Source organism: Bradyrhizobium campsiandrae (assembly GCF_014529705.1).
GTDB classification, from domain to species: domain Bacteria; phylum Pseudomonadota; class Alphaproteobacteria; order Rhizobiales; family Xanthobacteraceae; genus Bradyrhizobium; species Bradyrhizobium campsiandrae.
Genome location: NZ_JAANIH010000028.1, coordinates 57672 through 110456, shown reverse-complemented (window position 1 = coordinate 110456; position 52785 = coordinate 57672). Strand labels below are relative to the sequence as shown.

The 52785-nt window shown below is 57.8% G+C and carries 44 protein-coding genes and 4 pseudogenes (1 of these 48 cut by a window edge); 28 read left to right on the top strand and 20 right to left on the bottom strand.

Annotated features, from left to right (window positions below; all coding sequences use genetic code 11):
• Positions 1-71 precede the first annotated feature (71 nt).
• The 3 genes from G8O24_RS21605 to G8O24_RS21595 form a co-directional block, all read right to left on the bottom strand.
• Positions 72-674 (bottom strand): hypothetical protein, encoded by a 603-nt coding sequence (locus G8O24_RS21605; protein ID WP_188102825.1) that lies wholly within the window; start codon positions 672-674, stop codon positions 72-74.
• A gap of 3 nt (positions 675-677) precedes the next feature.
• A complete protein-coding gene (locus G8O24_RS21600; RefSeq protein ID WP_188102824.1) occupies positions 678-2051 on the bottom strand; it encodes an esterase/lipase family protein in 1374 nt (457 codons plus the stop codon).
• A 609-nt stretch (positions 2052-2660) separates the two neighbouring features.
• On the bottom strand, positions 2661-2981 hold the full coding sequence (locus G8O24_RS21595; RefSeq protein WP_188102822.1) for a c-type cytochrome: 321 nt from the start codon (positions 2979-2981) through the stop codon (positions 2661-2663).
• A gap of 266 nt (positions 2982-3247) precedes the next feature.
• Here G8O24_RS21595 and G8O24_RS21590 point away from each other — a divergent pair, with 266 nt between their 5' ends.
• Positions 3248-4423 carry a hypothetical protein gene (locus tag G8O24_RS21590; RefSeq protein WP_188102820.1) on the top strand — a complete coding sequence of 392 codons (1176 nt, stop codon included), beginning with the start codon at positions 3248-3250 and terminating at the stop codon, positions 4421-4423.
• A gap of 36 nt (positions 4424-4459) precedes the next feature.
• Positions 4460-5533 carry a hypothetical protein gene (locus tag G8O24_RS21585; protein ID WP_188102819.1) on the top strand — a complete coding sequence of 358 codons (1074 nt, stop codon included), beginning with the start codon at positions 4460-4462 and terminating at the stop codon, positions 5531-5533.
• A 5-nt stretch (positions 5534-5538) separates the two neighbouring features.
• Here the strand turns inward: G8O24_RS21585 and G8O24_RS21580 are convergent, their stop codons facing one another.
• From G8O24_RS21580 to G8O24_RS21570, 3 genes are all read right to left on the bottom strand, one after another.
• Positions 5539-7944, bottom strand: a complete 2406-nt coding sequence (locus G8O24_RS21580; protein ID WP_188102817.1) for a S8/S53 family peptidase — start codon at positions 7942-7944, stop codon at positions 5539-5541.
• Positions 7910-8683: a trypsin-like serine protease gene (locus G8O24_RS21575; RefSeq protein ID WP_311972552.1), complete on the bottom strand. Its 774-nt coding sequence runs from the start codon at positions 8681-8683 to the stop codon at positions 7910-7912. Before G8O24_RS21575 ends, G8O24_RS21580 begins: the two co-directional genes overlap by 35 nt.
• A gap of 119 nt (positions 8684-8802) precedes the next feature.
• Entirely contained in the window at positions 8803-9117 is a 315-nt protein-coding gene (locus tag G8O24_RS21570; protein WP_188102813.1) for a hypothetical protein, read from the bottom strand.
• A 162-nt stretch (positions 9118-9279) separates the two neighbouring features.
• On the opposite strand from G8O24_RS21570, the gene G8O24_RS21565 reads away from it, so the two are divergent.
• Positions 9280-9417, top strand: a complete 138-nt coding sequence (locus G8O24_RS21565) for a hypothetical protein (protein WP_188102811.1) — start codon at positions 9280-9282, stop codon at positions 9415-9417.
• Between the two features lie 280 nt (positions 9418-9697).
• Positions 9698-11107: a DUF2130 domain-containing protein gene (locus tag G8O24_RS21560; RefSeq protein ID WP_188102809.1), complete on the top strand. Its 1410-nt coding sequence runs from the start codon at positions 9698-9700 to the stop codon at positions 11105-11107.
• 136 nt (positions 11108-11243) lie between these two features.
• Here G8O24_RS21560 and G8O24_RS21555 read toward each other — a convergent pair.
• The 3 genes and pseudogenes from G8O24_RS21555 to G8O24_RS21550 all read right to left on the bottom strand — a co-directional run.
• Positions 11244-11354 (bottom strand): annotated as a pseudogene (locus G8O24_RS21555) (IS1595 family transposase); the annotation flags it as partial.
• 141 nt (positions 11355-11495) lie between these two features.
• Positions 11496-11648: pseudogene (locus G8O24_RS44385) on the bottom strand (RES domain-containing protein); the annotation flags it as partial.
• Position 11649: 1 nt separating this feature from the next.
• The gene (locus G8O24_RS21550) at positions 11650-12126 is read right to left on the bottom strand and encodes an Xre family toxin-antitoxin system antitoxin (protein WP_188102807.1); all 477 of its coding nucleotides are present in this window, start codon (positions 12124-12126) and stop codon (positions 11650-11652) included.
• A 185-nt stretch (positions 12127-12311) separates the two neighbouring features.
• Between G8O24_RS21550 and G8O24_RS21545 the strand changes: the two genes are divergently transcribed.
• From G8O24_RS21545 to istB, 4 genes and pseudogenes are all read left to right on the top strand, one after another.
• Positions 12312-12563: a helix-turn-helix domain-containing protein gene (locus tag G8O24_RS21545; RefSeq protein ID WP_188102805.1), complete on the top strand. Its 252-nt coding sequence runs from the start codon at positions 12312-12314 to the stop codon at positions 12561-12563.
• Between the two features lie 965 nt (positions 12564-13528).
• Positions 13529-14608, top strand: a complete 1080-nt coding sequence (locus tag G8O24_RS21540; protein ID WP_188102804.1) for a helix-turn-helix domain-containing protein — start codon at positions 13529-13531, stop codon at positions 14606-14608.
• Between the two features lie 1147 nt (positions 14609-15755).
• Positions 15756-17246 (top strand): annotated as a pseudogene (gene istA / locus G8O24_RS21535) (IS21 family transposase); the annotation flags it as partial.
• An 8-nt stretch (positions 17247-17254) separates the two neighbouring features.
• Complete coding sequence (gene istB, locus G8O24_RS21530; protein WP_188102800.1) at positions 17255-18118, top strand: IS21-like element helper ATPase IstB; 864 nt, start codon at positions 17255-17257, stop codon at positions 18116-18118.
• A 1420-nt stretch (positions 18119-19538) separates the two neighbouring features.
• Here istB and G8O24_RS21525 read toward each other — a convergent pair.
• From G8O24_RS21525 to G8O24_RS21500, 6 genes are all read right to left on the bottom strand, one after another.
• The gene (locus G8O24_RS21525) at positions 19539-21077 is read right to left on the bottom strand and encodes a hypothetical protein (RefSeq protein WP_188102798.1); all 1539 of its coding nucleotides are present in this window, start codon (positions 21075-21077) and stop codon (positions 19539-19541) included.
• Between the two features lie 7 nt (positions 21078-21084).
• On the bottom strand, positions 21085-21348 hold the full coding sequence (locus G8O24_RS21520; RefSeq protein ID WP_188102796.1) for a hypothetical protein: 264 nt from the start codon (positions 21346-21348) through the stop codon (positions 21085-21087).
• Positions 21349-21359: 11 nt separating this feature from the next.
• On the bottom strand, positions 21360-21614 hold the full coding sequence (locus G8O24_RS21515; protein WP_188102795.1) for a hypothetical protein: 255 nt from the start codon (positions 21612-21614) through the stop codon (positions 21360-21362).
• Between the two features lie 428 nt (positions 21615-22042).
• Positions 22043-24076, bottom strand: coding sequence for an AAA family ATPase (locus G8O24_RS21510; protein ID WP_188102793.1), 2034 nt, complete (start codon positions 24074-24076; stop codon positions 22043-22045).
• A 242-nt stretch (positions 24077-24318) separates the two neighbouring features.
• The gene (locus G8O24_RS21505) at positions 24319-24708 is read right to left on the bottom strand and encodes a hypothetical protein (RefSeq protein ID WP_188102791.1); all 390 of its coding nucleotides are present in this window, start codon (positions 24706-24708) and stop codon (positions 24319-24321) included.
• Between the two features lie 1195 nt (positions 24709-25903).
• Positions 25904-26584 carry a hypothetical protein gene (locus G8O24_RS21500; RefSeq protein WP_188102789.1) on the bottom strand — a complete coding sequence of 227 codons (681 nt, stop codon included), beginning with the start codon at positions 26582-26584 and terminating at the stop codon, positions 25904-25906.
• 125 nt (positions 26585-26709) lie between these two features.
• Between G8O24_RS21500 and G8O24_RS21495 the strand changes: the two genes are divergently transcribed.
• Complete coding sequence (locus G8O24_RS21495) at positions 26710-26961, top strand: helix-turn-helix domain-containing protein (RefSeq protein ID WP_311972245.1); 252 nt, start codon at positions 26710-26712, stop codon at positions 26959-26961.
• Between the two features lie 8 nt (positions 26962-26969).
• Here the strand turns inward: G8O24_RS21495 and G8O24_RS21490 are convergent, their stop codons facing one another.
• Complete coding sequence (locus G8O24_RS21490; RefSeq protein WP_188102787.1) at positions 26970-27230, bottom strand: helix-turn-helix domain-containing protein; 261 nt, start codon at positions 27228-27230, stop codon at positions 26970-26972.
• Positions 27231-27696: 466 nt separating this feature from the next.
• On the opposite strand from G8O24_RS21490, the gene G8O24_RS21485 reads away from it, so the two are divergent.
• Positions 27697-29271, top strand: coding sequence for a hypothetical protein (locus tag G8O24_RS21485; RefSeq protein ID WP_188102786.1), 1575 nt, complete (start codon positions 27697-27699; stop codon positions 29269-29271).
• 647 nt (positions 29272-29918) lie between these two features.
• Here G8O24_RS21485 and G8O24_RS21475 read toward each other — a convergent pair.
• Positions 29919-31619: a methyl-accepting chemotaxis protein gene (locus tag G8O24_RS21475; RefSeq protein WP_188102835.1), complete on the bottom strand. Its 1701-nt coding sequence runs from the start codon at positions 31617-31619 to the stop codon at positions 29919-29921.
• A gap of 297 nt (positions 31620-31916) precedes the next feature.
• Here G8O24_RS21475 and G8O24_RS21470 point away from each other — a divergent pair, with 297 nt between their 5' ends.
• On the top strand, positions 31917-32597 hold the full coding sequence (locus G8O24_RS21470) for a hypothetical protein (RefSeq protein WP_188102782.1): 681 nt from the start codon (positions 31917-31919) through the stop codon (positions 32595-32597).
• A 135-nt stretch (positions 32598-32732) separates the two neighbouring features.
• On the opposite strand, the gene G8O24_RS21465 is transcribed toward G8O24_RS21470, so the two are convergent.
• A complete protein-coding gene (locus G8O24_RS21465) occupies positions 32733-32951 on the bottom strand; it encodes a hypothetical protein (protein ID WP_188102780.1) in 219 nt (72 codons plus the stop codon).
• Between the two features lie 513 nt (positions 32952-33464).
• Between G8O24_RS21465 and G8O24_RS21460 the strand changes: the two genes are divergently transcribed.
• The 10 genes from G8O24_RS21460 (at position 33465) to G8O24_RS21415 (ending at position 42796) form a co-directional block, all read left to right on the top strand.
• On the top strand, positions 33465-33854 hold the full coding sequence (locus G8O24_RS21460) for a tautomerase family protein (protein WP_188102778.1): 390 nt from the start codon (positions 33465-33467) through the stop codon (positions 33852-33854).
• Positions 33855-33922: 68 nt separating this feature from the next.
• Positions 33923-34345: a MarR family winged helix-turn-helix transcriptional regulator gene (locus G8O24_RS21455; protein ID WP_188102776.1), complete on the top strand. Its 423-nt coding sequence runs from the start codon at positions 33923-33925 to the stop codon at positions 34343-34345.
• A 38-nt stretch (positions 34346-34383) separates the two neighbouring features.
• Positions 34384-35655 (top strand): MFS transporter, encoded by a 1272-nt coding sequence (locus tag G8O24_RS21450; RefSeq protein ID WP_188102774.1) that lies wholly within the window; start codon positions 34384-34386, stop codon positions 35653-35655.
• A gap of 64 nt (positions 35656-35719) precedes the next feature.
• Positions 35720-36604: a fumarylacetoacetate hydrolase family protein gene (locus G8O24_RS21445; protein ID WP_188102772.1), complete on the top strand. Its 885-nt coding sequence runs from the start codon at positions 35720-35722 to the stop codon at positions 36602-36604.
• A 271-nt stretch (positions 36605-36875) separates the two neighbouring features.
• The gene (locus G8O24_RS21440) at positions 36876-38003 is read left to right on the top strand and encodes a Re/Si-specific NAD(P)(+) transhydrogenase subunit alpha (protein WP_188102770.1); all 1128 of its coding nucleotides are present in this window, start codon (positions 36876-36878) and stop codon (positions 38001-38003) included.
• An 11-nt stretch (positions 38004-38014) separates the two neighbouring features.
• The gene (locus G8O24_RS21435; protein WP_188102768.1) at positions 38015-38332 is read left to right on the top strand and encodes a proton-translocating transhydrogenase family protein; all 318 of its coding nucleotides are present in this window, start codon (positions 38015-38017) and stop codon (positions 38330-38332) included.
• A gap of 39 nt (positions 38333-38371) precedes the next feature.
• Positions 38372-39769, top strand: coding sequence for an NAD(P)(+) transhydrogenase (Re/Si-specific) subunit beta (locus G8O24_RS21430; protein ID WP_188102766.1), 1398 nt, complete (start codon positions 38372-38374; stop codon positions 39767-39769).
• Between the two features lie 9 nt (positions 39770-39778).
• Entirely contained in the window at positions 39779-40219 is a 441-nt protein-coding gene (locus G8O24_RS21425) for a hypothetical protein (RefSeq protein WP_188102764.1), read from the top strand.
• A 217-nt stretch (positions 40220-40436) separates the two neighbouring features.
• Positions 40437-41798: a C4-dicarboxylate transporter DctA gene (gene dctA / locus G8O24_RS21420; RefSeq protein WP_188102763.1), complete on the top strand. Its 1362-nt coding sequence runs from the start codon at positions 40437-40439 to the stop codon at positions 41796-41798.
• Between the two features lie 32 nt (positions 41799-41830).
• Positions 41831-42796 (top strand): LysR family transcriptional regulator, encoded by a 966-nt coding sequence (locus G8O24_RS21415; protein WP_188102761.1) that lies wholly within the window; start codon positions 41831-41833, stop codon positions 42794-42796.
• Between the two features lie 273 nt (positions 42797-43069).
• Here the strand turns inward: G8O24_RS21415 and G8O24_RS21410 are convergent, their stop codons facing one another.
• On the bottom strand, positions 43070-43957 hold the full coding sequence (locus G8O24_RS21410; protein ID WP_188102759.1) for a LysR family transcriptional regulator: 888 nt from the start codon (positions 43955-43957) through the stop codon (positions 43070-43072).
• A 105-nt stretch (positions 43958-44062) separates the two neighbouring features.
• On the opposite strand from G8O24_RS21410, the gene G8O24_RS21405 reads away from it, so the two are divergent.
• On the top strand, positions 44063-45559 hold the full coding sequence (locus tag G8O24_RS21405; RefSeq protein ID WP_188102757.1) for a CoA-acylating methylmalonate-semialdehyde dehydrogenase: 1497 nt from the start codon (positions 44063-44065) through the stop codon (positions 45557-45559).
• 46 nt (positions 45560-45605) lie between these two features.
• Here G8O24_RS21405 and G8O24_RS21400 read toward each other — a convergent pair whose 3' ends face one another.
• Positions 45606-46031 (bottom strand): MarR family winged helix-turn-helix transcriptional regulator, encoded by a 426-nt coding sequence (locus G8O24_RS21400; RefSeq protein WP_188102833.1) that lies wholly within the window; start codon positions 46029-46031, stop codon positions 45606-45608.
• A 220-nt stretch (positions 46032-46251) separates the two neighbouring features.
• Here G8O24_RS21400 and G8O24_RS21395 point away from each other — a divergent pair, with 220 nt between their 5' ends.
• The 6 genes and pseudogenes from G8O24_RS21395 to G8O24_RS21370 all read left to right on the top strand — a co-directional run.
• The gene (locus G8O24_RS21395; protein ID WP_188102755.1) at positions 46252-47928 is read left to right on the top strand and encodes an MFS transporter; all 1677 of its coding nucleotides are present in this window, start codon (positions 46252-46254) and stop codon (positions 47926-47928) included.
• Between the two features lie 97 nt (positions 47929-48025).
• Positions 48026-48484, top strand: a complete 459-nt coding sequence (locus G8O24_RS21390) for a tautomerase family protein (protein ID WP_188102752.1) — start codon at positions 48026-48028, stop codon at positions 48482-48484.
• 483 nt (positions 48485-48967) lie between these two features.
• Positions 48968-49909, top strand: a complete 942-nt coding sequence (locus G8O24_RS21385) for an ABC transporter permease (RefSeq protein ID WP_188102750.1) — start codon at positions 48968-48970, stop codon at positions 49907-49909.
• A gap of 92 nt (positions 49910-50001) precedes the next feature.
• Positions 50002-50817, top strand: a pseudogene (locus G8O24_RS21380) (ABC transporter permease); the annotation flags it as partial.
• Positions 50814-51797: an ABC transporter ATP-binding protein gene (locus G8O24_RS21375; RefSeq protein ID WP_188102746.1), complete on the top strand. Its 984-nt coding sequence runs from the start codon at positions 50814-50816 to the stop codon at positions 51795-51797. The pseudogene G8O24_RS21380 and the gene G8O24_RS21375, both read left to right, overlap by 4 nt.
• On the top strand, positions 51794-52785 hold the 5' portion of the coding sequence (locus tag G8O24_RS21370) for an ABC transporter ATP-binding protein (protein ID WP_188102745.1). The gene runs 7 nt beyond the window's last position; the window shows 992 of its 999 coding nt (coding positions 1-992); its start codon is at positions 51794-51796; the stop codon falls past the right edge of the window. The genes G8O24_RS21375 and G8O24_RS21370 overlap by 4 nt, the downstream gene beginning before the upstream one ends.

Genomic DNA, 52785 nt, shown 5'->3' with positions numbered 1-52785 from the left:
GGCGCCGCCGCTCGACCGATGTGATCACCTCCGCCCTCGAAATCGTCATAGCGCTTCTCCTAGGATTACCCCTAGGACCTGCAGCGTTCGCCTCCGTCAAACAAGGCGGCCTTCCTCGTAGGCGTACCGTCATCTGCACCCATCACCTTTACTACTTTCGCGCCGGCGCTCTCGGCAACACGATCCCCACTCATACCCCAACTCACGACCACGTACTTGTTGCCGGAGATCAAGGGTGTGGGGTTTAAATCGGCTGCGAGGGCTGTCGTTGGTCCCGCGACAACTTGCGCGATGTCGCTCTGACCATTCACTAACACCCCTGTTACGGGTCGAAACTCGATGCTACCAGGGCCATATTCGGCGATGATGTAGACGTCTCGATTCACCCTGCTGCCAAGAGGAGCCCAAGACGCGTCGGATTTTACGACATGTCCTGCAGTGAGGATACGAAACTTGAGCTTTGGGTCGGATGCTCCCGTCTTAACGATCACGCCCGAGCCATGTATGGGCTGTACAAATGTTTCCCCAGGTGCTTCTTGGCCGGCTACTCGCAGATGGACAATTTTACCTTGCATCTTTGTCAGGACCTGCCCTGCATCAATGGCAAAGATTTGGTTAGACCAGGCACAATTGAGGAGCGCCGCGCTGAGCGCACAAATAAGGTGCCGTTTCACTGTTCAGTCCTCAACGATAGCAAAACGGTACGCAGACTTGGCGTCGTCTCGGACGGTAGGCAAGGAAAACTCGAGCTCGAACGTTCCTTTTTGCAAAGAACTCAGATCGGCAGTGATCGAAAATGTCAGCCTCCCGCGCGAAAAATCCGCCGTGCTGCTAGTCTCATTAACCGGGATTTCAATCTCCTGAGATCCCTTGCGGAGCATGGCCTTGGCTAGCACCAACCCAGTCTTTAGCGACTCGGTAGGTCCATCCACGTTGATCGCCGCCGTTGCTCGAAGCGTATCAGTGTTGGCGTAGGTAGGCTGTTCGCAAGTCACGTCGAGTGTTCGGATTGTCCAATTGAGTTGGGTCCCTCCGGATCGAGCGCTTATGATCGGATGGCCTCGGCCATTTATCGGCTCTCTCACAACGGGCGTGATTGAGAGTAGCTCGCGTTTTAGCTCACTCTCAGCCCAATTATCATCGAACAAGGTCGCATGTTCAGAGAACGACACCATAGCTCCGGAAAGGTCATCAAAACCTGGGTTTCGCGCCGCGCTCCAGGCGGGAACTGTCCCGTCCCCGAGATCCTTCGAAAAGTACCACCGACTTGCATCGGGGGCGGTCGCTCCCTCCCTGACGGCAAAATAAACATTCGTGGGCTTGGCATCGCCCGCAAAGATGACTTCGCTAACCTTCGGTGGTGGAGCTCGGAGCAGATCGCTCAGGGTCCGCGCGTTATTGAGGTTAGTTTTGAACACGGCAAGGCGCTCGGGGCTTGAGCTAATTTCATCAGGAAGCCAGTGAAGCGATCGCCACTGCTCGGCGTCGAATACGTCGATGGGATTTTTGCCGTTATTCGTGAGGCGCACATAACAACATTCCTTGTAACGCGGGAGGAGCTCCATGAATCCCGGGAAGGAGATTGCAACGCGACGAATCGTGTTCATCCCGCCTGCGAGAATATTTGCGAACCGTCCCCAGCCTTCCGAAAGCGTACCGAGCGTGTCTGCGGACCCGAGAAACGGCGTGCCGAAGTAGATCACCTTGTTCACGGAATTGTCTGGGTTCTTGTCCAGGTAAATTCGCGTAACAATGCCGCCCATGCTGTGAGCAAGTATGTCGAACTTGCCCGGCAGTCTGCCGTCCTTCTGTCGCTCTTCGATAAAGGTTTTGAATTTCGCGGCCGTCTCGAAATTGCTCTGCCTCCAATCGTAATCGAACAGGTGCAGATTGGATTGATCAAATCCCAGAGATTTGAGATTCGTCAAAAGAGCTGCATAGGCTTTGATGGAGTAAAATGGACCAAAGACCTCGACTTTGTCGATCAAACCGCATGGGGAGAGGGCTTCCTTTGAAGGGCCCCCCAGTTCTAGGCGGGCAAAATTCTGCAAGGAGCTTCCCGTACCCCAGACCACCTCGCCGGACGAAGTACAGAGCTTACTACCCAATATGCCTGCAACGACGACGAGCGGCCGCCTGACCGATTCAGCCGCGTGGGCGGCTCCAGCACAAGCGCAAGCGAATGCAATGAGAAGGAAACAAGCTTGGCGAAACATACGCGCTCCGCAAAAAGAATTGCCACAAATTGGACGATCCAGATCAAGCCATCTTAGGCACAGAGCAATTCGTCCGCAACCTAAACTGGCTAATGGCAATGGTGGGGTAGTCAGCCGGGCCGCTTCCAAGGCGGCACCGGCTTCATTTCTCGATCATCGGGATAGATTGGCAGTTCCCGAAAGCTTGCGCGGCGCGCTTCGACCGCTTCATCATTGAACGCATAACCACAGATGACGTCTTCAACGCGCTACTTAAAATATCATCGCAATCTCAAGCGCGCGCCTCCATGAGTTCGAGGCGCGCGCGCGAGCGAGGTGTATTTCAAAATCGGCCTTGTTCTAATGCTCCAAGCAGGAACGGCATGCTAGCGACGGCAGTGGTCCTCTCATCCTTTGAGGGCGAGTGGAAAACGGGCGACTTGGCGCGAAGATTAGGCATCGCTCCTAGTCGGGACATCCCTGATTTATCCAGTCAACGATCTCCTGTACTTCCGTGTCCGGAATGAAGGGCCCACCTTTCGGCATTCTGAATGCTGGACTAGCAATTCCTGTTCGCAAGTCGATCACCAGGTTTGCGCTGGCGCCATCCTTTCCGATCAAGTCGGGCTGTATTAGTTGCTTACCATGTCCGATTGCAGCCAAGAGGTTTGCCTTTGTATCCCACTTGAAGGTCGGGCCGTGTCCATGCAGGGCCGCGGGGCCATTTTGCTGCTCCCAGGCTGCCAATCCCTGGTCGAGTATTGCTTTGATGCGATCAAATCCCATACCTTCCCCTCCACTATGAATTTCACTGCTCATAATTGGGCCTGCGAATGGATTGTTGGCCACTTCGCCAACGCGCCGGGCCGCTCAGATCATTGAGCGCGCTTGCGGACACCGGACGCAACGCCCGAGAACTAATTGGCTTACCGCTCGAACCCGAGGGCTACTAAAAACACCGTCCAACCGGCAGACGGATCTGGATTGTGTTAAAGATATTGACACGTGGTAGTAGAGAGGTCCAGAATTGACTGAGCCAATGGGGGGCGCCAATGGCCACAAGATCATTTCATTTAACAGTATTCTCTTTCTTTAGAACTTTCGCATTCACCGCTGCAGCGGCGGGCGTTTTCGCTATCGGACCTGCTGGCGCTGAACCGTGGGACGATTTGCAAGATACCGCTACGGCACTAAGCCGGCCGGATGAATATGCGTGGAAGCTGTTTGTGTCGATTAACTGGCCAGCTGACATCGCAAAGCGAGCAGCAAACCCCTCCGCAAAATTCGGAGCTGACGGGCCCGTCGTCTGGGAAACTTGGAAGATAGCTCACGACGTATTCAAACCCGACGGCAGCGATCCAGGAGCTTGGTTGGATCAAGTCAAGCCCGCTGTAAGAGAATTGGCAGACTTTGAAACGAGGCCGCTGCAGCAGATCGCTCGCGACGCTCAATTGGGCATCGCGCGCCCCGCCTTCGACCCGCAGGCTGCTCTGACGCTTACCAACGAAACACGCTTGAATAAGGACGCTTACGAGTTTGTCCGTTCGAATACCCTCTATAATCTCGATGGCCAGAATGCGCTCGCGAAGCAAGGACAATTGACTATTTCGTTCCCAAGCCGGGCGAAAGAGATCAAGGCGCAGTGGCGACAGATTTCCGAGGCCGACAAGCCGAGATATCATTGGACCGCGCTAAAGACGCCTGATGGTCAAGAGCGCATTTATGGCCTTACGGCTCTTCACATAACCACGAAGGACCTGCCCAATTGGCTCTGGGCAACGTTCGAACACGTGGATAATCCGACGCGTCCTGGCAACGAAGCTTGGAAGCTCGAATCTCGCGACACGTTCGCTTGTCCGACCAAGCCCTTTAATTGCAATCTCGCGCCCAAGGGGATCGGTCTTGAGGGCACTAAGTGGGCGAACTACAGACTGAGAGGTACCCAGGTCGATTTCATTGACTCTAGGGGAAGCACTACTCTGCTTGCGAACTCGGAGCCCGAGGAGGGATTTCAGGCCACGTCCTCATGCATAACTTGTCATTCGCGATCCACCATCGGTCCCACTGGGAACGATAGGCTGGATATCTTCCGGCCTGATGGGCAAAGCTTTAACGGGTCACCCGATCCAAACTGGTTCATCATCAGGGACGCCAACTCCAAGCAGACGGGCCGATACGCCCAGCTTGATTTCGTCTGGTCGCTATTTCGGGCCAGACCGAAGAAGTAATTGTCAGATCAGCAAATTTCCTTGAGTCGGTGCCTCATGAAGACTGCTGCACGTGTGTTTGGCCTACTCTTGCCGGCGATGACGAGTTGTACGAGCCTCTACTACGTTCACGATCCTCAAGCGGGCGTGATTTCTGCTGGTCAGCTACCTGGATTTCTGAAGGCTGTCCGTTGTGAACTTGTGACCTTCTATGAGATCGAGCGCAGACGAAAGGCAGCCTATCTTCTATTGGCTAAGACGGCCCCGGAGGAGGCCTTCACTCGCTATTCCTATTTTGAAGTCGCGCCGAAGCTCTATGGTGCCTTCACGGTCGAACTGAAGGTCACAGATTCTGCCGGCATAGGAGCCGGAACATCCGAAGACTTCAAACGAATCCTGAGCCCGTCTTCGAGCGAGACGGTGCATGTCGGGCCGACGCTGTCGGGGCAGGGGACGTATGATCTCATTTGGTCCTTCCTCTTGAGGCAAGACGCCGCGCCACTGGCGATTTCACCGGACGAGTTGCCGAACCAGAACGACCGAGCAAGGTGTTTTTCAGCTCCGATAAGGACGCTTGAGGATCTAGAGGCGTTAGCTGAAACTTCGCAAAGCGATACGATTAACTTTACGAGAATCAATGTGAACGGTCAGAAGCCCTTGGCCGCCTGGTTGCGCGACAACGGCTCTCTCATGAGCGAAAACTTCCTCTATCCGGCAAAAGGCTCAGAAAAGGCCGAGCCAGCACAGATGTACTACTCTTTCGCGGTCCAGGTCATCGGCGGCATCGAGGCGAAATATTCCCTCGTAACCGTTTCCTGGAATCCGCTGGCAGTCCAGGGGACTGGCTCCCTGCAGCAAAACAGCAATCTACAACTGTACATCAACGGCCCCAGCTCGGCATATGCCAATGCTGCCAAATCCGGCTCGTCAGGCTTCGCAACACCCAAACCGGAGCTTGGAAGCGCGGAGAATCCGATCCATATCGCTGAGCCAAAGAAGGAGCCTGAGGGCAAGGATAAAATCAAACCCGCAGCTCGTGAGCCAGGGGCAACAAGAGTTCCTTCCGTTGGTCGCGAGCGACCCTATCTTCTGGCTCCCAATGCGGTATTCCCGCCATCTCCGAGCCAGTGATACAATTACTGTGGTCTAAGCTCACAACTCTCGCAGAACGTGATGCTCTCTACGCTTCTAATGTCTATTGGTTCTGCTTGGGCATAGCTGAAACCGTTATCGCCAAGCTGTGCTTCTTCGAATGGAATGGCGTCCAATTGACCATTTGCGAGATCACACGTTTTGAGATCGAGCGCTCCTAATGCTTGAGCTCCCTGCATTTTGACCACGCTCACTTTGTTTGGCTGATCGCTCATACGATGAACCTGTGCAAACGTCCCTTGCGTGAAGGGTATCCCGCACAAGGTCTTTCCCGGCAGCCATTTAACGCGCCCAAATCGCAATTTTCCGGCGCTGGTGCGTACAACATCAAAGGGGGTCGCTAAGGCGGTCGGGATATCCAACGCTCGCGATGAGCGCGTGACCGTCTGGAGATCCGGAAAATAGCGTCCGCTAGCAAGAATCCGCGCCTTTCGTCTCGCGCCGGTCCCGTACTCGCGAAGTAGATTGGAAGCAAAGGAGACAAGAGGTGCTGCGAAGGACGTGCCGCTCAGCACAACTTCATCGAACTTCTTCGTAGAAGGATTCCAGTAGGTGGTCGGAACTGCACATCCGGGCGCTGCGATGTCGACGAATGCGCTGCTCTTGTTCGATTTTTTCCAAAGCTTGTTATCTGCTCCGATTGCGCCCACCGTAATGACATTTTTGTTCGCAACGCCTCCCCAGCGAGCAGGGACCACGTCTGCAGCGTCTTCGCCATCATTGCCTGCTGCTAAGACAAACAGGACCTGGTTCTGGAGCGCGAGATAGCCGTTAAAGTCTGGAGCTTCTTCGAGATTTTCCAGCTCAAACTTGAGGCTCAGATTGACCGTCAGGATGTCGGCCCGTCCCCAGCCTGTCCCGGATAGACTTCTTGTCACTGCTTCGGGGGCTACGCCGAGCTTATTGCCAGGCAGCCGTTGGTAAGCCATCAAGTCTAGGACGAACTTTCCCTGGGTCTCGACATTGGAGGCAAGCATGTTCTGCTTCAGGACCCCCAAGCCTCCTAGCGCCAATGCAAGCACGCCGACACCGTGGCTAGCATTCTCCGAATTGTCGTTGAAATACTCAGGCGGGCGGGTCACAGACCACAGATAGGGCTCGCGCGCGGGATCGTCATCTTGAGGGCTTGGATAGAAGAACATTTTGGCAAAAGGAGCCGTATCGATCTGCCCTCGCGGAAAGCCCGTATCGAGCACCAGAAGTAAGCCGGTAGTGGGCATAGCACCTATTGCCTTGCGGAGCCGCAGCACGGTCTGCAATTCATTAAGGTTCACTGGCCAAGTATCCGATGGACCGGGCTTGCACTCCTTGTCATCGCCTCCAAGAGGTTCCGCAAAATATGTACTAATGTTGTTAAGTTGCCCGATCGCAGCAGTTGCTCGCGGCGCCGACGTAAATATCTCCCTTGCTGCCACTTTGACGTCAGCGCCTTCTTTCAAAGTGATGGGGTAAGCGCCCGGAGCAAAATCGGACGTCACGAGACTTGCTCCTGTAGGGATATTTTTGAAGCTTTTGATGTCGTTGAAGTCGAGCACATCCTGGGCCCGAAGCATTTTCTCGAGCCCAGCCGAGCCCTGAACGAGGCGAGGCTCGACCGAACTCACGTCGTACTTCAACGCGTCCTTCAATACCTTCTGATACTGATCATTGATGGAAATGTTCGAAAGATGGTCACTGTCTGCACGAGCGACCAAGATGGGTCCGGTGTTCGGCGCGGCTTTGGTCGTCGGCTTACCTTTAATAAGGAAATCGTAGTCGATGGTTTGAGCCGCCCAAGTTGAGGAATTTGAATGTTCTGCAGGGTCAAAAATCAGGCTGCTAGAAGAGCCCAGGATCGGTATCCATTTGTTCAGCGCTGAAGGCTTTGATTTCGTCGACTGCGGCTTTGATTTTGTAGACTCTTGATACGTCCGCAGCACATCTTGGAGAGTGCTGCTTGGTACGGGCGTGGGCTTAGTCCAATCAACTCCCGTTTCTGATACGGGCACCAACGCCAGCTTTTCGTTTGCATAAAGGCAGGCGGGTAATACAAGCGTAGCCTCTTTTGTGAGGACGAGCTTTCCGCTCTTAATTTCGGGATTGCTGGCGTTGGCTGACAGGAAGAGTGGAAGGTAATAACGACGGGCGTTCGCGGTGCCGCATTGCTGGGAGATCAATTGAATGATGTCTGTCCCGGCCTTGGCGGGTATAGACTTCTCCTGTCCCCATTTTGCGACCGCCACGACCAGTTCGGGCGTCAATTTCTTCGTCTGAATCAACAGATTTGTTGGAGGCGACTGAGCAAGCGCACATGGCGCGCTCAGTAGGGTTGAGGCAGCGAAAACGGCCGAAGCGAAAATCGAAATCGCTGGAGCTTTAGGGAACGAACCTGTCATGGCAATACAGAACATTGGAGTGGATGCCACAGATCGTGGTCTTTCTGTCGTCGGCCCAATCTCGGATGAACTCCGCTATATCCCCGGTCAGAGGAGTGATAGCTGAGACGCGCGTTAGGGCGGCGTAGCCCGAGTTGATGCCAATGATCGATCTCGGGCTGACTGGTTGGTCCTGGCTCGCGAGTACGTAGGCTGAGCCGCCGCTGTCGCCTGGGCAGATGACAACCCCATCGTGAGTCCTGATGTGGGTGCCCGGGCTGGGCGCTAGCTGAAATACCGTGGCGCTCCCGCCGTAGAGCTGGCCAAAATCGACCTGCGAATTGACGTCCCGGCAGCCGTACCCGAGCAAGAAGAGTATGGATCCCACCGAAACGCGGGTGACCTTAACGTCGAGGTTCTCATAACCAATCGTGTTGGGAAAGGGGTCCTTACTGAAACAGAGCGCGACGTCGAACTCCAAAGTATCCCTGTTAAAATGAGGATGCAGCGTGCAAGTCAGATTGAACTTCTTGTCGCCAATCTCAACCCTTGCCGTCGTGCCGTCTGGCAGACAGTGGGCGGCCGTTATGACGGAGTGCTCGCCCACAATCGTGCTTGTGCAAGTAAACTTTCCAGCAACCAGATACTTTAGCGTTGCTGGCCAGTTCTTAGTGTCCTGCTTTGCGCCCCCGTCGATCTGAACTGTGCCGCCGGCACTGTTCGCCGATCCCACCATTACAAGTTCGTCCGCCTTTGGCTGTGCAGACAAGGCCACCAAGAGGCAAACCGCTGTGAGAAATGGCGTCCAGATTCGATTGCGAGGGCTCATAAAATTGATCGTCAATGGGAGGTGAGGAAATATCTACCTATAGTAGATTGCAAGCGCTGCCTCGTTCAAGCGGTTTTTCGTTGTCCGAACAGACGTTTGGCGCATGCGCGTGTTTCGCGCGGCAGATCGATTGTTTCGTCGTCGTCGAGACCCTGCGTTCGACGGTAGCGGACCGCGGCGCCGTGCTGCGGGCCGCGACGCGTACGTGGGCGGCATGCATTGGCCGACAGCGAAAGGGCAGCAAGCAGTATCTGACCGGGTATTGCCAGGATCTCCGAGCAGCGACAAGAGGCGCTCTCGCTCGGACGCCGCGCCGACGACACCAAGAAGATCCGTTCATGAAGGGGCGTGCAGACCTCGACGCCGGTATCGCCGAGCACGCCAGGAGTTGCTCGTTCCAGGTTGATGCACCCGCGCGAGGCTCGTGGGGTTTAAACGTATGCGGGTGGGCAGACCGCATTGTCGACGGTTCCCAATCTTCCGTGGTCTCAGCGCTAGTCGCGTTGGACGAGACTACAATCATTGGCGGCGCGGGATATCGTATGTCTGATTTCGGAAGACATGGACGACGTAAAGACCAATCAGTTTCCGTAGCGGAGGCGGGTTTTGAAGCCGCCAAGCAAGTTATGGAAAAGCGTTTTCCGAACGTTGGATTTCGCGTGCGGATGATGTGGGATTGATTTCTTCCAGTTCAGTTTTTGGGGCGTTCCGATGAACCTTGGCCTGTCCGGCCGGTAGGTCCTAGGCTCACAGCCCGAACGGGCAGGGAGTGGCCCCCTCCAGCTGCGAACCCTCGTCGGAAATCGGGGGATTGCCCCAGCAAAATGCGCAAAACCGCTGTTTCCGACTTGACCCTCCAAATTTCCTCGTTCTAATTTTGTTCTCATTGCGGCAGGCGATTCTGCGGCCATCGCCCAAATTTAAACGACACTAGCAGCAGCCCCGATCCGGACAGGAACCATGCACGAGATCATCTGTCCTCACTGTGACAAGGCCTTCAAGGTCGACGAGTCCAGTTACGCGGATATTTTAAAGCAGGTCCGGGACGCTGATTTCGCACAGCAACTCCACGAGCGGTTGGAATTGGCCGAGCGCGACAAGCAAAACGCGGTGGAGCTAGCCAAGGCCCAGGTCACCAGCGATCTGCAGAAGACCACTGCCGTCAAGGATGTCGAGATCCAGGAGTTGAAGTCCAAGCTTGAGGGAAGCGGCGTTGCACAGAAGCTCGCCGTTAGCGAAGCGCTCAGCACCGTCGAAAAGGAGCGCGATAGGCTGGCGAACGCGCTGGCCGAGTCCGAGCGCGAAAAGAAGGCGGCCTCGGAGCTTGCCGAAGCGCTCCTGGCCAGCGAGCAGCACAAGATCGCTGCTGCAAAGGAAAAGGAAATCCAAGAGCTGAAGGCTAAGCTACAGGCTGTCGAGCTTGAGAAGAAGCTCGCCGTGACCGAAGCGGTTAGCGCCGTCGAGAGGGAGCGCGATGAGCTGAAGAACGGGATTAAGCAGGTTCAGCTTGAAAAGCAGCTCTCCGAGCAGTCCCTAAGGGACAAGTACGAAACCCAGATCAAGGATCGCGATGATGCGATCGAGCGCCTCAAGGACATGAAGGCGCGGCTGTCGACCAAGATGGTCGGCGAGACCCTTGAACAACACTGCGAGACTGAGTTCAACCGGGTCCGGTCGATGGCGTTTCCGCGCGCTTATTTCGAAAAGGACAACGACGCGCGGACCGGCAGCAAGGGCGACTACATCTTCCGGGACTCGGACGACGCCGGCACCGAGATCATCTCGATCATGTTCGAGATGAAGAACGAGAGCGACAGGACCGCCTCGAAGAGCAAGAACGAGGACTTCCTCAAGGAGCTTGATCGGGACCGAGCTGAGAAGGGCTGCGAGTACGCCATCCTCGTCTCCCTGCTTGAACCCGACAACGAACTCTACAATACCGGCATCGTCGATGTCTTCCACCGTTACCCTAAAATGTATGTCATCCGGCCCCAGTTCTTCTTGCCGATGATTACGCTGCTGCGGAACGCGGCCATCAACTCGCTCAAGTACAAGACCGAGCTTGCGCTTGTGAAGGCTCAGAATGTCGACATCACCCAGTTTGAAAGCCAGCTGGAAACATTCAAGACCGCATTCTCGAAGAACTACGATCTTGCTTCCAGGCACTTCCAGACCGCGATCGCTGAGATCGATAAGTCCATCGATCACCTGCAGAAGACCAAGGACGCGCTAATTGGCGCCGACCGCAATCTTCGTCTCGCGAACGACAAGGCGCAGGATGTGACGATCAAGAAGCTGACCAAGGGCAATCCGACGATGGCGGCGAAGTTTGCAGAGCTCAATAGCGCTCCCGCTGAAGCCGCGGAGTGAGGCGGCCAAAGCGATGCCTTGGTACGAATGAATCGTGTAATCGCATTTTCGATTTCCAGGTTCGACGCTGGATTGTATCGGTTAGCCGAAGATACGACCGAGCAAGGCACAGATGGCCATGACGGCGGCCGTGGCCATCTTCCGACTTGAAAACGAAGAGCAGCGTCCAGCCGCCGCGTTCGCGCATGATGACCACGACGCGGCGCTTGCTGGTCCGGTTCTTCACCGAGCGGCGGTCGTAGCGGTTTCGCTCGCGAGGCCGAAAGCTCTTCAACGCGACCTTAGACCAATAACCCGCTTACGAGCTAATGGACAGGCGGCGGGAAGTCCGATTTCCACGATCTTCCATCTGTGATTGGACACCACACTTGGGATCACGACGAATTTGTGCTTGGCCAAGAGCGCATCCTCGAACGCCTTTGCTGTTCCACCGGCCACCGACCTGGAACGCGCCTTCGCCACTATCCCAGGTCAACCGCGCCTGATCGAGGCGCCAAGCGATGAGCTTGCGGCCTCCCGATGGCTCTACAGAAGGCGTCATGCTAGACGCCGTATGCGAGGCGTGCGAGGTATTGTTCAACGAGCTCGATGCCGACCGGAGTGGCAAGCAGGTCGATCGGGCGACGCTGGTCAAGACCAATGGCCGGACGCTCGAGCCACTGCTCTGCTTCTTCCTGAGAACCAAACACGTCCGTGGCCTTGGCCAGGATTTCGGCAAACTTCCAGGTCCGCCCACTTTGCTCCTGGCTGAGCGGCTTGTCCGGAGCGTCCTTGCGTCTCTGAAAAGTGCGAAGGCTCATTCCAAAGGCTTTTCCCGGCGAGTCCGTTTGAATGAAGACGAGACGACCGACGAAGTGGGTCAGCGCGGAACCTGGTAGTCCATCCAGCAGCAGCTCGTGGGCGTCGAGAGTGCTTGTGATGCGGCGCGACAGGATGCGCGGCCCGCCGAGCAAATCCGCCACCTTCTGCAGATCATTGCTTAGCCCCTTTGGAGCTGGTTTCTCTGCCGCAGCAGCCATAGTAATCCTCGCGTCATCTGTCGTTTAATACGGGTCACCTGTCGCGAGTCCTTCGCGTGGCTGGCCTATCCGACCTGGATATGATGAAGCATATATCTATAGGCAGCTTGAGGGCACACGGTGGCCGTGGCTAAACCCGCGGTCCACCAATTCCTGCCGAGGCCGACTTTAACGAAGGTCGCAGTATGACTGCTCGACATGACGGCCTCCGAAAAGCAGCCCTCGGCACGATCGGTTCTGGCAACGTCTTTGCCGACCTTGGTCTTCCAGATCCGGAGACCGAGCTCATGAAAGCGAACCTCTCTATCGAGATGGGCAAGGCGGTCCAGAAGCGCGGTCTGGCCCACGCTACGGCCGCCCAGATTATGGCAATGGCACCAAGCGAGCTGACCAAGCTCCTGCATGGTCGCACCGAACCTACACCGTGGACCACTTGAAAGAACTCTTGAGCCAGCTGTCGACTGATCCGAGTTGAGGCCCGCTGGTCTCGACCTTCTTCGCAGAGCTAGCGATTTTCTCGTCCCGGCGAGACACTGGCTTGGGACGTCGCTAGCAGCCTCAGCCGGTCTCTCCCCGACCTCCGATCCTTTGTTCGACTGGCGGCCATCTAACGGGCACTTGGCTCTTCCTGATCGCCCCGGCAACGCGGCTCATGATTGTTGTCGTGGTCCTCGAGAAACGTCGGCCGCCGTCACCCGCAGCCGCTTCGCGGCTTCTCGACGGTTCGCGCAAGTTCGCGAATGTTCCTTCGGATTCGATCGCCTCCGACCTGCTCGGTTAAACCGCAGCCTTGAGAAGGTGCTCACCTCCTGCACCGACCGTGCTCCCCAAACGGAACGTCCGATCCAGATTTCTCCGAATTCGCCCCCGTCTTCGTGAATGCCCTTGTTGGGCGCGGAAAGGGGACCCGGATCCTGACGGCTAAAATCGGATCTAGGCAGCCGTCGCCGCTATGTGGTGAGGCGAAAATATCACTACCTAAATACCTCTTTTGATTTTCTATTGGCCCGCAGTTGGCGCCAGTACCCCCTGAAAAAGGGGGGTCTGAAGTGGCACGAGGCCTGGCGAAGATGCATGAAACGACCCCAAAACGGGTCAAAAAGCTCGATTTTCCGGATCAGTGTGAGGAAGTCACTGATTTTGGAAAATTCATGAAACTAAATGATGACAATAGGTTATGCAGGAATTCTCGCCCATTTGGCCTCCAGTTGGCGGGAAATCGAACGTGACCAAACGCAACCGGATGCCATCGACCTCGAACGGGGTTGCCTCGCCGGCCGGCAGTCCCGCTTCAAAATCTAACCGAGGCGCTAGGAAGACAGGCTTCCACTCGGTAAACGAGTCCTTGAAAACGACGGGCACGGCCAAACCGAAAGGGAGAGGCCGTCGGGGAAGATCAGGGATGAAGGAGCCTTATAAGGGGGACACGGAGCGTGCCAACCGTCTGCACGCTGCCCGAAAGGCGGCCGGTTTCAAGTCCAGTCGGGAGGCCGCGGTCAGGTTTGGGTGGCATCCGGGCACCTATCGCGCCCACGAGATCGCGGCTCGCCATTTTGATGTTGAAACTGGCCGCATCTACGCGGATGCATTCGGTGTGGCCCGATCATGGCTGATGGACGGCCGCGGACGTGGTCCATCGATCGACCCGGTTCGCGCGGCTAGGTTTGAAATCCGCAAATCCGCCGCCACGCAGCCATCCCAGGATGCGGCGGGTCGCTTAAGGGTCGCGCGGAGGCTCGCCGGCTACCGATCGGTAATGGATGCGTCGGCGAAAGTCGGCGTTAAGCGCTCGACGCTCTCTGCGCATGAGAACGGCCAGAACGACCTGTCACGCGAAGGGGCGCTCCACTACGGTAACGTGTTCGGGGTCGATCCCGAATGGCTGCTCTCCGGTCGGATGCCCTCCGGATTGCCGGTCGCGGCCGAAGCTGCTCTGACCACCTTGCTGAGTCTCCACGACGAACCTGAAAGCAGAGCGTTGCTCCATTTCCGGGGGCTGCAACGCGAAGTGCCCGTGTCGCCTCAATGGATCGAACCGGTAACGTCCGCCCCTCCCGCAAAGCTTGGTCCGCGTGGCGACAGGGTGTCGGAGTACACGTCCCTAGCCCTCTTCCGTAAGCTCCGCGGTACCAAACCGGGCAGCGCCGCAAGCGGGGAGTGGTCATTCCCCCAAGACTATCTCGTCGAGATGCTAGGCTGTCAGCCCGCCACGGCGGTCGTGCTGATCGTGCCATCACGGTGGCGAGATTTGCCTGCCGATCGCTTGCATATCCGTCCAGGCAGCCGCTTGGTCCTTGATACGGGCAGTACACATCTTCTACCCGGCGCCTACTACGTCGCCCTTCGCCCGGGTGGTGAACTGCGTGTTCTACGAGAGTCGAAGAATGGCAACGATGCGTCACGGCTCGAGCCCGATGAGAAGTTGGCCGGACTTGTTTGTGGTGTGCTGGGAGCGGCGCTGCCACCACGGCACCAACGCTGAAGCATCCATCATCGCTGGCGGCCATTAGGTTTCCGGTGCTGTCTTCAGTAATGAAGGCCGCTTCTCTCGAAAGCGAGGCCCTCGCTTTGCGCTCCGAACGGGAGCATCGTGCTTACGCGATATCCATCTCCCAGCTGTTTGTGGGCTTATTCGATTTGAAGTCTCGCGCTCAATAATTCGGACGATCTCTGGGTCCGACAATGTCGGATCCGTCAAAAGGCTGGCTCGGACGATTGGCCATGCTTGCTCAAATGCGGCAGCCGCCGCTAGAGTATTGAGTGACCTGCTGCCAATTCGAGCTCGCGGGCCGCGAAAGGGGCTGCGAACCGGAACATCGGATCTTCTGGCCAAATTGCTCCGAACAACGCGCCAGCTAATGAGAGTGCCAGTTGCCTTCTTCACGATTCCGCGAATCTCCGGGTCTGACAACGTCGGATCCTCAGATATTCGCTGCCTAACGGTCGGCCAAGCCTGCTCAAACGCGATATCCGGCTCAAGAACCGATGGCGGCTGTCCGGCGACCCGATATCGACGCCCTCGTCGCTTGTTGCGGTGAGGCACGTCCGTCTTCAAGCTCATGTATTTCGGAAGCGCGTTGTTGCTCATCGCAATGCCCGTCTCTCGCCGCATGATCTCGACGATATCTACGTCAGACAGGCTTGGTTCGCGTAGCAACTCAGTCCTGATTATCGGCCACGCCGCATCGAAGGCAGCAGCTAGATTGCCAGCAAAGCCATTTCCTAGAGCGCGATACGTCGCGCCCCGAAGTGGGGCGCGCTCTGGCAAGCCTGGCCGTGAAGCGAGGTATTTGACGATCGTCGGCTCTGAGACGGAGACGCCAGTCTCGTCGATCAATAAGTTCTTGATCTCGTGATCGGAGAGGGTGGGATCGCGCGCCAGTTCATCCCTAATTCTGGGCCATGCGTCATTGAGAGCTTGTCGCTTCTTCCCATATTCGCGGAAGCGCAAGCCTCGTACCGCAGTTCGCGGCGGTAGGTCATCGCGACCACTCAAGTGGGTTGCCAGCATCGCCTGTCATTCGGCTTGCAATATTGACCCCCTAAGCCGGGGGATCGGCGTCCAAAATTGACCCCCTGTAGGTTGGTCTGTTGCGCTGCCTGCTTTGGAACGAAGCAGGTGGTGGGGGATGCTGATCGTGGAGACGATTGCCCGGATCCGGCGCGAGCACTTCATCAAGGGCAAGACGATCAAGGAGATCGCCCGTGACCTGAAGGTGTCGCGGAACACGGTTCGGAAGGTGCTGAGGTCGGGAGAGACCTCCTTCGAGTACGAGCGGCAGGTGCAGCCGCGGCCAAAGCTGGGACGGTGGGCAGTAGAGCTTGACGGGTTGCTGGCGGCGAACGCGGCTAAATCGGCTCGTGAACAGCTGACGTTGATCCGGATCTACGAGGAGCTGCGCGGCCGCGGGTACGACGGCGGTTACGATGCGGTGCGGCGTTACGCCAGGCGCTGGAGCAAGGAACGCGGGCAATCGACCGCAGCCGCTTATGTCCCGCTGAGTTTTGCCCCAGGCGAAGCCTACCAGTTCGACTGGAGCCACGAGGTCGTCCTGCTGAGCGGCACCACGGTGATGGTGAAGGCTGCCCATGTCCGGCTCTGTCACAGCCGCATGCTGTTCGTGCGGGCCTATCCGCGGGAGACGCAGGAGATGGTGTTCGACGCCCACGACCGGGCGTTCGCCCTGTTCAAAGGCACCTGCACCCGCGGCATCTACGACAACATGAAGACCGCCGTAGAGACGATCTTCGTCGGTAAAGGCCGTCTCTACAATCGCCGCTTCCTGCAGATGTGCAGCCACTATCTGGTCGATCCGGTCGCCTGTACGCCAGCGTCGGGCTGGGAGAAGGGGCAGGTCGAGAACCAGGTCGGGCTGGTCCGGGAACGCTTCTTCACGCCGCGGCTGCGGTTCAAAAACCTCGACGAGTTAAACGCCTGGCTGCTCGACAAATGCATCGCCTACGCCAAGGCTCATCGCCATCCGGAGCTGGCCGATCAGACGATCTGGGAAGTGTTCGAAGCCGAACGCCCCAAACTCGTTCCCTATGCCAGCCGCTTCGACGGCTTCCATGCGGTGACGGCATCGGTCTCGAAGACCTGCCTGGTGCGCTTCGACAACAACAAGTACTCGGTCGCAGCCAGCGCAGTCGGACGACCGGTCGAGGTTCAAGCCTATGCCGATCGCATCGTGATCCGTCAGGATGGACGCATCGTTGCCGAGCACCCGCGATCCTTTGGCCGCGGCGATACCGTCTACGACCCCTGGCATTATGTGCCGGTGCTCGCCCGCAAACCCGGCGCCTTGCGCAACGGTGCTCCCTTCAAAGACTGGGTGCTGCCGGCCGCGATCGAGCGGATCCGGCGCAAGCTTGCCAGCACCGACGATGGCAATCGGCAGATGGTCGACATCCTCAACGCGGTGCTGACTGACGGTCTGCCCGCGGTGGAAGCGGCCTGTGCCGAAGCGCTCAGTCACAGCGTCCATTCCGCCGATGTCGTTCTCAATATCCTGGCCCGTCAACGTGAACCCGCCCCACCGGCCAACATCATGACGCCGGCCGCACTGACGCTCCGTCATGCACCGATCGCCGATTGTGCCCGCTACGACAACCTCCGGAGGACCATCTGATGGAACGAACCCAAATCTTCGACCTCATGGGCGAACTCAAGCTCTACGGCATGAAGGCTGCCTTCGACGAGATCATGGCAACTGCCGTCAAGCGCCAGCACGAACCTCAGCGCATTGTCGGCGACCTGCTCAACGCCGAGATCAACGAGAAGCAAGCCAGGTCGATCAAATACCAGCTCACCATTGCCAAGCTGCCGCTTGCCAAGGACATCGCCGACTTCCAGTTCGACGGCACGCCGATCAATCAGACTCTCGTCAATGATCTCGCTGGCGGCGGCTTCATCGCCCAGCAACGCAACGTCGTGCTTGTCGGCGGCACTGGCACCGGCAAAACCCACCTGGCCATCGCCATTGCGAGAAGCTGCATCCGGTCCGGCGCTCGTGGCCGCTTCTACAACGTGGTCGACCTCGTCAACCGCCTCGAGACTGAGACCCGCAACGGACGGCAGGGTCGGCTCGCCGAACATCTGACCCGGATGGACTTCATCGTTCTGGACGAACTCGGATATCTTCCCTTTGCTCAGTCGGGTGGCCAGCTCCTCTTCCACCTCGTCAGCCGGCTTTATGAGCGCGCCTCCGTCATCGTCACCACCAATCTCGCCTTCGGCGAATGGCCCAGCGTGTTCGGCGATGCCAAGATGACCACCGCGCTGCTCGACCGGTTGACCCACCACTGCGACATTGTCGAGACCGGCAACGACAGCTGGCGATTCAAAAGCCGAGACGACGATCACATCACCCGCGCTCGTCTCGCCTCCGCTATCCCGGCCAGCTCCGACGAGACGAGCGCTACCAGCAAAGCCCGCCGTCCGAAGGGGTCAAAATTGGACGCCGATGAGGGGTCAAATTTGCAAGCCGATTGACACATCGCCAGTGACAGCCGAGTGCCGGTCTCACCCTCGATGATGTCGCAAAGCTCGCGATCAGCCAGGCTCGGATCGCGCAACATCTCCTGCCTTAACGTCGGCCAGATCCGCTCGAAGGTCTCAGAAAAGCTCCACTCGTTGCCTGGACCGCGGAATTGTTGACCACGTCGTTTCGCGCGGGGAGGCAGATCCCGACGTCTTGACAGGTGCTTTGCTATGTTTGTGAGTCCGAGCGCGATGCCCGTCTCATTCTCGATGATCTCGACGATCTCTGAGTTCGACAGCATCGGATCGTGCTGAATGGCAGCCTTAACCAAGCCCCATGACTGATCGACGGCTTCCTTCTGGATCGACCAGTAAGGATGCGGCGCCAATTTCAGACCCAAATTTTTGGTCAGACGGCTTACGTATGATCGACTAGCGTTAGTGCCAAACGTGACGTTCACCCACGCAGTAAGTTCGGTCGAGTAGCACTGCGGGTTCGACTGAACGTATCTAGCGATCGCCCGGCCAGTCGACGGATTGGTCAGCGTCGGAATTCTTTCGTGAGGGAAGCCGTTGCGAACATAGCGGTAGATCGTCGTCCTCGAAAGGCGATAATGATCCGATACCTCAAGCATTGATTTTCCGGAACGAAGCGCAATCTGGATCGCACGAAGCACCTCGAGTGGGAGGGTTCCGCTCCCATTTTGAACGGCCGCCAGATCAGACAGGCCATCGCGAGAAAGCGTCGGGAAGTATGGAGATGGGAAATTGCGAGCAACAGCTCCCCCCTGCCGCAAACCTTGACGATCAAGCTTCGCTAGCGGCTCCAACGCCAATTCAAGTGCGGCCTTCGATTCCCGAAAGCCCGGTGCGGTGGAGAACTGAGCACCAAAGAGGCTTTTTCCGCTGAGATAGCTTCTGGTATCTTCGTTTGGACAATGGTCCAGCCATCTCAAAAATGCTTCGCGAAGGACGCGTGGCAATTCCCCGCCGGACAGCCCAATCCTGTAACCCAACTGACTAAAATTGCCATAGATGCTTTCCAGGCCGATAGGCGCATCATTGGTGTCCTTAAAAAGGGCATCGGCATCAGAAGTGTAAGATGTCACCGAAACATATGCCTGCAGCCGAAGCTTTGCGATCGCAACCAAAGGCACGAATCTGGGCTGCACCCCCTTGATCAATCCTGGCAACAATATCCGGTCTGAGCCAGAAGGGCGAAAATCGCCACGTGTTGCTCGCGTCGCTTCCACTGGCGTCGCACCGCAAAGGCCAAAGTAAGCAGTCAGCGCGGGGCCGATCAGGTGAATGTCACTTCGGGAGTGAAAGCCGACCCAGACCGCGGGCTCTAGGAGGTCGAGCATATCTTGAGGCGTGACAGTCGCCGCCTTGCGCGCTCCCTTCGCAGCTGGACCAACGTATCGGCGCAAGGCTAGGCCACTTCTGCGATCAGGAGGGACTTCGAGAAAGGCTCTCGGTCGCGTCGTCGCTTCGGATCGGTGGGATCCGGTTCAGTATGCCTGATTTTTCGCCAAGCCTGACGCTTTGCTCGATCGTCAAATTCCTCCTTGGCGGAGCGCGTGGTCTCTCGGGAAACGTGAATGTAGAACTTCTCCAGCGTGTCGACAGTCGTGTCGAGCATGACAGAGATGGATTGGTTGCTGTAACATCGTTGTTTGCACCAAGTGGCGGCGGTTGTCTTCAGCGCATGGATAGTTGTGGTGTCGTCGAGGCCCGCCCAATCGCAGATTTGTCGAAATTCGACCAACGCGTAACCGCGATAGCCCTTGTCCTCTTCGTCTCGGACGATAAAGGCCTTCTTGCCTTTCTCGTTCAACTCGCCGGAAATCGGATCGATGTATCCATCCTGCTTAGCCCAAATGCGTAGCAGGACCTTAAGCTCTTCGTATATTTCGGTCGATTTGAGACTCTTCGGCGTATTGTACTCATCGAGCCCTCTTCGGTGTACCCAGCCGTCGCCGTCGGTGTCGCTGAATTCGACGCCGCCTAAGTCGTCCCATCGCCCCCACTTCATCAGCAAAGCGGCTTCGTGCCGAAGGCCGGTTCGAATGATTAGGCGGATCAGGCGGCTCATACCTTGCCGTAGGAAGGCCGTGTCTGAGTCGGCTACCTTTCTGGATTCATACCAAGTTCCATCCGGCCGCTGGACAAGCTTAGTCTTCCAGCATCCCTTCTCCCAATCCCACTGGTAACCCCAACAAGCGAGGAGAAGACGGCGGAGCTGATACTTCCTCAGCCACTCCCTCGCTTTACGCCTCTTTGTCCTCTTCGGAACATGAATGGGAATGCACCAAAATTGCCCATGACGCCCAGGATAAGTAGCGATCGCGCGATGAAGGAGACTGACGCAGGCGTGGACGTAGTATTCGGAATCCTCTTCCTCCGGATCGCGCCCTTTGGAGAGGTGATGTTCGTGACGTATTTGTACCAGCTTTGACCAAAACTGATGGCTATCGTCCTGCACATAGGTGCCGATCAACTGTCCGCTGAAGTGAACGGTAAGCAACGTCCTCGCCATGCTCTCAGCTCGGCTGGCGGCGCGCGTTAGCACGCGAGTCTTTCCCCTTCCGCGAAGATGAGCGCAGTAGTCGGCCAGCACTTCGTCGAAGAGTAGCAGTCCGGGCATGTGAGCGCCCCGCAATTCTTCGGATTTCTTGCCTTTGTAAATCGCGAGCGCTTCAAGCGCGTGAGCGTGTTCCTTCTCGGTGCATCCTGTGGAACGCTCAGTTTGTCCGTCAACGATGTACCAGATGCCCTGCTTCTTTTTTCGGCGGCCGGGCTTCTTTGCGACGGAAGGGCGAGGGGCGCGAAGCTCTAGTCTGGCGTCGAGCGGATTGGGGCCAGGCTTGCCACCGTTTACGTATGCGACGGTGCTTGTATAAAAGTGATTAAGGCGATCGGCCTGTTGAGCCGCGCGCGCCGAGTTTACAAAGTGATAAGGCTTGCTCATGGAGGCTCTAGCGCGCGGAGATGAGCCGCTTTAGCAAACTGCGTATTCGGCGCGCCTTGTTGATCCGATACTTCCAGAGTTGGCGGCGTGCGGCCTGCGGCGGATCCAGAGTCACCCCGGTCGAGATTTTGCGCGGGCCGTCGATCACGTACCAGACGCCGCGATCGTGGTCATCGAAGACGGCCTGCAAATGCGGTATCGGTCGGCGAATTCCAAAGATGGAGTTCAGGCCGGTCCGCCACCGATGGATGAGTGCCTGAGTGAAGGTCATGATCAGATCACTCAGCGCATATTACGGGACCGGCGCCGCTTGAGCATCTCACGCGTCTTTTTGACTTCATAAAGCGAAAGGGCGCGCTCAGCCGCCTGGCTTTGCGTCGTCGAGCAACCGGTGGAAATTGAGCGCGCTCCGTCGATGATGTGCCAGAAGCCGCGTGGCTTTCTGCGTGAGCCGCGCTCTGGCCGAAGCACCAACTTGAGGAGCGGCGCCGGACGGCGCCCGCCCTCTTCCAACAGCTTATCGAGATCATTAACCATCGACCTGCCTCCTTTTAAACTTAAGTCTGAAAATATGACAGTTTTTTGGTCGTGTCAAATGTCTGCCAAAGGCCGCTTTCGGCCCATAAGCTTAGCGGCTAGCAAGTCGTCAAAGGTTGGCGTTCTTGGCGGAGCGACCTGTTCAGTTGCGGTTTGACCGGGCTCTGCTGGTCGCGCTGGCCTCCGATTTTCACACTCCGCCATCCTGGCCAACTGCCGCTTGGTAGTAAGCATTTTGCCAGCGATAGTCACCGTACCGAGTTGTCCAGCCCGGACAGCCGTGCGCAGGCTGCGAGTAGCGAGAGGGCCCTGCGGCCAGAACAGAGCAGCTGCTTCGGGCAACGTAAGTAATTCGTCGTCGCCCCAAAGATGCGGATGGGGACGCTCAAGGATTCGCGCGGGCAAGGATTCGCTGCAACGCTCAGCCATCAGTTCGGCTCCCGTGCGGTGGGCGAATCCTTGGCGGACCACGATCGTTCAGAGCCAGCCAACCCGTGTGCCCTGAGCGGATCAACCCTCCGCGCCGTTCGATCGCTTCCGCGTCCCCGAAGCACCTCCGCTACGTCCGCGCCGCTTGCTCGGCCACTGCTGAGCAGCAGCCGAGCCACAGCTTCCAACGCGCGTCGGTGCGCACGCACAAGGATCTCGGCGGCCATAGCGGCATCGCTCAGCTCCCGTCCGATAGCTTCCCGAATCTCCGCGAATGCAAGTTCGTCCCGGACGTTCTGGCTTCGCCCGAAGTAGGTTAGATAGCCCGTTCCGGCGAGCCCGAGACGGGTGACCATTGCGGAGGCAAGTTGAGTAGCCTCCTCCAGGTCCGAGCCCAAACCTGGCTCCCCGCCGGCTCCATGGGAGACGCTACCCAACAAGCACTCCTCGCCGGCACGACCTGCGAGAATCACCTGAAGGCGGCGACGATAGTCGTCTGGCGTACCGAAGAACCGCCCGGGATCGATGGTGCGAACAGATCTGCCGCCCGCTCGACCGATTGAAGCCATGGTCGCAAGAACACCGTCGGGTCCGAATAGAATGACGTCGACCAGCAAATGGGCTGCCTCGTGGACACAGTGCCTCCAACGCTGCTCGGTCGGTCGAACCTCTGGCCTTACGATCGCGTTTCGTAAATCGCTTAGCGTCATTGCTCTATCGTCGGCCTGACGAGCGAACCTCCGCGCATCCTTGACGATGCGTTCGACATCCGCGCCGACCATGCCTGTGGTCAATTCCACTATTGTCGCGAGATCTTCTTGCGCCAGGTCGGACTTGAGCCGAACCCGAAACATCAGCTCGAGCTCAACCGCGGACGGTAGGCCGATCGTGACGATCTTTTCCAAGCGCCCCGCTCGCAGGAGCGCCGGCTCGCAACGAGTTATCTCGTTGCTCGCGCCGATGACGACAACGCCATCGCGTCCCTTAATGCCATCGACCTCTGCTAAGAGGGCATTGACCACCTCAACGACGTAGTCTCGATGGCTGTGGGTCACGCCGGACCGGCTCGGAAAGGAATCAATCTCGTCGATGAAAACGCAGGACGGAACATTTGCACGCGCCTCTTCGAAATCTTGTCGCATTGCACGCAGCAGATGGCCGAGGTGTGCTTCGCCAGAACTTTGCCACTTCGCAAGGGTCGCGGCGACCATATGCAAGCCAGCCTCACGGCAAAACACCGCAGCAAACGTAGTCTTGCCGCAACCTGGCGGACCGCTAAGTGCGATTCCAGACGGCACTTGAGACCAGGGGATGCGACCATCTCTCCAGGCTTTAATATCAGAGATCGCAGCTTCGGCCCATGTGCGGGCTTCTTCGATTCCGTGCAAGTCCACGAGCGCCAGTTCACGCGACGCCTTTAGGTTCTCCTTGGCCATGCTCAAACGTCGCAGTTCCGCAACGCATTCCGCCGGTGTGCGGTCGTACCGCACAGCGACGACGAGATCGGCTAACGTGGTACGCTCGACGATATTTGCGTCGATGGGCTGTCGAATTGTCTTACCGGTGACAATCCTTATGATTTGCGCGATGGTAGCTAAATCAAGCGTTGGAAAATTAATCCGCTCCGTAGCTGCCCGGATCAATACATCGGGCAAATGGCTCTTGGCGGCCGGCGAGATGGCGATGATGGGCCGAGCCATGCTGAGTTCTTCAAGCGTAATATCCCCGTTGCTCGCTCGGACTTGAGGCTTTGGAGGCTCCTTCACTATCATGAAGTGGATTTCAGGCGTGGAATCGTTTCGATCAACGATAGAAATGCCATCCAGTTTGTCGTCGTCGCCGAACAGGATGCGCTGCCAAGCGAGCGCTACTTCGTCCAACATGATGCGATCGCCGATATCGATGATGATAATTGGCGCCCCTCCGCGAATTCCTCGCAAAAGCTGTGGTCGTTCGTCGAAGGTGCGAGCGAAGAGCAAGGAAGCGGCAATCCGGTGAGGCGGGACGGGCTTTCTTGCCAGCGATACGGCCAAGGGTCCTTCTGCGGGGCGGGTTGTCTGAGAACCTGAGGCCAGCCTGGTCGATGCTTCCCTTAGAGTGACCCTTCTGCCCTTCTGGTTCAAGCCGGCCACCGAATCGACGTCGTCGGCGGCGGAAAGATCGTCTGCTCGACCAGCGGCCGATGTTGATCTCACTAAGCTGCTTCTAAACCGTCTGGCGGATCGCCAGAGACGTCGATAGGTTGCCGCTTCGAGAGGGCCCATAAGTGGAGACTTCATGATTTCCTCCGTTGCGGCCGAGGCGCATGCGCTGCGGCGGCCGCAAGTCCTGCCAAGATGGTTTGATGGAGTACCCACGACTTAGAGAGCGTAGTTCGCCTGCGGTGGCTGATCGGTATTTGCTTCAATGAGGTGGAGAGCACACTGGCCGCAGCGGCGTCCTTGAGGGCGGCGGCCAGTAAGATCGTCATGACAACATCGGTGATCGGGCAGACGGTATGGAGTGGCCAAAAACGCAGTGCGATACCGATCGCGGATGGTGCGTCGCCTGCGATCGCCGCACGCCACTCCGGCGAAGTCGAGGAGAGGCTCCGAAGCAATTCGTGAACATCAGCCCGTTGCGGCGTATCAAAGGCCTGGGCGGGCAAGCTACGCCAATAGCTCATAATCCGCTCATTCAATGGCGCTGGAGAGAGTCCGTCGGTCTCTAATTCAGAGCGCATATTCAATGCTCCGCCGTTCCCCACTAAGGGCAGGTGGTGTCGTTAGATTAGGGTTGAGGTCAGTCTCAATGAGCCGGATCGGGCCGTGCCATGCCTCGCCGTGCCCCGCCACGCCTTGCCATGCGCCAAGTGGAAGGCCACTTGGCGGGTCAGTGGATCAGGACGACATCTCTTCGACGAGAAAGCGTCCGAACTCTGGTCTGTAGTCGCCGAGACCGTACGGTCCGGAGAGCTTGAGATACTCTATGATCTCGGACCTATTGATCATTGATGGAAGGAACGTTGCCCTCACCTCCGCACTCCATTCCGGGAAACATGGGCGTGTCCGAGCGGTAAGGGAGTCATGGACACGGACCATCTCGCGGTGTCGAAATCTATGATCAGCCCAAAGCTCTGCGACGGTGGCCGGTCCATCGTACTTTAAAATTGCGGGACCATCGGCGCGAAACGCTGCGCGCACCACCGCGCTTTTTCTCCGCAATTTTGCGCCATCAACCAGCACACGCTTGAGAGTGTGAGGTGGTAGACACGGGCGACCCTTATACAGCCACAACGAGCCATGCCATTCCAGCTCAGCTATTCTCTCATGATCGGCATCAGTCTTCGGCTTCTTTGAAGTGATAGCAAAGAGAGCCCTGGTTTGGGGATTCAACGGGTCGGCCAGAGCGCTACTGTGCATCAGCATCGGTCCAACGCCGATAAGTCGGAATGCAATTTTGGACACGCTCACTTGCAAGCTCCTGGACTGGAGGGATCGAACAGTTCGCCGGATTGCGGCCCACGATAATCTTGTGCTTCAGGAGGGCCGAGCTCCGCATAGCGGCGCGCACGCAGCATCGAGGTCACGCCGTGGTGGCACGCACGACAGAGCGCTGTTAGGTCTCCATCGATCTCGGAACCAAAGCGCTCATAGGTCCTATGGTGAGCCTCTAAGACGTGCCCGGTTCGTGGAGAATTGGGACAAAGGCGGCATTGAAATCCTGCCGACTCGAATTCCCGGAGCCTAACGGGGTTGTTCCGCCACGTGTCACTGGCGATGTACTTCGCGTACTGCATTGATGAACTACCGTTATCGGGAATGCGATGCGCGCTCGCGCAAGCGACTAGATAGCGGCGCGGCTCAGGGACCGGTTCGGCCTCACGTCCAAGGTGGCGCGAACTCGAGCCACCTATCGGATAGTTCGCCGAATACTTGATCGATCTCGGAACGCTGATGGAGAATGGCCGCGAGAAACAGCTTCGCTTCGACATTGCCTTCGAGAGCGATACAAAGGACCGCAGTCATAGCCACATCAACTGAAACGAGCGACCCACCACGCTTCTTGTTTGCTCGGTGGGCGACGTTGATCGCAATTGCCAGGTTACCGGCTGCGCCCAAGTGCCAGTGGGATTCGCCGATGATCGCTGACTTAGTCAGAACATGGCGAGCAATGTAGATGTCAACTTCCTTGAAATGCTCTGGACGCCGCGTTCTCCACCAGCTTAGCGGATGGGGAAAAAGGACCTGAACCGGCACGTTTCGGCGAGCTCGTTCAAGGAAATCTGTGCGTGAGCTCGATCGAGAGGGGCGAGGCGGGCGCTCGGAAGGATTCGACCAGTCCTTGTGCATCGACATATCTCCAGTCATATGATAAATCACATAAATGCAGCCGAACGAAATGCCCGACAAAGACACCGGCGGATGCGGTACAGGTCTGAGGAAGTATTGCGCCGAACAAGCGCTATGAAGGTCGAGGAAGCACGGTCGAACCACCGCCTTGGCGGCGACCGCGTTAGCCAGGGGATTTGATCTTTCAATCGCCTCGCGACTAAATCCCATTCAAGGATTAGAATGCGCAGCAGGACGGCTCGATCGGCTATGCTGGCTCGAGGAGCTTATGGTCCCCTGCGTGTAGGCCTAGCGGAAAGCGTCTAGAAGGTACCATAGGCTTCGCGAGATGTCCCGTGCCGGCAGCACTTATGGTTAATGAACTGCTCACCGCAGCGCAGGCCCGGGCGGCTCGAGCTTGGTTAAACTGGAGCAAGCAGGAGTTAGCTGATCGAACAGGCATCTCAGAGAAGACCATCACTCGCTTCGAGCTTGGTCACTCGGTGCCGTACGCGTCCACACTCGCCAAAATGCGGCTTACGTTTGAAGAGGCGGGTATTTGCTTTCAGTTCGAAGGGGCGGCGGCCAAGGGAATTCGGATCCGGTAGGCCTTCCGCTATTTCGTCGCGCGTGCCTCGAAGAGCTCAGCAAACTTGACGCCGAGGCAGACGGCAATCGCTTCCAATGTCTCTAGCGTCGGATTGGCCCGCGCATTCTCAATCAAACTAACAGCCGTTTGCTCGACGTTGAGCTTCGCGGCCAGCTCATCCTGTGTCCAGCCCCTATCCTTCCGCAATCGCCGTACGTTGCGCCCCAGTGCTTTCGCGATCTGCGAACTTCTAGTGGGAAATCGCTCTCCGAATCCTGACCGCGCCATGTCGGCACGGTCAATTGGCCAAGTCTAGTGGTCCATATGATTTATCACATAATTTACCGGTGCGGCCTGCATAAGCTGAGGCGATGACCTATTCAGGCTCGATTGGCCTGAATCCGGCCTAAATTGTTCGCCGCAAATTCTAATTTGGATGAACATGGGGAACGCGGAACGAAGCCCGACATTTTGTCGAAACCTGTCCGAATGACATTGACGCGGCCTCCCCGAACGATCAATCGAGGCGATTTCGTCGAAATCAGAATGGGCGTCAGAAGTAGACGGGGTGTAGATCAGGTGACCGATGGACGTCCGGTTTGGGATGTGGATCCTTGGTGGTTCACGCGGCCATCAGTCCACTACCGGCAGACCACTAAACTTGGTGGCGGATAATTCGCTCGTTCGGCCGAACCGAGAGGATGCGAAGCTCGACCAATTGAAGGGTTGGGCTTCAGCTTCGCGGGGACGAAAGATGATTGGCCGAATTGCAAAGTTTTATCTGGCCTCGGCTGCGGTCGTTGGGATGGCGTTCCACAGTCCCTCGGCGCTCGCCTGCGGAGGAGTCTTCGACGTTGGGTGCAATCTTTCAAACGGAGGCCTGAGCCCTGGCAATATCGTAAAGCAGACCGGAAAGGTCATAGATGATGGGGCTAATGCCGTCACAAAAGGCCTACAAGATGGCGGCAACGCCATCGGAAAAGGAATCAATGACGGTGTCAACGCCGTCGTAAAGGGCGTCGATGATAGCGGTCACGCCATAGAAACTGCGGCGCACCAAACCGGAGACGCATTGGAGAAAGCAGCCCACGACTCCGGGCACGCTTTTGAAGGAGCTGGTCAGTTTGTTGGAAAGCATCCCTGGGAGACGGTTATTGGTGTCGCACTGATTGCGGGCGGCGGATATTTGATCCTCTACGAGGGCTATGCCCTTACAGTCACAGTTCAGGGCGTCCAGGTCGTTTCAGTGGCGACAGCCTCCACCGGTGGTGGCGTTGTGATAACAGCAGGAGCAACATCTGGCATTTTAGCTGGCAGCGCGACCGCCATCGCGGGAGCTGGCGTAGTTGCGGTGGCCTACTACAAGGACGGCCCTTCTGCTGCGGATGGTCGTCAGCCCCCCACTGGCAACACTTCGCAGTCCCAATCCGGCGCTCCATTTGGATCGCATTCATCTGCGAATGGTCCATCCGGTCGCGTGGACATTTCAGCGACTATGAGTTTCCAGGACCATGACACATTCCACCGCTCATTAGCTTTCCAACAACAACGCCCGCGAGTCGTGATAGCGAATGCGCGAACCGCGAATTATTCTGCGCCTGCCGCACCGCAACCTGAGACAGGAAGGGCCGTCGGACCGGCTATCATCTCGAAGCCCAACACCTCGATTATGTTCGAACCGTGGCTGCCGAAGCATCCTACAGATATGCAAAGGTACGCCTACGCAAGCTGGGTAAATGGTTGGGCCGAAAAAACTCAATCGCCAGATAAATTTGATCCAGAAACTCCGTATACGATCAGCCGTGCTGAGCCAAAAATCCTGGATGCTTTGACAAGCCTGCAGAATATCCAGGCCGCAGAAGACCAACAAGGGGAAGAGCAGCACCAGACCAGAACTAATCCCGTGCCGGATTTGGCCGTCGAGCAGGCGAAGGGGACGGGGAAAGAGCTCGCACTGTCTATTATGCGTGGGCAAGATCCCAGAGAGGTTTACACTCTTGCCAAACAGGCCGAAATCTTCTGGGGTGCTGAAGCGTCCGGAGTTGGCAAAACGGCCCTTATGGCCGGCACACCTGAGGTTATCGCCGGACTTGGCGCGGCCTGGTTGATTGATGTAGGGACGGTTTATGCTCCTTTCCTCGCGTCAACAGCGGTTTCCGAAGGATTGAAAGAGTCGAGCCAAGAGCTCGCTGCAGAGTTGAGAAGCAAGCTGGACGCCTACAGTCGCCAGCGTGACAAAAAGTTTGGTTCTCCCGTCACAGCAAGGGATGTGACGACGCAGACAGCGATCAACCAATCAAAAGGGCAAGTCTTAAAGCCGGCGCCCTGAGCTTTGCGTGTGACATGCAGCGACACAAGTCTTGAAGACGGAGCAAAGCAGCGAGAACCAGCATCAACGAACGAGGACGAAAGACGCGACGACGACAACAAAACGTCTTGTTGTTGAAGGACGGGGTCAATCACGAGCGTATGAAGCCAAGCCGCAAGTGCCGGCATCGTCCTCCGAGCAATAGGCTTCGAGCTTTGGTACCCGCCACCCACGTCTGAGTGTGCCCAGCGGACCGAGTCTGTTTGATAGTCGTGCCTGGCGGGCTGACGCCAGTGCAAAAATTTAGGGATGAAGTCGTGTCTGTGCTCATCTATAGCCAAAGCGTGCGCAGCGCATATCGGAAGCGAGTTTCCATCTCTTGGCGGAGCCCATCTTGCAATGTGAATGATCCGCAGCCGCATTGCCCATCTATTTGATCATCGATTTTCTATTGCGGATAAACATCGCCACAGCAGCCTTAGTGACGCGCCAAGTCAGATATACGAGATGTTGGCAATCGCATCAGTCAAAGCCTATGGCCCATGCCAGTATTTGCATTCGATCATGGGAACGTCCTGACCTAGGGTCACCACTAGATGGGGAGGGAGGTCTTTATACTGGAACTCCTTCGCGACCTCGGCGACGATACCCAAAATGCTGCCCGTTGATTATGCTGCTCGAACTGTTTGCAAGAACTTGCCCACTTCGAGCTTTAGTTTCGCAGAGTCGCTGGACAGCGATTGTGCAGCTGACAATACCTGAGATGAGGCGACCCCCGTTTCGCCCGCACCTTGCTCCACATCGCTTATGTTTCCGGTGACCTGCTCGGTACCAGCCGCGGCTTGCTGAACATTACGTGCGATCTCTTGGGTTGCAGCCCCTTGCTCTTCCACAGCGGCCGCGATGGTGGAGGCAATCTCCGCCAGCCGCTCGATCGTGCCGCTGACTGCCTTGATGGCGCCGACCGACTCCTGGGTCGCCGACTGCATTCCGCTGACCTGCTGAGCGATTTCTCCGGTGGCCTTCCCCGTTTGTTCGGCCAGAGCCTTGACTTCCGAAGCCACGACGGCGAAGCCCCGGCCCGCTTCGCCGGCACGTGCCGCCTCGATGGTCGCGTTCAGCGCGAGGAGGTTGGTCTGTCCGGCTATTGTGTTGATCAGCTCTACGACGTCGCCAATCCGCGCGGCTGCACGGGACAACTCGCCCATCCGATCCGACGCGCTCCGCGCCTGTGTCACGGCGTCATTCGCTGCGCGAGCCGATTCTTGCACTTGGCGGCTGATTTCATTGACCGATGAAGAAAGCTCCTCTGTTGCGGTCGCGACTGATTGAACGTTGCTGGACGCGTCCTGGGATGCGTGTGCGACTACCTTTGTCAACTGGCTGGCACGTTCTGCCGTGGTGCTCAACACACCCGCCGATGCTTCAAGCTCGGTGGATGCGGATGAGACAGTTTCAATGATCTCTCCGACAGCCGCTTCAAAGTTGTCGGCAAGCCTCGCCATCTCTTGCTTCCTTTGTGCTGCGGCATCCTTCTCGGCCTGCGCCTGCGCCTCCCTCAAGGCCAGCACCTGAATAGCATTCGTCTTGAATACGGCAACGGTTTTGGCCATTTCACCGAGCTCGTCGCGACGGGCTGTATCGGGCACTTCGCGCTCGAGCTCGTTGCGGGCGAAGGCCTCCATCACCGCCTTCAACGCCGCAATCGGGCGCGCGAGGCCCTTAATCCCGATCAACATCGCTAGAGCGAAGCTGATCGCGATACCGCAAGCGGCAGTCGCAACAACCGCGAACATCGTGGCCTCATTATCGGAAACAAGCTTATCGGATTGCCTCGCTCCATCCGCGACCGCGGAATCGACAAATTTGGCCTGTGCTCTAATCCCGTCGCTGATCAGGGGAACGCACGCCTCCTTGAGACGCACCCCGAATCGCTGTTTTTCTGTAGCGTTCGTCGAAGTGGCCGCCTGACTGACGATCGGGTCGCACGTCGCGAATGCCTTATTAAACTTCGCGACGACGGAACTTATATCCGCGCTCTTCTCAGGCATTGTTGTTGCGACCTCGTCCATGATGGACCCATAACGCTCGCGGCTGGCCGCCGCCTCGGAGGCGAGCTTCTCATTGCCGGCGTCTGTCGTCTCCTCGAGGAGCTCGAAAGCGCTGGCCAAATAATTCTCTGCCCGACGGGAGGCGCGAGCGGCAAGTGTCGCAGACTTGTCGACGTGGCGAATTATGTAGGTACTGGCTGCGTCCATGTCGCGCATGTTCTTGATCGAATAGCCCACAATGGCCGCGGTAAATAGACCAAGTATCGCGACGATCAGGCCGATCTTGGTCGCGATCCGAAAATTATTGAGCCAAGACATGAATTCCCATTTCCCTTCATCTGCGTCCAATCGCAGCACCTGGCAAAATTGGGCACCGGCCTTAAACCGAAGTAAATTTCTAGCGCTGCGGTTACAAATTTGTTGAGCGCTCAACTAAATTTAGGCTTAGCCCGGCAGTTTCATTTGGTGGGCCCCGAGTCGTTCTAGCTCGGAGAGCTCTCCGTTTCTCAGGAGGCATCATCAACGGTGATGCAAGGCCTTCCTCGCCCCCCGAAGTTCGAGCCTACTAGAAGCTCAAAGACGCTTGAGGCATGAGCCGAGATGCGATGCCGGCTCTTGGTCCGGGACAAATTGGCGGAATGTCTGCCCATCAAGGATCTTCTGGCGAAGGTGGCGACAGTGGGCTCTGGCAGCTCCCGAGCCTTCAGGTATTTCCAATCGGAACGAATTGAACTGGTCGATGGCGTCAGGCTGCAGGCCAGCCTCGATCCTCAACCTCTGGACTATTGTGCCAAGCGCTTGAATCTGTTCGTATCATGCAATTCGCCGCGGCTCGCGGCGCGTTGGTCCAATCCTTGTTGGTTGCGTGCCGTGAATTTTCAGGTGTCGATATTGAAGGCGCTTGCCAGCTATCCGAACAGGCTGGCTACGCACGCTGACATCAAGCGGGATCTAGCGTTTTTGGCGACCAGCGGTCCTGATTGGTCCGATTATAGCAAGCGGCTCGGCGCCGTTTTTCCTTCCTTAGACGTCTTCTCCCTGGGCTTCGTGCAGAGATACTCGTTTGGCTGGCGCCTGACGGCGAAGGGCGAAATTGCCCTCGAAATGATGGAGGAAGCCGTGAGGAGCACTTTGCCAGCAGCGCCTGCTCAAGCTCCGACATCGGATCTCGCTTCGCCAGAAGTGCCTGCCTCGGATCGGCAGCATAGCGAGGAACAGGCGACTCCCCGCCCGGCTCACAGGGACCGACGAGCCCTTTTCAAGATCATCGACGGCGGTCGCTGCAATGCTGCCTAACGGCTTGGGGCGAAGCCGGGCGGCAAGCTGGCGAAGGCCACTATCGGAGCAAAAAGATAAGTTGCCCGGTAGCATCCATCGAGAAGCATAAAGCATCAACGTTCCATAGCGGGGTCGTGCGCAGAAGCAACATCTTCAGGTCACCAACGAGTAACCGTTCTTGAGCGCTGCCGCGAATACCTCCTTCAGACTCGGCTCATCGAGGATGGCATCCCCGGGATTGAAGTTCGTCACCGGTCGCCAATCAAGGCCCTTGGCCGGCTCCGGCAACAGCGCTGCGTTGAATGCGTATGCGGTTCGACCCGGCCGCTCGCCATAAGCGCCTTGCTCCACGAATTTTTGAAGCCGGTTCATTCCGTCTCCCTCAGAGCGCGTCCGAACGAATGGGATGTTTAAAGCCGATGTGCCAAATCGTATCGGAATGCAGCTTGACCAAGCCTTCCCTGCCAAGGGGGACTTTAGGACACAGGCTCTTCATGACCGATTCCCTTCAAAGGCACTCAGGATTGAACGCTAAGGATAATGCCCCCGGACAAAGTCGAAAATGCCATATAAACGTCGATTTGAGACAGCTGCAGCGTTGATCTTGGCGTTTGCTGCCATCGCCGGACGCCCCCAGGTCGACGGATGGCCAGCTGCGTTTATCGCGCCCGTCAATCGGGAGATCGTTACCGACACATCTCGATGTTGCCACCGGTCCTCAGCGCACATGCATGCAGATGAGAATGATTCCTCACCGAGCTGAAGACGACCTATAAGCCGCGCGTGACCTAAATCGACGTGTTTTTGACATTCCAGGAGCGTTGCGCTCGGCAAATATGTGGGTATATACCCGCGATAGACCACTCCTTGAGACGAGGACTTGAAATGCCGCTAGTGAGAATCGACGTCGATGCTTCCACTTCACCCGAAACCCGTGCGGCGATTGGAGACATCATCTACGAAGCGATGACCTCAACTGCGAAGGTCCCGGTCAACGACAAGTTCATGATCGTCTCGGCGCACGCGGCCGGCGAGCTTGTGTTTCCAAAAGAAGGCTATCTCGGCGTCGAATACACCCCCGGGATCGTCTTTATCCAAATCACTTGGAATGCTGGCCGCACCACTGATGTGAAAAAGGCGTTCTATCGCAAGGTCGCAGACGATATCCATTCAAAGACAGGCATTCGCACGGAAGATGTCTGGATCAGCCTCGTTGAGGTCTCTCCGGAGAACTGGTCGTTCGGCAACGGTGAAATGCAATACGCCCCGAAGTGAGGAGAGGTGGCGAAGCAGGGTAGAGCCGATCTTCCGCATACGTCAGCGAACGGTACACAGGCTGTGGGATGTCCGACGAACTTTGTGTATGCACCAGCATCAGGCAGGCCGCTCAAGCAGTGACCGAGATCTACGATCGGGCACTCGAGCCAAGCGGATTGAAAATCACCATGTTCAGGGTCCTTCGCCGCGCTGCGGAGGCTGTCGAGCCGACGATCAGTGAGCTCGCCGAAATTGTAGGCTTGGATCGCAGTTCTCTCGGCCGAAATCTCAAAGTGCTAGAGCGAGACGGGCTCGTGACATTGGCCGGTGGCAGGGATCAGCGAAGCAAAGTTGTGCAGCTTACGTCTGAGGGGCGCGCCGCGCTCGCAGCCGCAATGCCGTTGTGGCGGCGCGTTCAAAAGCAAATAAAGGCCAATTTTGGTCAGGAGACGGACGCTATTTACCGCGTCCTTGCAATTGTCAACTTGGAGGTCGGATCGGTCCGCTGATCCGCTGACTCTACCTCGATTTGCGCTGGATGTCTTTCATGCTCGCGTCCAATCTGCTGCCTCGTCTATTCGCCAGAATGAACGTGCACTACGCATGGCCGGTCGTGACTGTGATCTTCTTGACGATGCTGTCGACATCAGCGGTGATGGGCATGGTCGGTGTGCTGATGCTTCCGCTGAAGTCCGAACTTGGCTGGAATCTAGCGGAAATATCGGGGGCGCTTGCAGTCAGGGTTCTACTCTACGGCATGGTTGCGCCTCTCGCGGCGGCAATCTTGCAACGCTATGGCGTGCGCCTTGTGGTTGCCACCGCGCTGTTGCTTATCGTTGTCGGCTTGGTTCTGGCGTCGCGAATGACCGAGATCTGGCAGATGTGGCTCACTTGGGGCTTGATGATTGGTCTTGCCACCGGCGTCACGGCGAACGTCTTGGGCGCCACAATTGCGACGCGGTGGTTCACAAAGCAGCGCGGCCTAGTCATCGGCGTACTGAGCGCCAGCAACGCTACGGGACAATTGCTCTTCCTGCCCGTTGCGGCCTGGCTTTCGGACCACCTGGGCTGGCGCTATGCGATGTTACCGGCCGGCACCGCTTGTCTTGTTTGCCTAGCCTTGGTGCTTTTGATCGTGCGGGACCATCCCGGCGACGTCAATCTACCATCGTACGGTGATAGCTCTGTGCTGCCGCCGCCACCTCGGCGTTCCGGTCAGAGCGCTCTTGCAATCAGTTTTTCTGCCCTCGCTACCGCAGCAGGTAATCGCACATTTTGGGTTCTGGCGGGAACGTTCTTCGTGTGTGGATTGTCAACCAGCGGCCTTGTGCAAAACCACTTCATTCCGCTCTGCCACGATTACGGTGTTGCAACGATTACAGCCTCTGGCATCCTCGCGCTGATGGGCGGGCTTGACTTCGTCGGCACCATTGCCTCAGGCTGGCTCTCGGATAGATACGACAATCGCTTTCTGCTGTTTTGGTATTACGGCCTTCGTGGATTGAGTCTGCTGGCGCTGCCGTTTACCGATTTCTCAATCTATGGATTGAGTATCTTCGCCATCTTTTATGGCCTCGATTGGATCGCGACCATCCCGCCCACTGTGAAAATGACCGGACAGGAATTCGGTCGAGAGAAGGGCCCCGTTGTTTTCGGATGGATATTTCTTGCCCACCAATTGGGGTCAGCAACAGCTGCCTTTGGCGCTGGCGCAACGCGTGATGCATTCCTTACCTACCTGCCGGCTTTCGCGGCGGCTGGAGTCGCGTGCATCATCGCAGCAGCGACCATTCTTACTGTTCGAAGCAAGCTGGTCTAACCGAAGATAGTAGAGCGCCAGTTTCGATCGGCGCCGTGAGCGGAAGTCGAGCAAGAGAACGGACATGAAGTTCATAACATTTTTGCGGAACGATGCTGAGCATCTTGGGGTGCTGACTGCTGACGAGAAGGAGTTTGTCGATCTCAGCGAAGCAGGGATCGCACCCCGCATGATCGACATGATTAAAGGCTTCGACTTCCTGCGTGAGCCAATCGCGCGCCTGATCGCGAACGGCAGCAGGCATTCAACGTCAGGTCTGAAGTTGCTTGCGCCGATACGAACACCGAGCCGAAACATCTTCTGCATCGGAAAAAACTACTACGAGCATGCGACGGAGTTCGGCTCAAGTGGCTTTGACTCGGGGTCTGTTGGAGGCAACGAGGTTCCGGAGTATCCGATCATTTTCTCGAAGCCACCTTCGGCAGTGGTCGGCCCCCACGCAGGTATTGCCAGCGCGCTCGACCCATATTCTTCCGTCGATTATGAAGCAGAACTCGCGGTTATCATCGGACGTTCCGGAAGGGTTGCGGCAGCGGACGATCCAATGTCGTTCATTTTCGGCTACACAATCATCAATGACGTAACTTCACGCGAATTGCAGAAGCGCCACAAGCAGTGGCTTCTCGGCAAGGGTATCGATACCTTCGCTCCCATGGGCCCGTGTATCGTCACCGCTGATGAAATTGCGGATATTGGCGCTCAAACGATTCAGCTTTGGGTCAACGGGGAGCTTCGGCAGTCGGCGTCAATCGGACAACTGATATTCGACATTCCAACCCTTATAAGGACGATTGGGAGCTCGATTACTCTGCAGACCGGTGACATCATCGCAACCGGCACCCCAGCTGGCGTCGGCATCGGCTATAAGCCACCGCGGTATCTTGTGCCTGGCGACAGAATCCGTATCGAAGTGCCCGCAATCGGCATCCTTGAGAACAACGTGCTGTAGAAAATAATTGGATCCCTTCGTCGCTCCTTCACGACTCGCAGGGTGCGCATCAAATAGGGCTCAAGGACATTCAATCGGCAGTTTTTCGCACGGTCGTAATCGGCGCGACGATGTCCTAAAACGTCGCTTATTCGGCATTTGCGACGTTCGTCAAGCCTTGTAGACCTGAGCGCGCAGCAGGGAATCCAAGTTGAGCCTGCGCTTGTTCGCGGATCGTGTCGGACTAAGCGTTGGCTCGTACGTTGGAGCGCCCTTCACTGCCGGAGGGCCTATGAAGATCGCCGTTGCAAAGGAAATCGATCCGTCGGAGCCGCGTGTCGCGGCTTCGCCTGATACGGTGAAGAAGTTCAAGGCGCTGGGTGCCGACATCGCCGTTGAGCCGGGTGCCGGTATCAAGTCGGGCCTGCCGGACTCCGAATTCACCGCTGTGGGCGCCACCGTCAGTGCCGATGCGCTGAAGGACGCCGACATCATCATCAAGGTGAAGCGTCCTGAAGCCTCCGAGCTTGCGCAGTACAAGCGCGGCGCGATCGTTATCGCGATCATGGATCCCTACGGCAACGAGGCCGCGCTGAAGACGATCGCCGATGCCGGCGTCTCCGCTTTCGCGATGGAATTGATGCCGCGCATCACGCGTGCGCAGGTGATGGATGTGCTGTCCTCGCAGGCGAACCTCGCCGGCTACCGCGCGGTGATCGAGGGTGCCGAGGCCTTCGGCCGCGCCTTCCCGATGATGATGACCGCGGCCGGTACCGTGCCCGCCGCAAAAGTGTTCGTGATGGGCGTCGGCGTCGCCGGCCTCCAGGCGATCGCGACCGCGCGCCGGCTCGGCGCCGTCGTCACCGCGACCGACGTGCGCCCCGCAACCAAGGAGCAGGTCGAATCGCTGGGTGCGAAATTCCTCGCCGTCGAGGACGAGGAGTTCAAGAACGCGCAGACCGCCGGCGGCTACGCCAAGGAAATGTCGAAAGAGTACCAGGCCAAGCAGGCCGCGCTCACCGCCGAGCACATCAAGAAGCAGGACATCGTCATCACCACTGCGCTGATTCCGGGCCGGCCGGCGCCGAAGCTCGTCTCGGCCGAGATGGTGAAGTCAATGAAGCCGGGTTCGGTGCTGGTCGATCTCGCCGTCGAGCGCGGCGGCAATGTCGAGGGCGTCAGGGCCGGCGAGGTCGTCGACCTCGATGGCATCAAGATCGTCGGCTACACCAACGTCGCCGGCCGCGTCGCGGCCTCGGCCTCCAGCCTCTACGCGCGCAATTTATTCAACTTCATCGAGACCATGGTCGACAAGAAAGAGAAGAAGCTCGCCGTGAACTGGGACGACGAGCTGGTCAAGGCCACCGCGCTGACCAAGGACGGCGCCGTGATCCACCCGAACTTCCAGCCGAAGGCATAAGGAGAGCCGCCATGGAGCATGTTGCACAGGTCGTCGACCCCTTCGTCTTCAGGCTGTCGATCTTCGTCCTCGCCGTCTTCGTCGGCTATTTCGTGGTGTGGTCGGTGACGCCGGCGCTGCATACGCCGCTGATGAGCGTGACCAACGCGATCTCCTCGGTGATCGTGGTCGGCGCGCTGCTGGCCGTCGGGGTCGGCATGATTTCGAGCGGTTCTGGATGGGCGCGGGGCTTCGGCTTCGTCGCGCTCATCTTCGCCAGCGTGAATATCTTCGGCGGCTTCCTCGTCACCCAGCGCATGCTGGCGATGTACAAGAAGAAGTCGAAGTGAGTGGCCACCTCGGGCTGAAGGGACAGATGGGGACCTGAGATGAACGCCAATCTCTCTGCATTCTTGTATCTCGTGGCGGGGGTGCTCTTCATCCTGTCGCTGCGCGGGCTGTCGAGCCCGGCGACGTCGCGCCAGGGCAATCTGTTCGGCATGATCGGCATGGGGATCGCGGTCGCAACCACGCTGGCCAGCCATCCGCCGGCGGACGGCGTCGCGTGGATCCTCGTGATCCTCGGCATCGCCATCGGCGGCGGGATCGGCGCGGTGATCGCCCGCCGCGTGCCGATGACGTCGATGCCGGAACTGGTCGCCGCCTTCCACTCGCTGGTCGGCATGGCCGCGGTGCTGGTCGCCGCCGGCGCGTTCTACGCGCCCGAAGCCTTCGACATCGGCACCCCCGGCAACATCCATCCGCAGAGCCTGGTCGAGATGTCGCTCGGCGTCGCCATCGGCGCGCTGACCTTCACCGGCTCGGTGATCGCGTTCCTGAAGCTGTCCGCGCGCATGAGCGGCGCGCCGATCATCCTGCCGTTCCGCCACATCATCAACATCGCGCTCGCCGTGGCGCTGGTGTTCTTCATCGTCGGGCTGGTGATGTCCGGCAGCGCGCTCGACTTCTGGCTGATCGTCATCATCGCGCTGGCGCTCGGCGTGCTGATGATCGTCCCGATCGGCGGCGCCGACATGCCGGTCGTGATCTCGATGCTGAACTCCTATTCCGGCTGGGCCGCGGCGGGCATCGGCTTTACGCTCGGCAACTCCGCGCTGATCATCACCGGCGCGCTTGTCGGCTCCTCCGGCGCGATCCTGTCCTACATCATGTGCCACGCGATGAACCGGTCCTTCATCTCGGTCATCCTTGGCGGCTTCGGCGGCGAGACTGCCGCTGCCGGCGGTGGCGGCGGCGAGCAGAAGCCTGCCAAGCTCGGCTCGGCCGACGATGCCGCCTTCATCATGAAGAACGCCTCCAAGGTCATCATCGTGCCCGGCTATGGCATGGCGGTGGCCCAGGCCCAGCACGCGCTGCGCGAAATGGCCGACATGCTGAAGAAGGAAGGCGTCGAGGTGAAATACGCCATTCACCCGGTCGCCGGCCGCATGCCCGGCCACATGAACGTGCTGCTCGCCGAAGCCAACGTGCCCTATGACGAGGTGTTCGAGCTCGAGGACATCAACTCCGAATTCGCGCAGGCCGACATCGCCTTCGTGATCGGCGCCAACGACGTCACCAACCCGGCCGCCGAAGAGGACAAGACCTCGCCGATCTACGGCATGCCGGTGCTCCAGGTCTGGAAGGCCGGCACCGTGATGTTCATCAAGCGCTCGCTCGCCTCGGGCTATGCCGGCATCGACAATCCGCTGTTCTACCGCGACAACACCATGATGCTGCTCGGCGACGCCAAGAAGGTCACCGAGAACATTGTCAAGGCGATGTGAGAATGCGCCATGGCCGCGTTCGTCGAGCTACGAAGCCGAATTCATACCGCGGCAAATCTTGCCGCCGCGTATGGTCTAGGCGCGACCGTTCAGAGTGTCCGTCTGGCCAGCCTGCCAATCGTCGCTCAGGCCGCCATACATGGTGTGGTACATCTCGTCACCCGAATGCTGGGTGAACTCGACGTTGATGGTCGTCTCGTCGAGACCGACGATCTCGATACACGCTTCTACCAATTGACGCGCCAGCTCTGCGCGGGTTTCTTTCTCGCGTCCCTGCCGAATATCGCACATGAGGAGGGCCACCGGTCGGGGATCATTCGGACCGCAACGCCAGAGGCCTCCCTCGCCAAGTTCCCGGATCGCGATGCTGATGCGATTGATGTTCGCCTTCATCACGTCCGCGTAGATCTCGCCCATGCGCTTGGCGAGGTGGCGCTTCTGGTCGACTGAATATGCAAAAGGAGTGTCTAGCTGAAGATATGGCATTTGTAGCCTCGATAGCTGGTTTTGGATACGGCTCGGTCTCGACGCCAAGCTTGTGATGACGGCATCCTAGGCCGTCTCGGGCGCCCCGATTGTGCGAGATGATTGTGCATTTATCGCGTTCAATGCTGCTGGCACCGGCGTGCTTAAGTCACCCAAAAGCTCATATTGGAGGAAGCTGGAAATGACTGGCGCCGTCGCCCTGACAGACAAGAAAGCTGCTGAAATCGCCGACCCGACCGTCTCCTCGGCCAAAGCGCCCTGGTATTGCGGCTTGACCATGCAGGTCTTCGCCGCTGCAGTCATCGGTATCATCCTAGGCCATTACTTTCCGCAGGTCGGCGAATCCATGCAGCCGCTCGGGGACACGTTCATCAAGCTTATCCGCATGGTCGTGGCGCCTATCGCCTTTCTGACGATCGTGTCGGGGGTCGCAACAGTGGGCGATCTCAAGCGCGTCGGTAAGATCGGTGGCTCGGCAATTCTCTATTTTGAGATCGTCACGACGGCCGCACTTGCTCTTGGTCTCATCGTCGCCAACCTCTTTAGGCCGGGCGCAGGCCTGGGCCACTCCGCGGCCTCGGCAGTCGACATCCGACAGTATCAAGATGCTGCAGCGGGCAATTCAATTGTCCACTTCCTGACCAATCTCGTGCCCGACAATGTTGTTGGTGCGTTCGCCCGCGGAGACCTTCTGCAGATCGTGCTGTTCGGCGTTTTGTTCGGATGCGCGGGAACGCTTGTTGGAGCAAAGGCGGAGCCGCTGTTGGAAGTTGTTCATTCTACCAGCACGATAATGTTCCGGTTGATCAACATGATCATGCGCCTCGCACCGATCGGCGCCTTTGGCGCCATGGCGTTCTCGGTTGGAAAGTACGGCATCGGGTCCGTCGTTATCTTAGGCAAGGTCCTAGCCTGCGTCTATGCGACTTCGGTCGTCTTCGTCGTGGTCGTCTTGTTTGTCGTCGCGAGGGCCAGCGGCTTCAGCATGTACCGGCTTCTCAGCTTCGCCGGGGCCGAGATCCTCATCGTCGTCGGCACTGCCGCCTCGGAATCGGTGCTCCCGCAGCTTATCGCAAAGCTCAACCGTCTTGGTTGTTCGCTACCGGCCGCCAGTCTCGTGTTGCCGACGGGATACTCTTTCAACGCAGATGGCGCATCGATCTATCTGTCGATCGCGGCTCTTTTTATTGCCCAGGCCTACGGTATCGATATGACACTCGGTCAGCAGGTCGGGTTGCTCGTCCTCCTGATGCTGACGTCGAAGGGGGCAAGCGGGGTTGGGGGAGCCGGATTTATTACCCTTGCAGCAACGCTCTCTGCGACGCATGTTTTGCCGGTGGAAGGCCTGGGGTTGCTGATTGGCGTCGATCGATTCATGACCCAAGCGCGTGCGACGACCAATATTATAGGAAATATCGTTGGCACGGTCGTCGTGTCTCGCATGGCTGGCGAATTCGACGATGCGCAGGCCGAACGGGTGTATTCCGACTATTTCGGTCCGGGGATTCGATTTAATCTGAGGCGTACCGTGCGGCCGGCCTGAACTCGACCGCGAACGACCAAGAAAGATTGGCAATGGATCTCAAGCACCTGCGCTGTTTCGTCACCGTGGCCGAGGAGCTGCATTACGGAAAGGCGGCTGCGCGCCTGCACATGGCGCCATCGGCACTAAGCCGGCACATCCGAATGCTGGAGGAAGAACTCGACGTCCGGCTATTTTCGCGAACTACGCGGAGCGTGGTTCTTACCCGTGCTGGAACAGTGTTTCTAGACGAAGCAAAAGATATTCTGCAGCGGACCAAGAGCGCTCAACGTAGCGTCCAGGAGGCTGCCAGAGACGAGGGCGAAATTCTGCGGATCGGCGCTTTGGATTCTGCCGCGGCGGGCTTTCTTCCGGAAGTTCTGTACGCTTTTCGCCAAGAACAAGGTCGGGTCAAGATCCAGTTGGAAGAGGCGACGACCTCTCGTCAACTGCAAGGACTTATGACCGGTCGGCTCGACATCGGCTTCCTTCGGCCCCCCGTCAAGGAGCCTGACTTGCAATGGGAATATCTCACTCGAGAGCGATTATTGGTCGCGTTACCGCAAAGCCATGACCTGCACGAGCGGGAAGAGGTCGGGCTGCACGAAATCCTGAACGAGCCGCTCATTCTCCCCCCAAAGCGTACCAGGCCGTGCACATTCGGACTGATCATGCGTTTCTTCGACGCGGTTGGCGCCCATCCCAATATCGTGCAGGAAGCCACGGAAAAGCAGACCATCGTGGCGATGGTCGCCGCTGGTATGGGCGTCGCGCTTGTTCCCGAATGGGTCGCTATGCTTAGGGTTCGCGGTGTCGTCTATAAGCCACTTGCCTTCGTGCTCGCCGACCCGCCGCCGCCGGAAGCCATTTTGGGGGTATGCTGGCGGAAGCACCAGCGGCTGGCCTCGCGCGACCTTTTCCTCGATGCCGTACGCGCCCATTTCCAACGCGGTGACGTCGCACCGATCGCCCCTCACAACGTCACGCCCTTTGACCGAGAGCGAACCCGAACGGCCTAACGGCATGACGGACGCGCCCGATTATACGCCGCAAGTCCGCCAGTTCTGCCAGCGCGTTATGCTATACTCCAATATCCTCCCGCCAGACTGCGTCGACGGGCACGCATGGTGACATCGAACGGCATATAACGTCAGGATCGAGCGATCGATCGTAGGTGAATACAACGAGATCGGGGCGTTATGGAACCCCGCGCACGACCGGCTCCTATCATCTTATCGTCCCGGAAACTATCGGTGCAAAAGACCCTTGCTATAACGACCTGTCACTTCTCTTCACCGCACGAGGAAATACTTCCTTGCTCGCCGTATGGAAGTCACGAGGTGCCGATGCACGGCTTTGACTCGGGGAGTTTCATGCGTGTCCGGATGGGAAACGAGCCAGTAGCTTCGCGTGAAGCTATGGTCGGGTAAAAGCCGACGAAGTTCGGGGTACCGGGCCGCCGCATAATCGTGCAGAATTCCGACGCCATGTCCCGCCCTGACTGCTTCGACCTGCCCCATGACGCTCCCGCACTCGAAGCGTCGCTTGGTATGCATTTCGAAACCGGATGCGTAATCCAGAGCGGGACTGTAGGCGATATCGTCGATATAGGTGATCAGGAGGTGGTCCGATAGGTGCTCTGGATGGGTTAACGGCGAAGCCTTTTTAATGTATCCGTCGGCTCCATAGAGACCCAAAGTGTAGTCTGTGAGCTTCGTGCAGATGAGCTTTCCTTCCTCCGGTCTGTCGAGCATCACCACAATGTCGGCTTCCCGCTTGGCGAGGGAGAATGTACGAGGAAGCGGCGCCAATTGTATCTTGAGGCCAGGGTTGTCGGCTGCGAAAGCAGCCAACTTGTCCACCAAGAAGTAGTTTCCGAGACCGTCCGGCGCTCCGACTCGAACCGTGCCGTCCAGCCGGTCGGAAGCTTCGACAAATGCGGCGCCAACCCGCAGAAATTCGGACTCGGCTCGCTCGGCCGCTCCAAGGAGCGCGAGGCCTGCCGGCGTCAGCGACGAACCGGTTGTCGTTCGAGTGACTAGCTTAGTGTTCAGATCCTCCTCGAGTGCAGTCAACTGCCGCGCAACCGTCGCGTGATTTACCTTCAGCCGCTTCGCGGCGCCGAGGATCTGGCCACTCCGCGCTACTTCGAGAAATATGCGAATTCGATCCCAATCCATCCGTCGACTCTATTTTCTGCACAACCGGTCCGCAATGCTTCTCGTTGAGAGATGGGTGCGGGACTGCCCAAGGTAATCCGGTTATCTCAATCGGAGAACCTGGCGATGACGACAACCCGAATTCCTCACTATATCAACGGCAGGCGCGTCCTTGGCCGGAGCCAGCGCACATCATCTGTTTTCAACCCGGCAACTGGAGAGGCGACAGGCGAAGTCGGTCTTGCAAGCAGTGCCGAAGTCAATGAGGCGATTGCCTCGGCGAGACAAGCCGCCGAAGGCTGGGCCAATACTTCCCCGCTGCGTCGGTCCCGCATTCTCAACCGTTTCCTCCGGATTGCCGAAGATCGCATCGACGAACTTGCCGGTCTCATTACATCAGAACACGGTAAGATACTCTCTGATGCGAAAGGAGAAGTTCAGCGCGGTCTCGAGGTCGTGGAGTTCGCGGTGGGTGCGCCGAGTCTCCTGAAGGGCGAGATCAGCGAGAACGTCGGATCTCGGGTGGACAGCTATGGCGTTCGTCAGCCTTTGGGCGTGGTAGCAGGGATCACGCCGTTCAACTTCCCGGCCATGGTGCCTATGTGGATGTTTCCTGTGGCGCTCGCCTGCGGAAATACCTTCGTTTTGAAGCCATCAGAACGCGATCCATCTGCATCGCTCCTGATCGCGGATTGGCTCACGGAGGCAGGGCTGCCAAACGGTGTGTTCAACGTCATTCACGGCGATAAGGAGGCCGTTGATGCTATCCTACATAACCCGGAGGTGATGGCTGTGAGCTTTGTGGGGTCGACCCCTATCGCGCGATACATCTACGGCACCGCAGCGAACTCCGGTAAGCGGTGCCAGGCGCTCGGCGGTGCTAAGAACCACATGATCGTCATGCCAGATGCCGATCTTGACCAGGCGACTGATGCGCTCATGGGAGCCGCTTATGGGTCTGCAGGCGAGCGCTGTATGGCCATTTCAGTCGCAGTTCCGATAGGAGACCGGACGGCTGAGGCCCTTCTTGAGCGACTCGAGCCCAAGGTGAGGGCGCTCAAGATCGGAGCGGGCACCAATCCGGATGTCGAGATGGGTCCGTTGGTTACTCGACAGCATCTCGAGAAGGTCCGAGCCTACATCGACTCCGGCGTAGAGGAGGGGGCCAAGTTGTTGGTTGACGGTCGCGATTTCCGGTCGAATGAAGGTGGCTACTTCATCGGCGGTACGCTTTTTGACCGCGTGTCGACCGATATGAAAATCTACAAGGAAGAAATTTTCGGACCGGTGCTCAGTGTTGTGCGTGCTCCGGACTATGCGACCGCTGCGGGGATGATCAACGACAATGAATACGGTAACGGAACGGCGATCTTTACCCAGAATGGCGACGTCGCACGTGAATTCGCCAACCGGATCAAGGTAGGCATGGTTGGTATCAACGTTCCTATTCCCGTGCCCATGGCTTTCCACTCGTTCGGCGGATGGAAGGCCTCGCTTTTTGGCGATCACCACATGCATGGGCCCGAGGGTGTGCGATTCTATACCCGATTGAAAACCGTGACGACCCGATGGCCTACTAGTATCGCAAAGGGGTCGGAGTTCGTGATGCCGACGCTCTCCTGATGCAAGCCGGTCGGCGCACTTGCGGAGCGCGCCGGCCGCTTTCGGGTTAATCTGAGAACTGAAGGGACAAGAGGGCCTCGATCAAACGCTTCTCGGTAGTTGATTTTAAGTGCTGCTTCATATGGGCTTCTACCTTCGCCTGCGCCTTTGACCAGGAGGGGATCGCATCGCTTAGCTTCTTCTTCCCCCGCTCGTTCAATCGGAGAATCTTCTCGCGCGCATCGGTCTCGCCAGTCGTTGCGTCAACCCAGCCCGCGTCGATTAGCATTTTTACGCCTCGCGACATCGTGGTCCTATCGAGCGCAAGCTCCTCCGACAGCTCCGATAGGGTCGCTTGGCCCAATCTCTGCAAGCCTCGAAGCATCGAGAACTGCGTGATCCTCAAGCCTTGGGCGCGCAAAGCGTCGTCGTAGATCTTGGTAACGCCGCTCGATGCTCTGCGCAGTTGGGTGCAGTAACAGTCAGTATACATCTGTCTCAATTTCGAATCTCCCGCACAACCTGGCTCATCGACCGGAAATGAGTACGCTTGACACCGAAATTAGTTGCGTGTACACACAACTAACCTTGGGCCGGCCCATATGCGTTTGGTTGTACATACAAGCAATTGCAGAAGGAAGCAACCCGTCGGCGTCGTCTCAACGCGCCCAAAAACGATGAAAAAATTATGATCTCAAGGAGGAATAAAGCAAATGACAGTAGCCGCGATCGATGATCGAACGACGTCCGACCACATCGGAGCCGACACCGCCAAAGTCATATTCGCATCGTCTCTCGGGACGGTCTTCGAATGGTACGATTTTTATCTTTACGGATCGCTGGCCACCATCATAAGCAAGCAATTCTTCTCCGGGGTAAACGAGACGACCGGCTTCATCTTCGCTTTGCTGGCCTTTGCCGCGGGCTTTGCAGTGCGTCCCTTTGGCGCTCTATTCTTCGGTCGGCTCGGCGACATGATCGGCCGCAAATACACGTTCCTCGTCACCATCGTAATCATGGGGTTGTCCACTTTCGTGGTCGGCATCCTCCCCACCTATGCCAGCATAGGTGTGGCCGCACCGGCCGCTCTGATCGTCCTGCGGTTGGTGCAAGGACTTGCGCTGGGTGGCGAATACGGCGGAGCAGCGACTTATGTGGCCGAGCACTCTCCGCGCGGAAAGCGAGGATTCTACACCGCGTGGATCCAGACGACAGCGACGTTAGGTTTCTTCCTGTCGTTGATCGTGATCCTCGCAACGCGTTTGGCCGTGGGCGAGACGGATTTCGGAATGTGGGGGTGGCGAATACCGTTCATCGTCTCCATCGCGCTGTTGGGAATTTCCGTGTGGATCCGCCTGTCTCTGACGGAATCTCCGATTTTTCAGCGCATGAAAGCCGAGGGCAAGATATCCAAGGCGCCGATCTCCGAAGCATTCGGACGGTGGGCCAACGTCAAGATTGTCCTTATTGCGTTGTTCGGTCTGGTCGCCGGGCAGGCGGTCGTCTGGTACACGGGTCAGTTCTATGCACTCTTCTTCCTGACCCAGACGCTGAAAGTTGAGCCCATCGCGGCCAATCTTCTCATCGCCGCGGCGCTGGTCATCGGAACACCCCTGCTTGTAATTTGCGGTGCGCTGTCCGATCGCGTGGGTCGTAAGCCGATAATCCTCCTTGGTTTCCTGGGGGCGGCTGTCCTATATTTTCCCATCTTCGAAGGCCTGACGCGCTACGCAAACCCAGCGCTTTATGCAGCACAGCGAAGCTCTCCAGTCACCGTCGTCGCCGATCCGAACCAGTGCTCTTTCCAGTTCAATCCTGTCGGCACGGCCAAATTTACGCGCTCCTGCGACATAGCCAAGTCGTTCCTTGCCGGTGCCGGCGTGAGTTACGCAAACGAAGCCGCTCCCTCTGGCGCTATCGCCTACGTCAAGGTCGGTGACCAGCGGGTGGACAGCTACGAAGCGTCCGGTCTGTCGAAAGAGGATGCTGGCAAAAAGGGCGCTGACTTCACAAAGGCGATCAGCGCAACGATCTCCGCGGCGGGCTATCCGAAGTCGGCCGACCCTGCGGAGATCAACTATCCGATGGTGCTGCTGATGCTCGTTGCGCTCGTGGCGCTGGTTGCGATGGTGTATGGACCTATAGCCGCGGTCTTGGTCGAACTCTTCCCGACCCGCATACGGTATACCGCGATGTCTCTCCCCTATCACATCGGAAACGGATGGCTTGGCGGTTTTCTCCCGACGACGGCCTTCGCCTTGGTCGCGGCCTACGGAAATATGTTCGCCGGCCTTTGGTATCCGATCGTGATAGCGACGGCAGCTTTCGTCGTTGGACTCCTTTTTCTTCCTGAGACTAAGGACCGTCCATTGGATGATCAGGTCATCTGACGTGTGTGGGCGTGCATAACCGGTGGTAGAAGTCCTCGAGGGGGCCAAAAGAATTCTAACTTGAACGATAAGTCTCAAAAACTTGAAAGGAAACGAGATGCCCACCTACATTGTGACCTGTACGGAAGGACGGCTAAGCGGACCTCAGAAGAGCCGAATCGCTGAAGCTGTGACGCGAGCGCATGGTGAGACGACAGGAGCTCCGTTCTACTTCGCGCAGGTGACCTTCAACGAGGTCAGGTCGGGAAACTACTTTCTCGGTGGCGCACCTCTCGACGGCGATCATATCTTCGTCCACGGGACTATCCGCGACGGTCGTCCAACTGAGCTAAAGGACAAGCTGCTGGTGCGGCTCACTTCCGACATCGCCTTCGCCTCCGAGATGAAGCCGAGTTCCGTTTGGGTATACATTTCCGAACTGCCGCCAAACCAGATGGTCGAGTTCGGTCGCGTCCTCCCACTACACGGAAAAGAAGCCGAATGGTCTGCAGCTTTACCCGAAGCCGAGAAGGCGCGCCTCGAAGCTATTGGCATCCCCCGCGGTAAGGCATCCTGATTGCAACCAGGCGATGGCCTCTTCCGCAAGGGCGGCAAGCGGCGCAGGTTCGGGAGGCATGAGAAAATGGCCTTGCCAATCGATCCAATGAAACCGCGCTCCAGGAAGCAGAGAATGCAGATTGCTCTTACGCGGGTGCGTCCGCTTTGGAATGCGCGTTAATTTGGAACTGGTTTGGTCTTTAAGGTTTCGCGCACGTGGAGGTCAGTGAGTATGGGGGCAATTGGCGAGAGATGCGGAGTCGAGTTGACGGCATCAGGAACGGGCCAATGACCTGGATGAAGGCAGCCTCCAAGAACAATTTCGTAGCATTCACTGGCACGGTATTGAGCACTGTGATCAAGCATTCCGCTTTGCAGCCACCTTACCGTGGAATCTATCGCCGGAGACGTGAACCACTATTGGCTGTTCGAGCGATGCCGGACTAGTCTTCCTTAAGCCAATCGGGACGGCGCATCGGGCGTGCGCGGCTCGGGAGACGACATGCTCTACTACATAGTCCGCCGCCTGCTGATGCTGCCTCCGGTCATGTTTATCGTGGCCTCTATTGTGTTTGGGCTGCTCTACGTCACGCCCGGAGATCCTGCCGCGATGATCGCAGGGGATCAGGCGACACCAGAAGAGGTCGAGCGGATCCGTATATCGATGGGGCTCGACCAGCCATTCTACATCAGATTCGGCGTCTGGATTTGGCAGGTCATGAATGGAGATCTCGGCACATCCATCTTCGCCAATCAGCCTGTCGTGCACATGATCGGTCAGCGCATAGGGCCAACCTTCTCTCTGCTGACATTGAGCCTCGTCGTGTCCGTCGCCATAGCCATTCCGGTCGGAGTGGTCGCGGCTTGGCGCAGGGGACGTGCGATCGACAGAGTGATCACGTCGCTAACGGTGCTTGCATTTTCGCTACCGGTATTCGTGGTTGGGTATCTCCTCGCCTTCTCGTTCTCGACCACGCTCGGCTGGCTGCCGGCGCAAGGTTACGTTCCATTAGCTGATGGTTTCGCTCCCTACATCTCGCATCTCCTCCTTCCTTCGCTGACGCTCGGTCTATCCTATGCCGCTATTCTGGCGAGAACAACGCGAGCGTCGATGCTTGACACGTTGACACAGGACTATGTGAGAACAGCTGTCGCGAAAGGGGCCGGGCCTCGCGTAATCCTCTACAAGCATGCCTTGAGGAACGCGTCCGTGCCGATCGTCACGATCGTCAGCATCGGTATCGCGACGCTAATGGGAGGCTCCGTCATTACAGAGAGTGTTTTCTCCATTCCTGGTATCGGACGCCTGACGCTTGATGCAATCCTGCATCGCGATTATCCGGTAATACAAGGCGTCGTCTTGCTCTTCAGTGCCAGTTACGTTCTTATTAACCTCATCACCGACTTGGCGTACACGGTTCTGGATCCGAGGATCCGATATTGAACAGTCACGCATCTCCTTCCGACATCGTTGAACGTCTACGAACGGTCGAACGGCCGTCTCGGCCGAGTATTTTAGATTGGAAGGGTTGGCGCGTCCTTAAACGACACCCGCAAATCGTTGCGGGTGTCCTGATCTTACTCGTGGTCACTGCGATAGCAGCCTTTGCGCCGATGCTGGGAGCCGTCGACCCGCGTGCGGTATCCGTGACCAAACGGCTGCGGCCCCCGTCGGCGGAGTTCTGGTTCGGCACCGACGCGTTGGGCCGCGATCTCTATTCGCGCGTTGTATATGGCGCGAGGATCTCTATAGGCGTCAGCATATCATGCGCATTTTTGTCGTGCATCGGCGGCACGATTATCGGAATGGTCTCGGCGTCCGGAAAGTGGGCTGACTCGGTCGTGATGCGGATCATGGATGGCTTCATGTCAATTCCCGCGATGCTTCTGGCTATCGCCCTCATGGCCGCGACGCGAGGTTCGGTCGGCACCGTCATTGTCGCGATTACGATCGTCGAGATTCCTCGGGTCGCGCGAGTGATACGCGGGGTCATGCTTGCGCTGCGAGAGTTGCCTTTTGTCGAGGCGGCCGTAGCCGCCGGCTCGACAACCCCTAAAATCGTCATCCGACATCTGCTGCCAGCGGTCGTATCGCCGCTGACGGTTCAGGCCACCTTCGTGGCGTCGGCGGCGATCATCATCGAGGCGAGCCTTTCGTTCATTGGTGCTGGTACGCCGCCCACGATTCCGTCTTGGGGCAACATCATGGCTGACGGGAAAACGCTCTGGCAGGTGAAGCCGCACCTCGTGTTCATTCCGGCGGTATTTCTCGGCGTGACTGTCTTAGGGGTGAACCTTTTGGGCGACGGACTGAGAGACGCCCTCGATCCCAGAATGGCAGAGCGGCCGTGAACCCCGTCCTAGAAGTTCACGACCTCGATGTTTCCTTTGACACATCTGTTGGGAGCCTTCGCGTCGTCCGCGGCGTGTCATTCTCCGTCGGAGCGGCGGAAACGGTGGCGATTGTGGGGGAATCGGGCTCGGGCAAGAGCGTAACAGCTTTATCCCTCATGAGGTTGCACGATCCCGACAAGACGAAGATCTCCGGAAGTATAAAGTTTAAGGGAACCGAGCTTCTGACGCTACCCGAAGCCCGAATGCGGACCGTGCGCGGCAACGAAATCGGCATGATCTTTCAGGAGCCGATGAGTTCGCTCAACCCGCTCATGCCGATCGGCGACCAGATCGCCGAGGCGGTCTTGCTCCATCATGACAAATCCCGCGCCGAAGCCAGACGCCGGGCTCTGGATTTGTTAGTCCAGATCGGCATTGCCGATCCACAGCGACGGATGCGCGAGTATCCGCATCAACTGTCTGGAGGGATGCGCCAACGCGTCATGATTGCCATGGCGATGGCGTGCGATCCCGAGATTCTGATTGCGGACGAGCCAACGACGGCCCTCGATGTCACGGTGCAGGCTCAAATTCTTGGTTTGATGCGCGACCTCAAAACTCGGACCGGGTCGTCGATCGTGATTATCACGCATGATCTGGGCGTCGTGGCCGAATTGGCCGACCGCGTCGTAATCATGTACGCGGGGGTGAAGGTGGAGGAAGGGACCATCGCGGAAATCTTTTCTCAACCTGCGCATCCCTACACGGTCGGTCTTTTGGGGTCCATACCGAGTCTTGGTTGCAGCAGAAGTGGCGGGCCGCTGACCGAAATCCCTGGACAGGTGCCGTCGCCGAGTCGAGTCGCCGTCGGGTGCTCCTTCGCAGCAAGATGCGGTCTCACGTCCTCAATCTGCCTAGAGATCGAACCCAGGCTGGAGAATGTCTCTCCCAGACATGGAGTGGCGTGCCATCACAAGATCAGGACGCCGGTCGCATGAGTGAATCTGCTCTTCTCGAAGTCATTTCGCTCAAGAAGCACTTCCCGCGCCCTCGCACGGGCTTCGGACCCCGAGAGGTCGTGAAGGCTGTCGACGACGTTTCGTTCACAGTTGCGCGGGGGGAGACTCTCTCGATCGTAGGCGAGAGCGGGTGCGGGAAATCCACCTTGGGCAGAACGGTCCTGGGCCTGACGCCTCCAAGCGCAGGAGCCGTTTGGTTCGATGGCTGGCGGGTCGACGGCCTAGCTAAGCCGCAGCTGAGGAGGATCAGGCGACACTTCCAAGTCATCTTCCAGGACCCCATGGCCAGCCTCAGTCCGCGGATGCGAATCGGCGACATTTTAGCCGAGCCACTTATCAATTTCGGGATCGTCGAGGGGCGCAAGGCTGTCGACGCCCGGGTCGGCGAGCTCCTCGAGATGGTTGGTCTTCCGCGCGAGGCATCAACTCGCTTCGCTCATGAGTTCTCCGGCGGCCAGCGTCAGAGAATATGCATTGCGCGCGCGCTGGCGCCGGAGCCGAGTCTGATCGTTTGCGACGAGGCCGTATCGGCGCTCGACGTCTCCGTTAAGGCGCAGATCGTCAATCTGCTGGCGAGCCTTCAGGACCGCCTCGGGCTGTCACTGCTCTTCATAAGCCACGACTTAGCCATTGTCGGTTATCTGACGCATCGTATCGCGGTGATGTATCTGGGCGTGGTGGTCGAAATTGGCGACCGTGACTTGGTCCTCGACCGTCCGATGCATCCCTATACCCGCGCCCTGATCTCAGCAGTGCCCAAGACAAGAGGAGAAACTTCCAGGCGCATCGTACTTGCGGGCGACGTCCCTAGCCCAATCAACCCGCCGATGGGTTGCCGCTTTCATACGCGATGTCCGAAAGCCTTTGATCGCTGCAAGGTGGAAGAGCCCAAATTGAGATCAGTCGGAACACCGCGCAGGTTGGTGGCATGCCATCTGGGCATTTCAGAGCAGCATGCATCCACCGA

What these genes read in the sequence shown, in the direction of transcription:
- G8O24_RS21585 (WP_188102819.1), top strand. Translation starts at nt 4,460, where the DNA reads ATGAAGACTGCTGCACGTGTGTTTGGCCTACTCTTGCCGGCGATGACG.
- G8O24_RS21500 (WP_188102789.1), bottom strand. Translation starts at nt 26,584, where the DNA reads ATGGGATTTAGTCGCGAGGCGATTGAAAGATCAAATCCCCTGGCTAAC.
- G8O24_RS21490 (WP_188102787.1), bottom strand. Translation starts at nt 27,230, where the DNA reads ATGGCGCGGTCAGGATTCGGAGAGCGATTTCCCACTAGAAGTTCGCAG.
- G8O24_RS21450 (WP_188102774.1), top strand. Translation starts at nt 34,384, where the DNA reads ATGCTCGCGTCCAATCTGCTGCCTCGTCTATTCGCCAGAATGAACGTG.
- G8O24_RS21425 (WP_188102764.1), top strand. Translation starts at nt 39,779, where the DNA reads ATGGCCGCGTTCGTCGAGCTACGAAGCCGAATTCATACCGCGGCAAAT.
- G8O24_RS21560 (WP_188102809.1), top strand. Translation starts at nt 9,698, where the DNA reads ATGCACGAGATCATCTGTCCTCACTGTGACAAGGCCTTCAAGGTCGAC.
- G8O24_RS21395 (WP_188102755.1), top strand. Translation starts at nt 46,252, where the DNA reads ATGACAGTAGCCGCGATCGATGATCGAACGACGTCCGACCACATCGGA.
- G8O24_RS21385 (WP_188102750.1), top strand. Translation starts at nt 48,968, where the DNA reads ATGCTCTACTACATAGTCCGCCGCCTGCTGATGCTGCCTCCGGTCATG.
- G8O24_RS21595 (WP_188102822.1), bottom strand. Translation starts at nt 2,981, where the DNA reads ATGGGATTTGATCGCATCAAAGCAATACTCGACCAGGGATTGGCAGCC.
- G8O24_RS21565 (WP_188102811.1), top strand. Translation starts at nt 9,280, where the DNA reads ATGTCTGATTTCGGAAGACATGGACGACGTAAAGACCAATCAGTTTCC.
- G8O24_RS21415 (WP_188102761.1), top strand. Translation starts at nt 41,831, where the DNA reads ATGGATCTCAAGCACCTGCGCTGTTTCGTCACCGTGGCCGAGGAGCTG.
- G8O24_RS21590 (WP_188102820.1), top strand. Translation starts at nt 3,248, where the DNA reads ATGGCCACAAGATCATTTCATTTAACAGTATTCTCTTTCTTTAGAACT.
- G8O24_RS21405 (WP_188102757.1), top strand. Translation starts at nt 44,063, where the DNA reads ATGACGACAACCCGAATTCCTCACTATATCAACGGCAGGCGCGTCCTT.
- G8O24_RS21545 (WP_188102805.1), top strand. Translation starts at nt 12,312, where the DNA reads ATGACTGCTCGACATGACGGCCTCCGAAAAGCAGCCCTCGGCACGATC.
- G8O24_RS21525 (WP_188102798.1), bottom strand. Translation starts at nt 21,077, where the DNA reads ATGAGCAAGCCTTATCACTTTGTAAACTCGGCGCGCGCGGCTCAACAG.
- G8O24_RS21475 (WP_188102835.1), bottom strand. Translation starts at nt 31,619, where the DNA reads ATGTCTTGGCTCAATAATTTTCGGATCGCGACCAAGATCGGCCTGATC.
- G8O24_RS21460 (WP_188102778.1), top strand. Translation starts at nt 33,465, where the DNA reads ATGCCGCTAGTGAGAATCGACGTCGATGCTTCCACTTCACCCGAAACC.
- G8O24_RS21440 (WP_188102770.1), top strand. Translation starts at nt 36,876, where the DNA reads ATGAAGATCGCCGTTGCAAAGGAAATCGATCCGTCGGAGCCGCGTGTC.
- G8O24_RS21550 (WP_188102807.1), bottom strand. Translation starts at nt 12,126, where the DNA reads ATGGCTGCTGCGGCAGAGAAACCAGCTCCAAAGGGGCTAAGCAATGAT.
- G8O24_RS21465 (WP_188102780.1), bottom strand. Translation starts at nt 32,951, where the DNA reads ATGAACCGGCTTCAAAAATTCGTGGAGCAAGGCGCTTATGGCGAGCGG.
- G8O24_RS21455 (WP_188102776.1), top strand. Translation starts at nt 33,923, where the DNA reads ATGTCCGACGAACTTTGTGTATGCACCAGCATCAGGCAGGCCGCTCAA.
- G8O24_RS21540 (WP_188102804.1), top strand. Translation starts at nt 13,529, where the DNA reads ATGAAGGAGCCTTATAAGGGGGACACGGAGCGTGCCAACCGTCTGCAC.
- G8O24_RS21505 (WP_188102791.1), bottom strand. Translation starts at nt 24,708, where the DNA reads ATGAGCTATTGGCGTAGCTTGCCCGCCCAGGCCTTTGATACGCCGCAA.
- G8O24_RS21515 (WP_188102795.1), bottom strand. Translation starts at nt 21,614, where the DNA reads ATGGTTAATGATCTCGATAAGCTGTTGGAAGAGGGCGGGCGCCGTCCG.
- G8O24_RS21580 (WP_188102817.1), bottom strand. Translation starts at nt 7,944, where the DNA reads ATGTTCTGTATTGCCATGACAGGTTCGTTCCCTAAAGCTCCAGCGATT.
- G8O24_RS21400 (WP_188102833.1), bottom strand. Translation starts at nt 46,031, where the DNA reads ATGTATACTGACTGTTACTGCACCCAACTGCGCAGAGCATCGAGCGGC.
- G8O24_RS21435 (WP_188102768.1), top strand. Translation starts at nt 38,015, where the DNA reads ATGGAGCATGTTGCACAGGTCGTCGACCCCTTCGTCTTCAGGCTGTCG.
- dctA (WP_188102763.1), top strand. Translation starts at nt 40,437, where the DNA reads ATGACTGGCGCCGTCGCCCTGACAGACAAGAAAGCTGCTGAAATCGCC.
- G8O24_RS21520 (WP_188102796.1), bottom strand. Translation starts at nt 21,348, where the DNA reads ATGACCTTCACTCAGGCACTCATCCATCGGTGGCGGACCGGCCTGAAC.
- G8O24_RS21410 (WP_188102759.1), bottom strand. Translation starts at nt 43,957, where the DNA reads ATGGATTGGGATCGAATTCGCATATTTCTCGAAGTAGCGCGGAGTGGC.
- istB (WP_188102800.1), top strand. Translation starts at nt 17,255, where the DNA reads ATGGAACGAACCCAAATCTTCGACCTCATGGGCGAACTCAAGCTCTAC.
- G8O24_RS21390 (WP_188102752.1), top strand. Translation starts at nt 48,026, where the DNA reads ATGCCCACCTACATTGTGACCTGTACGGAAGGACGGCTAAGCGGACCT.
- G8O24_RS21430 (WP_188102766.1), top strand. Translation starts at nt 38,372, where the DNA reads ATGAACGCCAATCTCTCTGCATTCTTGTATCTCGTGGCGGGGGTGCTC.
- G8O24_RS21445 (WP_188102772.1), top strand. Translation starts at nt 35,720, where the DNA reads ATGAAGTTCATAACATTTTTGCGGAACGATGCTGAGCATCTTGGGGTG.
- G8O24_RS21485 (WP_188102786.1), top strand. Translation starts at nt 27,697, where the DNA reads ATGATTGGCCGAATTGCAAAGTTTTATCTGGCCTCGGCTGCGGTCGTT.